Annotated in this window: 58 protein-coding genes, 1 tRNA gene and 1 pseudogene (1 of these 60 cut by a window edge); 38 read left to right on the top strand and 22 right to left on the bottom strand. The window is 64.6% G+C overall.

The genetic code is table 11. The features are described 5' to 3' along the window. The 4 genes from C481_RS04955 to rdgB form a co-directional block, all read left to right on the top strand. Positions 1-1,013, top strand: the 3' portion of a protein-coding gene (locus tag C481_RS04955; RefSeq protein ID WP_006107992.1) for a bifunctional N(6)-L-threonylcarbamoyladenine synthase/serine/threonine protein kinase. Its footprint begins 694 nt before the window's first position; the window shows 1,013 of its 1,707 coding nt (coding positions 695-1,707); its start codon lies beyond the left edge, outside the window; it ends in the stop codon at positions 1,011-1,013. A gap of 129 nt (positions 1,014-1,142) precedes the next feature. Further along, positions 1,143-1,841 carry a pyroglutamyl-peptidase I gene (pcp, locus tag C481_RS04950; protein WP_006107990.1) on the top strand — a complete coding sequence of 233 codons (699 nt, stop codon included), beginning with the start codon at positions 1,143-1,145 and terminating at the stop codon, positions 1,839-1,841. A gap of 79 nt (positions 1,842-1,920) precedes the next feature. After that, positions 1,921-2,202: a DUF5808 domain-containing protein gene (locus C481_RS04945; protein ID WP_006107988.1), complete on the top strand. Its 282-nt coding sequence runs from the start codon at positions 1,921-1,923 to the stop codon at positions 2,200-2,202. 240 nt (positions 2,203-2,442) lie between these two features. Beyond that, positions 2,443-2,988 carry an RdgB/HAM1 family non-canonical purine NTP pyrophosphatase gene (gene rdgB, locus C481_RS04940; protein ID WP_006107986.1) on the top strand — a complete coding sequence of 182 codons (546 nt, stop codon included), beginning with the start codon at positions 2,443-2,445 and terminating at the stop codon, positions 2,986-2,988. Between the two features lie 72 nt (positions 2,989-3,060). Here rdgB and C481_RS04935 read toward each other — a convergent pair whose 3' ends face one another. The 4 genes from C481_RS04935 to C481_RS04925 form a co-directional block, all read right to left on the bottom strand. Beyond that, complete coding sequence (locus C481_RS04935) at positions 3,061-3,489, bottom strand: hypothetical protein (RefSeq protein ID WP_006107984.1); 429 nt, start codon at positions 3,487-3,489, stop codon at positions 3,061-3,063. Between the two features lie 204 nt (positions 3,490-3,693). Further along, entirely contained in the window at positions 3,694-4,203 is a 510-nt protein-coding gene (locus tag C481_RS04930; protein ID WP_006107983.1) for a DUF7384 family protein, read from the bottom strand. Continuing rightward, complete coding sequence (locus tag C481_RS22910; protein ID WP_275040055.1) at positions 4,196-4,324, bottom strand: hypothetical protein; 129 nt, start codon at positions 4,322-4,324, stop codon at positions 4,196-4,198. Before C481_RS22910 ends, C481_RS04930 begins: the two co-directional genes overlap by 8 nt. A 158-nt stretch (positions 4,325-4,482) precedes the next feature. Then, on the bottom strand, positions 4,483-5,592 hold the full coding sequence (locus C481_RS04925; protein WP_006107981.1) for a putative sulfate/molybdate transporter: 1,110 nt from the start codon (positions 5,590-5,592) through the stop codon (positions 4,483-4,485). Between the two features lie 210 nt (positions 5,593-5,802). Here C481_RS04925 and C481_RS04920 point away from each other — a divergent pair, with 210 nt between their 5' ends. From C481_RS04920 to C481_RS04865, 12 genes are all read left to right on the top strand, one after another. After that, the gene (locus tag C481_RS04920) at positions 5,803-6,810 is read left to right on the top strand and encodes an AIR synthase family protein (protein ID WP_006107979.1); all 1,008 of its coding nucleotides are present in this window, start codon (positions 5,803-5,805) and stop codon (positions 6,808-6,810) included. Between the two features lie 129 nt (positions 6,811-6,939). After that, positions 6,940-8,295, top strand: coding sequence for a bifunctional hydroxymethylpyrimidine kinase/phosphomethylpyrimidine kinase (thiD, locus tag C481_RS04915; RefSeq protein ID WP_006107977.1), 1,356 nt, complete (start codon positions 6,940-6,942; stop codon positions 8,293-8,295). Further along, entirely contained in the window at positions 8,292-9,290 is a 999-nt protein-coding gene (locus tag C481_RS04910; RefSeq protein ID WP_006107976.1) for an LLM class flavin-dependent oxidoreductase, read from the top strand. The genes thiD and C481_RS04910 overlap by 4 nt, the downstream gene beginning before the upstream one ends. 84 nt (positions 9,291-9,374) lie before the next feature. Then, positions 9,375-9,710, top strand: coding sequence for a tRNA-binding domain-containing protein (locus C481_RS04905; RefSeq protein WP_006107975.1), 336 nt, complete (start codon positions 9,375-9,377; stop codon positions 9,708-9,710). A gap of 915 nt (positions 9,711-10,625) precedes the next feature. After that, the gene (mutS, locus tag C481_RS04900; RefSeq protein WP_006107974.1) at positions 10,626-13,370 is read left to right on the top strand and encodes a DNA mismatch repair protein MutS; all 2,745 of its coding nucleotides are present in this window, start codon (positions 10,626-10,628) and stop codon (positions 13,368-13,370) included. Between the two features lie 100 nt (positions 13,371-13,470). Beyond that, positions 13,471-14,271 carry an SDR family NAD(P)-dependent oxidoreductase gene (locus C481_RS04895; protein WP_006107972.1) on the top strand — a complete coding sequence of 267 codons (801 nt, stop codon included), beginning with the start codon at positions 13,471-13,473 and terminating at the stop codon, positions 14,269-14,271. Positions 14,272-14,352: 81 nt separating this feature from the next. Then, positions 14,353-15,273, top strand: coding sequence for a dihydrodipicolinate synthase family protein (locus C481_RS04890; protein ID WP_006107971.1), 921 nt, complete (start codon positions 14,353-14,355; stop codon positions 15,271-15,273). Positions 15,274-15,438: 165 nt separating this feature from the next. Then, the gene (gene mutL / locus C481_RS04885; protein WP_006107969.1) at positions 15,439-17,673 is read left to right on the top strand and encodes a DNA mismatch repair endonuclease MutL; all 2,235 of its coding nucleotides are present in this window, start codon (positions 15,439-15,441) and stop codon (positions 17,671-17,673) included. Continuing rightward, complete coding sequence (gene rtcA / locus C481_RS04880) at positions 17,666-18,754, top strand: RNA 3'-terminal phosphate cyclase (RefSeq protein ID WP_006107968.1); 1,089 nt, start codon at positions 17,666-17,668, stop codon at positions 18,752-18,754. Before mutL ends, rtcA begins: the two co-directional genes overlap by 8 nt. A gap of 109 nt (positions 18,755-18,863) precedes the next feature. Next, the gene (gene kdgK1 / locus C481_RS04875) at positions 18,864-19,817 is read left to right on the top strand and encodes a bifunctional 2-dehydro-3-deoxygluconokinase/2-dehydro-3-deoxygalactonokinase (protein WP_006107966.1); all 954 of its coding nucleotides are present in this window, start codon (positions 18,864-18,866) and stop codon (positions 19,815-19,817) included. Between the two features lie 268 nt (positions 19,818-20,085). Beyond that, on the top strand, positions 20,086-21,276 hold the full coding sequence (locus C481_RS04870; protein WP_006107965.1) for a hypothetical protein: 1,191 nt from the start codon (positions 20,086-20,088) through the stop codon (positions 21,274-21,276). Between the two features lie 93 nt (positions 21,277-21,369). Then, entirely contained in the window at positions 21,370-21,939 is a 570-nt protein-coding gene (locus C481_RS04865) for a GNAT family N-acetyltransferase (RefSeq protein ID WP_006107964.1), read from the top strand. 40 nt (positions 21,940-21,979) lie between these two features. On the opposite strand, the gene C481_RS04860 is transcribed toward C481_RS04865, so the two are convergent. The 6 genes from C481_RS04860 to C481_RS04835 all read right to left on the bottom strand — a co-directional run bounded on the left by C481_RS04860 (position 21,980) and on the right by C481_RS04835 (position 29,189). Further along, a complete protein-coding gene (locus C481_RS04860) occupies positions 21,980-23,278 on the bottom strand; it encodes an RNB domain-containing ribonuclease (protein WP_006107963.1) in 1,299 nt (432 codons plus the stop codon). Between the two features lie 145 nt (positions 23,279-23,423). Next, on the bottom strand, positions 23,424-24,542 hold the full coding sequence (locus C481_RS04855; protein WP_006107962.1) for a sensor histidine kinase: 1,119 nt from the start codon (positions 24,540-24,542) through the stop codon (positions 23,424-23,426). A gap of 88 nt (positions 24,543-24,630) precedes the next feature. Further along, on the bottom strand, positions 24,631-26,103 hold the full coding sequence (locus tag C481_RS04850; protein ID WP_049904439.1) for an ATPase domain-containing protein: 1,473 nt from the start codon (positions 26,101-26,103) through the stop codon (positions 24,631-24,633). A gap of 100 nt (positions 26,104-26,203) precedes the next feature. After that, positions 26,204-27,028 carry an MBL fold metallo-hydrolase gene (locus C481_RS04845; protein ID WP_006107959.1) on the bottom strand — a complete coding sequence of 275 codons (825 nt, stop codon included), beginning with the start codon at positions 27,026-27,028 and terminating at the stop codon, positions 26,204-26,206. A gap of 102 nt (positions 27,029-27,130) precedes the next feature. Continuing rightward, the gene (locus tag C481_RS04840) at positions 27,131-27,616 is read right to left on the bottom strand and encodes a hypothetical protein (RefSeq protein ID WP_006107957.1); all 486 of its coding nucleotides are present in this window, start codon (positions 27,614-27,616) and stop codon (positions 27,131-27,133) included. A 94-nt stretch (positions 27,617-27,710) separates the two neighbouring features. After that, a complete protein-coding gene (locus C481_RS04835) occupies positions 27,711-29,189 on the bottom strand; it encodes an ATP-binding protein (RefSeq protein ID WP_006107956.1) in 1,479 nt (492 codons plus the stop codon). A gap of 243 nt (positions 29,190-29,432) precedes the next feature. Here C481_RS04835 and C481_RS04830 point away from each other — a divergent pair, with 243 nt between their 5' ends. Both C481_RS04830 and C481_RS04825 read left to right on the top strand, forming a co-directional pair. Continuing rightward, positions 29,433-29,801: a universal stress protein gene (locus tag C481_RS04830; RefSeq protein ID WP_006107954.1), complete on the top strand. Its 369-nt coding sequence runs from the start codon at positions 29,433-29,435 to the stop codon at positions 29,799-29,801. 2 nt (positions 29,802-29,803) lie between these two features. Then, entirely contained in the window at positions 29,804-30,391 is a 588-nt protein-coding gene (locus tag C481_RS04825; protein WP_006107952.1) for a GNAT family N-acetyltransferase, read from the top strand. Positions 30,392-30,411: 20 nt separating this feature from the next. Here the strand turns inward: C481_RS04825 and C481_RS04820 are convergent, their stop codons facing one another. Both C481_RS04820 and C481_RS04815 read right to left on the bottom strand, forming a co-directional pair. Continuing rightward, positions 30,412-30,873, bottom strand: a complete 462-nt coding sequence (locus C481_RS04820) for a universal stress protein (RefSeq protein ID WP_006107951.1) — start codon at positions 30,871-30,873, stop codon at positions 30,412-30,414. A gap of 78 nt (positions 30,874-30,951) precedes the next feature. Then, positions 30,952-32,361, bottom strand: coding sequence for an APC family permease (locus C481_RS04815; protein WP_006107949.1), 1,410 nt, complete (start codon positions 32,359-32,361; stop codon positions 30,952-30,954). 243 nt (positions 32,362-32,604) lie between these two features. Here C481_RS04815 and C481_RS04810 point away from each other — a divergent pair, with 243 nt between their 5' ends. The 3 genes from C481_RS04810 (at position 32,605) to C481_RS04800 (ending at position 35,064) form a co-directional block, all read left to right on the top strand. Further along, the gene (locus C481_RS04810) at positions 32,605-33,150 is read left to right on the top strand and encodes an Lrp/AsnC family transcriptional regulator (RefSeq protein ID WP_006107947.1); all 546 of its coding nucleotides are present in this window, start codon (positions 32,605-32,607) and stop codon (positions 33,148-33,150) included. Positions 33,151-33,223: 73 nt separating this feature from the next. After that, entirely contained in the window at positions 33,224-33,694 is a 471-nt protein-coding gene (locus C481_RS04805; protein ID WP_006107945.1) for a universal stress protein, read from the top strand. Between the two features lie 119 nt (positions 33,695-33,813). Further along, positions 33,814-35,064: a DHH family phosphoesterase gene (locus C481_RS04800; protein WP_006107943.1), complete on the top strand. Its 1,251-nt coding sequence runs from the start codon at positions 33,814-33,816 to the stop codon at positions 35,062-35,064. 18 nt (positions 35,065-35,082) lie between these two features. On the opposite strand, the gene C481_RS04795 is transcribed toward C481_RS04800, so the two are convergent. Then, positions 35,083-35,784, bottom strand: coding sequence for a hypothetical protein (locus tag C481_RS04795; RefSeq protein WP_006107941.1), 702 nt, complete (start codon positions 35,782-35,784; stop codon positions 35,083-35,085). A gap of 154 nt (positions 35,785-35,938) precedes the next feature. On the opposite strand from C481_RS04795, the pseudogene C481_RS04790 reads away from it, so the two are divergent. Beyond that, positions 35,939-36,085 (top strand): annotated as a pseudogene (locus tag C481_RS04790) (restriction endonuclease); the annotation flags it as partial. A gap of 26 nt (positions 36,086-36,111) precedes the next feature. On the opposite strand, the gene C481_RS04785 reads toward C481_RS04790, so the two are convergent. The 5 genes from C481_RS04785 to C481_RS04765 all read right to left on the bottom strand — a co-directional run bounded on the left by C481_RS04785 (position 36,112) and on the right by C481_RS04765 (position 40,567). After that, the gene (locus C481_RS04785) at positions 36,112-37,353 is read right to left on the bottom strand and encodes an MBL fold metallo-hydrolase (protein ID WP_006107937.1); all 1,242 of its coding nucleotides are present in this window, start codon (positions 37,351-37,353) and stop codon (positions 36,112-36,114) included. A 115-nt stretch (positions 37,354-37,468) separates the two neighbouring features. Continuing rightward, positions 37,469-37,813: a hypothetical protein gene (locus C481_RS04780; protein ID WP_006107936.1), complete on the bottom strand. Its 345-nt coding sequence runs from the start codon at positions 37,811-37,813 to the stop codon at positions 37,469-37,471. A gap of 144 nt (positions 37,814-37,957) precedes the next feature. Further along, entirely contained in the window at positions 37,958-39,373 is a 1,416-nt protein-coding gene (locus C481_RS04775; RefSeq protein ID WP_241434653.1) for a hypothetical protein, read from the bottom strand. A gap of 44 nt (positions 39,374-39,417) precedes the next feature. Then, entirely contained in the window at positions 39,418-40,236 is an 819-nt protein-coding gene (locus C481_RS04770; RefSeq protein WP_006107934.1) for a TetR/AcrR family transcriptional regulator, read from the bottom strand. Between the two features lie 52 nt (positions 40,237-40,288). Continuing rightward, positions 40,289-40,567, bottom strand: coding sequence for a hypothetical protein (locus C481_RS04765; RefSeq protein WP_006107932.1), 279 nt, complete (start codon positions 40,565-40,567; stop codon positions 40,289-40,291). 266 nt (positions 40,568-40,833) lie between these two features. On the opposite strand from C481_RS04765, the gene C481_RS04760 reads away from it, so the two are divergent. Further along, positions 40,834-41,229, top strand: coding sequence for a 30S ribosomal protein S6e (locus C481_RS04760; protein ID WP_006107931.1), 396 nt, complete (start codon positions 40,834-40,836; stop codon positions 41,227-41,229). A 25-nt stretch (positions 41,230-41,254) separates the two neighbouring features. Next, positions 41,255-41,689, top strand: a complete 435-nt coding sequence (locus C481_RS04755; protein WP_006107929.1) for a DUF7112 family protein — start codon at positions 41,255-41,257, stop codon at positions 41,687-41,689. 39 nt (positions 41,690-41,728) lie between these two features. Here the strand turns inward: C481_RS04755 and C481_RS04750 are convergent, their stop codons facing one another. Further along, positions 41,729-42,226, bottom strand: coding sequence for a PadR family transcriptional regulator (locus tag C481_RS04750; RefSeq protein ID WP_006107927.1), 498 nt, complete (start codon positions 42,224-42,226; stop codon positions 41,729-41,731). Positions 42,227-42,824: 598 nt separating this feature from the next. Here C481_RS04750 and C481_RS04745 point away from each other — a divergent pair. The 8 genes from C481_RS04745 (at position 42,825) to C481_RS04710 (ending at position 48,369) form a co-directional block, all read left to right on the top strand. Next, complete coding sequence (locus C481_RS04745) at positions 42,825-43,283, top strand: DUF5807 family protein (RefSeq protein WP_049904442.1); 459 nt, start codon at positions 42,825-42,827, stop codon at positions 43,281-43,283. A 436-nt stretch (positions 43,284-43,719) separates the two neighbouring features. Beyond that, on the top strand, positions 43,720-44,085 hold the full coding sequence (locus tag C481_RS04740; protein ID WP_006107924.1) for a cell division protein SepF: 366 nt from the start codon (positions 43,720-43,722) through the stop codon (positions 44,083-44,085). 134 nt (positions 44,086-44,219) lie between these two features. Continuing rightward, positions 44,220-44,597, top strand: coding sequence for a VOC family protein (locus C481_RS04735; protein WP_006107922.1), 378 nt, complete (start codon positions 44,220-44,222; stop codon positions 44,595-44,597). 188 nt (positions 44,598-44,785) lie between these two features. After that, positions 44,786-45,934 carry a citrate synthase gene (gene citZ / locus C481_RS04730; RefSeq protein ID WP_006107920.1) on the top strand — a complete coding sequence of 383 codons (1,149 nt, stop codon included), beginning with the start codon at positions 44,786-44,788 and terminating at the stop codon, positions 45,932-45,934. A gap of 384 nt (positions 45,935-46,318) precedes the next feature. After that, positions 46,319-47,530: a threonine ammonia-lyase gene (ilvA, locus tag C481_RS04725; RefSeq protein ID WP_006107918.1), complete on the top strand. Its 1,212-nt coding sequence runs from the start codon at positions 46,319-46,321 to the stop codon at positions 47,528-47,530. A gap of 69 nt (positions 47,531-47,599) precedes the next feature. Continuing rightward, the gene (locus tag C481_RS04720; protein WP_006107916.1) at positions 47,600-47,980 is read left to right on the top strand and encodes a Rid family detoxifying hydrolase; all 381 of its coding nucleotides are present in this window, start codon (positions 47,600-47,602) and stop codon (positions 47,978-47,980) included. A 35-nt stretch (positions 47,981-48,015) separates the two neighbouring features. Then, positions 48,016-48,261, top strand: a complete 246-nt coding sequence (locus tag C481_RS04715; protein ID WP_006107915.1) for a hypothetical protein — start codon at positions 48,016-48,018, stop codon at positions 48,259-48,261. Between the two features lie 27 nt (positions 48,262-48,288). Then, positions 48,289-48,369, top strand: a tRNA-Ser gene (locus tag C481_RS04710). 96 nt (positions 48,370-48,465) lie between these two features. On the opposite strand, the gene C481_RS22905 is transcribed toward C481_RS04710, so the two are convergent. Further along, positions 48,466-48,597 carry a hypothetical protein gene (locus C481_RS22905; RefSeq protein ID WP_006107914.1) on the bottom strand — a complete coding sequence of 44 codons (132 nt, stop codon included), beginning with the start codon at positions 48,595-48,597 and terminating at the stop codon, positions 48,466-48,468. Positions 48,598-48,776: 179 nt separating this feature from the next. Between C481_RS22905 and C481_RS04705 the strand changes: the two genes are divergently transcribed. After that, positions 48,777-49,610 (top strand): SOS response-associated peptidase, encoded by an 834-nt coding sequence (locus C481_RS04705; protein WP_006107912.1) that lies wholly within the window; start codon positions 48,777-48,779, stop codon positions 49,608-49,610. Positions 49,611-49,817: 207 nt separating this feature from the next. Beyond that, entirely contained in the window at positions 49,818-51,470 is a 1,653-nt protein-coding gene (gene thsB / locus C481_RS04700; RefSeq protein ID WP_006107911.1) for a thermosome subunit beta, read from the top strand. A gap of 184 nt (positions 51,471-51,654) precedes the next feature. Here thsB and C481_RS04695 read toward each other — a convergent pair whose 3' ends face one another. Then, on the bottom strand, positions 51,655-51,957 hold the full coding sequence (locus C481_RS04695; protein ID WP_006107910.1) for an amphi-Trp domain-containing protein: 303 nt from the start codon (positions 51,955-51,957) through the stop codon (positions 51,655-51,657). Between the two features lie 115 nt (positions 51,958-52,072). Here C481_RS04695 and C481_RS04690 point away from each other — a divergent pair, with 115 nt between their 5' ends. From C481_RS04690 to C481_RS04680, 3 genes are all read left to right on the top strand, one after another. Then, the gene (locus C481_RS04690; RefSeq protein ID WP_006107908.1) at positions 52,073-52,354 is read left to right on the top strand and encodes an ArsR/SmtB family transcription factor; all 282 of its coding nucleotides are present in this window, start codon (positions 52,073-52,075) and stop codon (positions 52,352-52,354) included. Between the two features lie 135 nt (positions 52,355-52,489). Beyond that, positions 52,490-53,587 carry a sodium:calcium antiporter gene (locus tag C481_RS04685; RefSeq protein ID WP_006107906.1) on the top strand — a complete coding sequence of 366 codons (1,098 nt, stop codon included), beginning with the start codon at positions 52,490-52,492 and terminating at the stop codon, positions 53,585-53,587. Positions 53,588-53,718: 131 nt separating this feature from the next. Next, positions 53,719-54,888 (top strand): sodium:calcium antiporter, encoded by a 1,170-nt coding sequence (locus C481_RS04680; RefSeq protein WP_006107905.1) that lies wholly within the window; start codon positions 53,719-53,721, stop codon positions 54,886-54,888. Positions 54,889-55,021: 133 nt separating this feature from the next. Here the strand turns inward: C481_RS04680 and lrp are convergent, their stop codons facing one another. Further along, positions 55,022-55,483, bottom strand: a complete 462-nt coding sequence (gene lrp / locus C481_RS04675; protein ID WP_006107903.1) for an HTH-type transcriptional regulator Lrp — start codon at positions 55,481-55,483, stop codon at positions 55,022-55,024. 126 nt (positions 55,484-55,609) lie between these two features. On the opposite strand from lrp, the gene C481_RS04670 reads away from it, so the two are divergent. After that, a partial coding sequence (locus tag C481_RS04670) for a glutamine synthetase beta-grasp domain-containing protein (RefSeq protein WP_006107901.1) occupies positions 55,610-56,170 on the top strand: 561 nt, incomplete at its 3' end.

The following is a 56,170-nucleotide window of genomic DNA, read 5'->3' as shown; positions in this document are numbered from 1 at the left end:
TCTGCTACTCGCTCCAAGAGACCATCTTCGCCATGCTGACCGAGGTGGCAGAGCGCGCGCTCTCGCTGACCGGCAGCGACGAACTCGTGCTGGGCGGCGGTGTCGGACAGAACGCCCGCCTGCGCGAGATGCTCGCGTCGATGTGCGAGCAGCGCGGAGCCGACTTTCACGCGCCCGAGCCGCGATTCCTGCGGGACAACGCTGGGATGATCGCCGTCCTCGGCGCAAAGATGTACGCGGCCGGCGACACGCTCGCGCTCGAGGATTCGCGGGTCGATCCGAACTTCCGCCCCGATCAGGTACCGGTCACGTGGCGAGGGGGGTCCGAGCGAAGCGAGGACCTCGAAACCGCAAGCGGTGACGGAAGGACCCGCGAGCAGGGCGAGGAACCCGAACTCGCCCCCGGACGCGGCGCTTCTCGCGACGATCAGGTCCGCGGTGCCGAGGCGCTCGTCGACCTCGATCCCGCAACGGGGCGGGTGCGCAAACGCCGCAAGCCGAAGACGTACCGCCACCCGAACCTCGACGACCGTCTCCGCCGCGAGCGGACGACCCTCGAGGCCCGGCTGACGAACCTCGCGCGTCGCGAGGGCGTCCCCACGCCGGTGCTCTCGGATGTCGATTCGCGGGAGGCGCGACTCGAACTCGAGTTCGTCGGCGCGGCTGATCTCCGCGACGAACTCGGTAGCGACCGCGGGGTCGCGTACGTCCGCGATGTCGGCCGCCACCTCGCACGATTGCACGAGGCGGGATTCGTCCACGGCGATCCGACGACGCGAAACGTCAGGGTGAACGCGGATCGGACGTACCTCATCGACTTCGGACTGGGCTATCACACCGACCACGTCGAGGACTACGCGATGGATCTGCACGTCTTCGATCAGAGTCTCGTCGGCACCGCGGACGACCCCGAGCCGCTTCGGGACGCCGTCCGCGAGGGATACCGCGATGTCGGTGACGAACGGGTGCTCGAACGGCTTCGAGATGTCGAGGGTCGGGGACGGTACACCTGAGTTGGGCCGCCTTCGAGCGACCGCATCGAGACTGTTCGTGACCGGTGCCGGCCTGGTCGACACCGGGGCCCGACAACTGACTGCCGAGACCCTGGCACTATTGTGGCGACGCCGAGAGTTCCGCAACTGATGACCGCCGACACGGAACCCGACACCGCAGACCCCACCGTCCTGCTCACCGGCTACGAACCCTTCGGCGAGTTCAGCGCGAATCCCGCCTCGCAACTGGCAACGCGACTCGACGGGCTCGACCGCGAGACGTACACGATCGTCGGCCGCGAACTGCCGGTCGTCTTCGATCGCGCGGCGGCCGAACTCACCGCTGCGATCGACGAACACGACCCTGAACTCGTCTGTGCGCTCGGACTGGCCGCCGGCCGGCCCGCGTTGTCGCTCGAACGCGTCGGGATCAATCTCCGCGATACGAGTTCGGCCGGCGTGCCGGACAACGACGAGCGGCGCGTGGTCGACGATCCCGTGGTCGCGGACGGGCCTGGGGCGTATTTTGCGACGCTGCCGCTTCGGGCGATGAAGGCGGCAATGCGGGACGCCGGAGTACCGACGAGGCTGTCGACCGACGCCGGCACGCATCTCTGTAACAATTTGCTGTATACCGCTCGTCACGTTTCGGAGACGGCGGCTACGAACCACGAGTTCGGCGCCGGCTTCGTGCACGTTCCGCTCTCGCACGAACAGGCGGCGGCCCGCGATGAGGGCGAGCCGAGTATGGCACTCGAGACGATGCGGGAGGGAGTCCTCGTGGGACTCGAGGCGGCCTGTAAGCACGTATCTCGTCCTGACGGGCGTGCGCGAGCGGGGGCGGAGTGATCAACGCGCGAGAGAGACCAATTTCCATAATCGAGGCGAGCACACAATACTCTTAATACGGGAGGTCGTACTGGTGGGCATGGCAGACAAACCGACCTCCGGTGAGATTCTCGGAGTACCGTACAACTTCGAACGGCCGAGCATCGGTCGCATGCTCTCGTCGTACTGGCAGCCGGGCGAGGGAATGCTCGTCGAGAAGCCCTTCGGCGTCGGCTACACGCTGAATCTCGCGAACTGGCGCTCGTGGATCGTCGTCGTTGTCGCCGGTGCGCTGCTGTGGCAACAGGAGCAGGGGTCGTCCGCGGACGCCGAAGCGCAGGAAGACGAACCCGTCGAAGTCATCGTCGACGACGATCACTGAGCGGCGAGTTCAGTCGCACACGTCGGTTCTCTCGGTTCTCCGGTGACTATGTAGTGGTAGGGTAGTACTGTCACACCGCTCGTGAGCGGGGCGTCTGTGCGTTCGATTTCGCTCTCACGGTCGTCCCGTTTCGAGGTCTACTCGTGTCGGTTCGAGCGGTCGGTTGCCCGTCAGACACCAGTGTGACCCGCAGCGGGCGCAACCGACGGCTATATTCCCGCGGCGACCGCTGCCTCGAATATGGCCATTCGGTTCGTCACCGGTAACGACGGGAAGGCGCGCGAGGCCCAGTCCTATCTCGAGGGGATCACCACCGTCGAGCAGGTGCCCTACGACTACACGGAAATCCAGAGCGACTCGCTCGAAGCCATCGCGATTCGCGGCGCGGAAGAAGCGTTCGCTGAACTCGAGGGCGGCGGCCCGATTCTGGTCGGCGACACGGGGCTGTTCGTCGACGCGCTCGGGGGCTTCCCGGGGCCGTACTCGGCGTACGTCGAGGACACGGTCGGCGTCGAGCGCCTCTGGCGACTCGTCGAGTCGGAGGACGACCGCAGGGCACGGTTCAAGACGGTTCTCGGGTTCACGGACGGCGATCGGACGGAAACGTTCGAGGGAACGCTTGCCGGGACCATCGTCTCGCCGCGCGGGGACGGCGGCTTCGGCTACGATCCGATCTTCGAGTTCAACGGGCAGACGCTGGCCGAGATGGACGTCGAAGAGAAGAACGCTATTTCACATCGGGGGCGGGCGCTGGCGGCGTTTACGGCGTGGTACGCCGATCAGTAGTCGGGCGGTCGTGTACGCGCCGTCGTCTCGTTTCACGATACCTTCCCGAATGCTCTCTCAGACCTGTCCCCATCAGTCAGTGTCCGCCTGATCGACCCGCCATCCACGTCCCACTCTGGCCCACACCACGTAGGCGACGGCGTACAGCGTGTTCGCCAGAATCCCGCCGAGAAAGGCGTGCATAAGGAAGGCCAGCCGTAACGGAACGAATGCGAAGAGGAGGGCCAACGCACAACAATACAGCAGGATGACGGCCATCCGGCCGTCGATTCCGATCCCTCGGAACCACCGGCCGAGAGACGCCGCGAGCCCCGTGTTGGCCCCCGGTCCGAGTGCGAGGAGGACCGCGACGAATCCGACGCCGACCGCCTGCCACGACAGTGGCCGTCGAAGCGGAACGTTCGTGAGGAGGAGCACGAGGCCGACTCCGATCATGCTGACATCTCCCCACGTCGGGGGTCGATCCGGGAACCACGTCGACAGCCCAACTCGACCGCTCATACGATGATCGTTTACCTAATTGTCAATACTGTTTCTGTTTTCGATCGCACGTCGACTCCTCGCCGAGAACGCGCTACTGAAACCAACGATCGATCCGCACGCGTACTTCTCGAATCGCTCCGCCCACGGACTTCCCGATTTCTCCGTTCGAGGGTTTCAGTTTCGTGCCCACCCTGAACGACGAACTCGTGTTACCGATGGCTGTTATTCCCGCGGGTCGCGGTCCGGCCCCGGATACGAACCGCCTTCGACCGCCGGATAGAGGTTCTCGGGATCGAACACCGTCGCGAAGGCGTCGGGAGTCCGCACGCTGAGCGAGAGTCGCGGCTGCATGGAGAGTCCGGCGGCCGCCGAGTTCAGTGACTCGTCGTAGGAGAGCAGGTGCGCCGCCTCGCCGCGGTAGGCCGAGGCGAGCGCCGGGTGATCGTCGGCGGGGTGGTCGACGGGAACGCGATCGGCTTCGAGGCGCGCCCGATGGTCGGCCGCGAGGTCGGGGTCGGCGAGGGCGGCGACGAGGCGTTCGGTCGCCGCGAGCAGGTGATCGCTCGCGACGAGGTCGATCCAGGAGTGGCGGCGGACGTGATCCAGCGCCCTGCGGGCGTCGCCGTCGAGCAGCAGATCGGCGGCGAGAACCGCGGGATCGGCGGCGATACGGGCGGGGTTCGGCTGCGCGGATGTCTGATCGGGGTCGGAGTCCGGATCGGGATCAGTCATCCCGCTCACCCGAACTCGACGCCGGATGGTCGTCCAGTTCGTCGGCGGTCGTACGGATCCGGTCGAGGTCGACGTCGTAGGTCGCTCCGCGGTCGAAGAGGTCGCCCCAGGTGGTGGTCATCGGCGGTGGTTTGTCCTATCGGGAGAAAAGTCGCCCGGGTTTTCGCGCCCGGTTTCGCGCCGCGTTTGGGGACGATTCATACGGACTGCTGTAAGTCATTTCCGTCGCAACCGCGCCCGTCCTGCGGTTGCGCCGGTAAATCGTTACAGCAGACCGTATCACGCGTAACGCGACAACAGCCAGAACGCGACGGCACCGAGGACGAACGCGACGCCGACGTTCGCCGCGAGGCCGACGATCCCGACGCCGACGACGAGGCAGAGTGCACGGGTGTCCGCGGCGGAGATCGGGTCGAACGCCGCGCGGCCGAGTTCGATCGCGACGACGACGAGCAAGACGCCGAGCAGGGCGACCGGGAACGCGGCCAGCAGCGCGCCGGTCGCGACGAGGGCGAGGGCGACGTATCCCAGGCCGAGCAGGACGTTCGCGCCGGCGGTTCGCGCGCCGAAGGCGTACTTGCCGGCGAGGCCGCCGCTGCCGTGACACATCGGAACGCCGCCGAACGGGATCGCCGCGAGACAGGTGACGCCCATACTCTGTGAGAGCCTGTCGGCGGAGATGTCCCGGTCGTAGAGGTCGCCACAGAGTAGCGCGGTCGCGATAGCTGCATTGCCGACCGTCATCCCGAGTTGGGCGACGGTACCCTCGATCGCCGCGGCGGAGAGCGTCGGCGGACCGGCGGGGAAGAGTTCGGCTGCGGGAACGCGGGGCGTCGGAACGCCGGCGGCGAGGACCGCGGCGACGCCGCCGAGCGCGAGGACGACGAGGACGCTCGACTGCCGGTAGCCCGCGAGGGCGAGCGCGCCGACGACGGCGAGGCCGGCGGCGGCCACGCCGGGCGCGCCGACCGAGAGGTCGACGGCGGCCTCGAACAGGAGCAGGGCGACGGCGAGTTGGACGCCGCGGATCACGGGTTCGCCGACGACGCGCTGGAGGCGGCCGACGAAGCCGAGCGAACCGACGCCGAGCAGGACGACGCCGGCGAGCAGCCCGGCCGCCGCGAGTTCGGCGTAGGAAAGCGACCCGACGATCGCGAGTCCGATCAGCGCTTTCATCGGCTCGACGGAGAGCGGCAAGCCGTAGTACAGCCCCCAGACGATCTGGAAGACGCCGAACCCGACGAGCACGTGGGGCAGCGAGACGGTCGTCGTTGCGGCGAGGGCGACCAGCAGCGGCAGAACGGTAACCGAATCACCTAGCGCACCCGAGAGTTCGCTGGTCGAGAACTCGAGGTCGGACCGAGTCGGCGACGGGAGCGAGTACGCCATTCACACGCTCTTTGGCGGGGATCGGTTTCACTGTTTGCAGAAACCGGTTGCGGTTTCCTGTTCGGCGCGAGTGAACCGTCGGTGGTTACGCCGCGTGTCGGACTCGTGGACGAACGGAAACGGTTCGCGTCGGCAGCGAGAACTCGTCCGGGGCGGGCGTGCACGTCGGCGATCAGTACGCTGAAGGCCGGTCGGCCGGCTGGTTTGCGTATGACCGACCTCGGGAAAATCGACCGCGAGTTCTTCGAGCAACGGATCGCGCCGAACCTGGGTGCGTCTCGGGACGATGTCGTGATCGGGCCGACTCACGGCGTCGATTTCGGCGTGCTGGACGTGGGTGGACGGGCGCTCGTCACGGCGACGGACCCGCTCTCGATCCCGCCGGCGCTCGGCTTCGAGCGCGCGGCCCGGTTCGCGCTCGATCTCGTGCTCGCGGACGTGGCCGTCAGCGGCGTCGCGCCGTCGCACCTCTCGATCTGTTTCACCCTCCCCGAGACGATGGCCGACGACGAGTTCGCGACCGTCTGGGAGACGATCCATGAGGAGTGTCTCGACCTGGGCGTGAGCGTCGTGACGGGGCACACGGCCCGGTACTCCGACCCGTCTCACCCGTGGGTCGGCGCGGCGACCGCGATGGGCGTCGGCGAGCACGACGCGGTCGTCCGTCCCGACGGCGCGCGCGTCGGCGATCGGCTCCTCCTGACGACCGGACCGGCCGTGGAGGCGGTCGGCCTCCTCAGCACCCTCTTCGGCGACCAGTTGGATCTCCCAGAGAAGGTGATCGCCGACGCGCGGGACCGCCTTGACGAGGTCTACGCGGTCAGGGACGCGCTTACGGCGGCCGCGGCGGGACCGGTCACCGCGATGCACGACGTGACCGAGGGCGGGCTCGCGGGCGCGCTGAACGAGATGGCGGCGGGTGCCGACGCCCGATTCGTGGTCGACCGGGAGGCGGTGCCGGTGCGCCCCGGCGTCTCCGAGGTCTGCGAACTCCTCGAACTCGATCCCTGGGCGATGACCAGCTGCGGCTCGCTCGTCGTCGCGGTCGACCCGGACGGCGTCGACGCGGTGCGAACGGCGCTCGAAGACCGAGGGACCGTCGTCGCGGACATCGGCCGCGTCGAATCGGGGACCGGGGTCGCGGTCGATGGCGAACGACTCGCGCATCCGCGCACCGATCCGTCGTGGGCGGCCTACGCGGAGCTTGCAAGTGAGTAGCACAGACTGAACCGCTTCCGAGTCGTCGAGCCGACCGATGACGTCTCACTCCATCCGTCCACCGAGTTCATCGATCCGGCCGGGTTTCGGACCACTATCGATTTGTATAACCAGCGAATACCCCCGGCTATGAGAACTCCAGCACCCGACGGTCGCCCCGTCGCGCTGACGATCGCGGGCAGCGACTCCGGCGGCGGGGCCGGCATCCAGGCCGACCTCGCGACGATGACCGCCCACGGCGTCTTCGGCACGTCGGCGATCACCGCCGTCACCGCCCAGCACACCCGCGGCGTCGAGCGCTCGTTCGCCCTCCCCGCCGAGGAGGTCGACGCCCAGATCGGGGCGGTCGCCGGCGACTTCGACGTCGGTGCCGCGAAAACGGGCATGCTCGCGACGACCGAACTCGTCGAGACCGTCGCCGAGCGCGCGAGTTCGTTCGCGTTCCCGCTGGTCGTCGACCCCGTGATGGTCGCGACCTCGGGGGATCGGTTACTCGAACCCGAGGCCGAACGGGCCTACGAGGACCTCTTATCGGAAGCGACGCTCGCGACGCCGAACGCGGACGAAGCCGAGGTGCTGACGGACATCGCGGTGACGGGCGAGGAGAGCGCCCGCGAGGCCGGCGAGAGGATTCGCGAACTCGGCGTCGACGCGGCGCTCGTCAAGGGCGGACACGTTCCCGGCGAGACTGTTCGAGACGTGCTCGTCACCGACGCGGGCACCACGACGTTCGAACACCCGCGCATCGACACGACGGCGACCCACGGCTCCGGCTGTGCGCTGTCGGCGGCGATCGCAGCCCGCCTGGCGACGGGGGACGACCTCGAGACGGCCGTCGGCGGCTCGACCGATTTTCTCGTTCGGGCGGTGCGCTACGCCTACGACGTCGGAGAGGGCGACGGAGCGGTCAACCACGCCGTCGAATTGCGAAACGCGGCCGCCCGGGAGGCGACGAGCGAGGAAGTGCAAACCATCGTCGACCGACTCGTCGACGCCTCCGTCTCCGAACTCGTCCCGGAGGTCGGGATGAACGTCGTCGGGGCGACCCCCTACGCCGAAGCGGTCGACGAGACGGCCGCCGTCGAGGGCCGAATCACGCGCACGCTGTCGGGAATCCAGCCCAACCGCGGCGTTCGGTTCGGCGCATCGAGCCACGTCGCCCGCTTTCTCCTCGCCGCCCGCGAGTTCAGCCCCGACCTCCGGTTCGCCGTCAACTGCCGGTTCGGCGCGGACGTGGAGGCGGCGCTCGACGAACTCGGCTGGGAGCGCGCCGAGTACGACCGCGCCGACGAGCCGACGGCCGACGAGGAGGGCGAGACGATGGGGTGGGGCGCGCGGCAGGCGTTCGGCGACCGAGAGGAACCGCCGGCGGCCGTGATCGACCGCGGGGCGGTCGGCAAGGAGGCGGTGACGAAACTGCTCGCGGACGATCCCGCGACCCTCGCCGAGCGCGTCGTCACGCTCGGTTCGGAGGTGCGCCGATGAGCGCACCCGGCGCCGCGGTCGAGACGGCGACCGAACTCGACGTCGGCGTTATCCTCCCCCAGTACGGGACCGAGATCGACGCGGTCCGCGAGACGGCGATTCGGGCCGAATCGCTCGGCTACGACGCGGTCTGGCTCGAGGACCACTTCCAGTCGTGGATCGGCGACCCGCGTCGCGGGGCCCACGAGTGCTGGACGACGCTCAGCGCCGTCGCCGAGGCGACCGAGCGAATCCGCGTCGGCACGCTCGTCACGAGCCAGTCCTACCGGCAGCCCGCGCTGCTGGCGAAGATGGCGGCGACGGTCGACCGGATCAGCGACGGCCGACTCGACCTCGGCCTGGGCGGGGGCTGGTACGGTGACGAGTACGACCGGTTCGGCTACGAGTTCAGGGAGCCGCCGGCAGAGCGGCTCCGGCGGCTCGCCGAGACGGTCGAGATTCTACGGGGGCTGTGGACCGCGGAGCGCTACAGCCACGAGGGCGAGCATCTCGATATCGAACTCGAGGGCGCGTTCTGCGAGCCGCGGCCGGTTCAGGACCCGCACCCGCCGATCTGGATCGGGGGCGGCGGCGAGGAGTTCACCCTCCGGTACACGGCCGAGCTGGCCGACGGCTGGAACTTCGGGACCCTCTCGCCCGAGGGATTTCGGGAGAAACTCGACGTACTGCGAGGCCATTGCGAGGACGACGCGCGGTACGACGAGATCCGCAAGTCCGCCGAACTGTTCGTCTTCGTCGGCGAGACGACTGCGGATGCGGAACGCAAGCGAACAGCGTTCGCGGACGAGTTCCTCCCTGACGAGCCGAGCGAGCCCCGGGAGTTCTTCCTCTCCGGCTACGTCGAGACGGCACCGACGGGGACGCCGGCGGAGATCCGCGAGCGCCTCGATGCGTACGTCGACGCCGGAATCGAGACGGTCATGCTGGCGGTGCCGGACGCGGCGGCCGCCGAGGACGAGAGCCTGTCGCTGCTGGCCGACGAACTGCTCGCGTGAGTCCGCGGTCCGGACGCCTCGCTGCGGTCCGCAAGACTACCGGAAACCGAACGCTCATTCTCCGGGCGGACGATAGCACTGCGCATGGTCGAGAGTCCATTCGACGTCGAGATTCGTGTCGGCGAGGTACTGGAGGCCGAACCGTTCCCCGAGGCGAACAAACCGAAGATGACCAAACTGTGGATCACCCTCGGCGAGGACCACGGCGAGATTCAGTCCGCAGCACAACTCGATCACCACTACGAGCCGTCCGAACTCGAGGGCCGGCGGGTGCTGTGTGCGACGAACTTGGGCTCGGTGCGGATCGCGGGGTTCAAATCCGAGGCGCTGACCGTCGGCGTCCCCGACGAGGACGAGTTCCCGGTGCTGGTCGAACCGGATCGGGATGTGGATGTCCCGCTCGGCGGGTCGCTGTATTAACTCGACACCGATCCCGTCTCGGGTACTGATCGGGCTGTTCGGGTCGTTTTCCGGTGAACTTTTCACCGAAAACGTATTTGAAAGTGGGAAATTTTTCGATCCGAGTTCGTTCCTTCGAAGAGAGCGTGTTCCCAGTCAATGAAGGAACGTAGCGGCCGGTCAGTTCCCCCAAGATCAGTCGACGGTGGAACAGTCAAATGATCTCCAGATACTGAGTGCAGCTCCACTGTCTCCTCGTGCATCACCAATATATACCCGCACCTGAACACATTCCTGATCGTACGCAGCGAAATCAAGAGTTACGGCATCTTCCTTGGATTGATCACCTCGCCACGTGTGTAAAATATACGAACCTGGCTCTGTCGGATAGCCCTCAAACGCTACTCCGCTCCACTTACCGTCTCCTAATCCAGTCGATTCATCCGCAGCTGACGGGATTTCGACCGCCCTCTCGTATACCGCCTCACCGCTCTCAGTTATTTCAACAGAGAGACTATACGCGTCAGATTCATGATTGATCGCCTGAAGTTGCATCAAACGGGTATCTACTGTGGAACTCTCGCGGCCGGAACAACCAGCGAGTACCATAGGGAGACCACCGCCCATCAACAGTAGAGTTTGCCGCCGCGTACGGAGGGACATACGAGTGAAACTCGTAGATGTTACATATATTTTCCTAAATGAATTGGTTTGGGAAAGACGATACTAACCGTTAGAAGGGGCGGTCACGGTTGTGGACGAGAGAGGAGAGGCGAGATTCTTTGGGGAGTGATTCGGGCGCTATCCCGGGTGGGCGTTTCCGGTCAGTTCCGCTCGAAGAGATCTCGTCCACTCGACAGGTGTCCTGCGTTCGGTTTCGATCACTTCCACTACGGATCCCGCAGGGTTTTTGTGATGGAAAGCCAGGCTCCGAGTATGACAGAGGCGACGGGCATCGTCGGCGAGTTCTTCTCGCTCAAGGAGGGCACCGACGCGGAGCTGTTGGCGATGCAGTGTGGGGATTTCTACGAGTTCTTCGGCGAGGACGCGGAGACCGTCAGCGACGAACTCGATCTCAAGGTCTCCCAGAAGTCCTCGCACGGCTCGTCCTATCCGATGGCCGGCGTGCCGTTAGACGATCTAACGCCGTATCTCAAGGCCTTAGTCGAGCGCGGCTACCGGGTCGCCGTCGCCGACCAGTACGAAACCGAATCGGGCCACGCGCGCGAGATCCAGCGGGTCGTCACGCCAGGGACGTTGCTCGAGACGAGCGACGCCGACGCGCAGTACCTCGCGGCGGTGGTCGACGGCGGCTCCGGCTCCGATCCGCGCTACGGCCTCGCCTTCGCCGACGTGACGACGGGGCGCTTTCTCGTCGCCGAGGCCGCGGACACCGACGCCGCGCTGACCGAACTCTACCGGTTCGATCCCGTCGAGGTGCTGCCCGGCCCCGACAGCCGGACGGACGACGACCTGTTGGGGACGGTCCGCGAGCGCATCGACGCGGCGCTGACGCTTCACGAGACGGAGGCCTTCGCCCCGAAGCGCGCCGCACACGCCGTTCGCGAGCAGTTCGGCCGCGAGACCGTCGAGCGCCTGTCGGTCGGCCCCGAAGCGACGGCCGCCGCGGGTGCGATTCTCGCCTACGTCGAGGAGACCGGGGCCGGCGTGCTCGCGTCGATGACGCGCATTCAGGCCCACCACGGCGACGATCACGTCACCCTCGACGCGACGACTCAGCGCAACCTCGAGCTCACCGAAACCATGCAGGGCGAGCGCGAGGGCTCGCTGTTCGCGACGATCGACCACACCGAAACCAGCGCCGGCGGCCGGCTGTTGAAGGAGTGGCTCCAGCGCCCGCGTCGCGCGCTCGAGACGCTGGAGCAACGCCAGGAGAGCGTCGCGGCGCTCTCGTCGGCGGCGCTCGAACGCGACGAGATCCAGGATACCCTCGACGAGGCCTACGACCTCGCGCGCCTGGCGTCGAAGGCGACCCACGGCAGCGCGGACGCGCGGGACCTCCTCGCGGTTCGAGAAACCCTCGCCGTGCTCCCGGCGCTCGCGGAGACCATCGACTCGACGCCGAATCTCGCGGACTCGCCGCTGGCCGGCATCATCGACCGGCCGGACCGCGCCGCCGCAGCGGACCTTCGGGAAGCGCTCGAAGACGCCATCGCCGACGACCCACCTTCGACGGTAACCCAAGGCGAACTCCTCCAGTACGGCTACGACGACGACTTAGACGAGGTCATCGACCGCCACGAGGAGGTAAAGCAGTGGCTCGACACGCTCGACGAACGCGAGAAGCGCCAGCACGGCCTCTCGCACGTGACCGTCGACCGGAACAAGACCGACGGCTACTACATCCAGGTCGGCAAATCCGCCGCCGACGGCGTCCCCGACCACTACGAGCAGGTCAAGACCCTCAAGAACTCGAAGCGGTTCACCACCGACGACCTGGAGGAAAAAGAACGCGAGATCCTCCGGCTCGAGGAGCAACGCGGCGAACTCGAGTACGACCTCTTCGAAGCGCTTCGCGACGACGTAGCCGAGCGAGCTGAACTCTTACAGGACGTCGGCCGCGCCCTCGCGGCGGTCGACGCGCTGGCGAGTCTCGCGACCCACGCCGCGGAGAACCGGTGGGTCAAGCCCGGTCTGCACCGCGGCGACGCGCTCGACATCGATCAGGGCCGCCATCCCGTCGTCGAACAGACCACCGAGTTCGTCCCGAACGATGTTCGGCTGGACGGCGAGGACCGGGGCTTCCTCGTGGTCACCGGCCCCAATATGTCCGGGAAGTCGACGTACATGCGACAGGTCGCCTGCATCGTCCTGCTCGCCCAGATCGGGAGCTTCGTCCCGGCGAAGGAAGCCGAGATCGGTCTCGTCGACGGCATCTTCACCCGCGTCGGCGCGCTCGACGAACTCGCACAGGGCCGCTCGACGTTCATGGTCGAGATGAGCGAACTCTCGAACATCCTCCATACGGCGACCGAGGAATCGCTCGTCGTCCTGGACGAGGTCGGGCGCGGAACCGCGACCTACGACGGCATCTCGATCGCCTGGGCGGCCACCGAGTACCTGCACAACGAGGTCGCAGCCAAGACGCTATTTGCGACACACTACCACGAACTCACCGGCCTCGCGGAGAACCTCCCGCGGGTTGCCAACGTCCACGTCGCCGCGGATGAGCGCGACGGCGACGTAACCTTCTTACGAGCCGTGCGTGACGGCCCCACGGACAGATCCTACGGCATCCACGTCGCCGACCTCGCCGGCGTTCCCGGTCCCGTCGTCGACCGCGCACGGGACGTTCTCACGCGTCTCCGCGAGGAGAAGGCCATCGAAGCCAAAGGCGGCGACGCCGGCGAGCCGGTCCAGACGGTGTTCGACGTCGGCAGCGGGCAGTTCCGCGGCCCGGCGAACGCCGACGGTGGTGAGACGAGTACCACGGGTCAAACGGCAGAAGACCATCGGTCCTCCGGAAGTGAGCGAGCCGGCGGTTCGCGATCCTCGTCCGAGGCCTCCGACGGCGCGCCGACCGATACCGCAGAGTCCGACGACATCGACCCCGAGACCGAAGCCGTCCTCGACGACCTCGAAGAACTCGACGTGAACGCGACGCCGCCGGTCGAACTGATCACGAAGGTTCAGGAGTGGCAGGAAAAACTATCTGAGTGATGCTCGACGGGAGGGCGCACAAATCCATCCATTGTACGGTTTTCTATCGGATACGTTTCCATCGGTAACTCTATAGGCGGCTGCGGCATCCAGTAGCACGATGCACGAACCAGACTACGACATCGCGGGCGAGACCGCCATCGTCACGGGTGCGAGTCAGGGAATCGGGAAATCGATCGCTGAGACGCTCGCCGCGAGCGGGGCGAACGTCGCGATCTGCTCGCGCTCGATCGACCGCGTCGGACCGGTCGCGGAGGACATCAACGAGGCCGAGGACGTGCCGGGAGAGGCCCTCGCCGTCGAGTGCAACGTCCGCGAGCGCGAGCAGGTCCAGTCGTTCGTCGACGAAACCGTCGAAGCGTTCGGCGACATCGACGTACTCGTCAACAACGCCGGCGGCGAGTTCGTCGCGAACTTCGAGGACATCTCGGAGAACGGGTGGAAGACCATCGTCGACCTCAACCTCCACAGTACCGTCCACTGCACCCAACTGGCCGGCGAGGTCATGCGCGAGGGCGACGGCGGGTCGATCGTCAACCTCTCGTCGGTCAACGGCCAGCACGCCGCACCGGGCGAGAGCCACTACGGGGCCTCGAAGGCGGCGGTCATCCGGTTGACGGAGACGCTGGCGACCGAGTGGGCCGGCGACGGCATCCGCGTCAACTGCATCGCACCGGGATTGATTCAGACGCCCGGCGTCGCCGAGACGCTCGGCATTCAAAGCGAGGACATGCCCTCGCGCGAGAAGACCGAGCGCCGGATCGGCCACGCCGAGGAAATCGCGGACGCCGTCCAGTTCCTCGTCAGTCCGGCCGCGTCGTTCATCACCGGCGAGACGCTCACCGCGAAGGGCGTTCCACGCGCCGGGAACTCGATGTCGCAGGACCTCGGACTGGAGTAGGCCGCTTCGAGACCGCCCGCGGTCGACTTCCGCGCTTGCACCGACACAAGACGTTTTGTCGACAGCCCCGGAAGACAGGGTATGCCAACTACCCTCACTGCAGCGCTGTCCGGAATCACCTGTCCGCTCGTGACGCCGTTCGACGAAAGCGGCGACGTCGACGGCGACGCGTTCGGCGACCTCGTCGAGTTCACCGTTGACGGCGGTATCGACGGAATCTTCCCTTGCGGAACGACGGGCGAGTTCGCGAGTCTCTCCCCGGCCGAACGCCGACGCGTAACTGAACTCGCGGTCGACCATGCCGGCGGCGAGGTCCCCGTTCTCGCGGGGACGGCCGCGACGAGCGTTGCCGAAGCCGTCGCGGCGATCGATGACGCCGCCGCGGTCGGCGCGGACGCGGCGGTCGTCACGCCGCCGTACTTCCACGCCGCGAACGACCCGGCGGGCAATCGACGGTTCTTCGAGGCCGTCGCCGACGAGTCGCCGCTGCCGCTGCTGTTGTACAACATCCCGTCCTGTACCGGTCGGGGACTCGCGCCGGAGACGATCGAAGCGCTGGCGGCCCGCGAGGACGTGATCGGACTGAAGGACTCGAGCGGCGACCTCGAGTTCGTCCGCGATGCGATACGGCGGACGCCAGCGGAGTTCCGCGTGGTGCAGGGCTACGATGCGTTGCTCGTCCCGGCGCTTCGGACGGGGGCCGACGGCGGGGTGAACGCGCTCGCGAACGTCGTTCCTTCGGTCTACGCCGAAGTGGTAGAACGGGCCGACGACGAGCGCGGCGGCGAGTTGCAGGCGGCCGTGTCTCGCCTGTTCGACGCCTGCGGCGAGTACGGGTTCGCGCCGGCGACGAAGACGGCGCTTACCGTCCGCGGGGTGATTCCGACGGACACGGTTCGCCCGCCGCTGGTCGAGGTGCCGCCGGCGGGCCGGACGGCGATCGAGAACAGCCTCGAGGAGCTGCTGTCGCTGCGCGCGGAGGGGAGCGAGGATCTCGTCTGACTTTCGTCGTTCGTCGGGGGTGCGGAACCGCAATTCTGACCACCCTCGAGCACCAGTAGGTACTGTACACCGACCGATCGGAACGACGGGGCGACCGACGAGTTCACGACGCCGCTCGGGGTCGTTCCGCGTTCGGGAATCACCATCACCACCCCATCCATCACCATGAGCGACACACAACCGCCACGAGACGAGACGGACATCCGCCGGCTCGACGACGATACCGTCGCCCGCATCGCCGCCGGCGAGGTCGTCGAGCGGCCCGCAAGCGCCGTCAAAGAACTCGTCGAGAACAGCCTGGACGCCGACGCCTCGACCATCGACGTGACCGTCGACGCCGGCGGCACCGAACTCGTCCGCGTCGCCGACGACGGCCGCGGCATGTCCGAGGCCGACGTTCGGGCGGCCGTCCGAGAACACACGACCAGCAAGATCGACGGGCTCGGCGACATCGAATCCGGCGTCACCACCCTCGGCTTCCGCGGCGAGGCCCTCCACACCATCGGCTCCGTCTCGCGGCTCACCATCCGGTCGCGCCCGCAGGACGGTGACGACGCCGGCACTGAACTCGTCTACGAGGGCGGCGACGTCGAGTCGGTCGAACCCGCGGGTTGTCCGACGGGAACGACCGTCGAAGTCGCGGACCTGTTCTACAACACGCCCGCCCGCCGGAAGTTCCTCAAGACGACCGCGACCGAGTTCGCCCACGTCAACCGGATCGTCACGCGCTACGCGCTCGCCAACCCGGACGTGGCCGTCTCGCTGACCCACGACGGCCGCGAGGTCTTCTCGACGACGGGGCAGGGCGACCTCCAGGCGGCCGTCCTCGCCGTCTACGGGCGCGAGGTCGCCGCCGCGATGATCCCCGTCGAAGCCGAGGGCGACGAACTCCCGCCGGGACCGCTGGAGGGGGTCTCCGGGCTCGTCTCGCATCCCGAGACCAACCGCGCGAGTCGGGAGTACCTCGCGACGTACGTCAACGACCGCGCCGTCACGGCGGATGCGGTCCGCGAGGGGATCATGGGGGCCTACGGGACGCAACTGGGTAGCGATCGGTACCCGTTCGTCGTCCTCTTTCACGACGCCCCCGGCGAGGCCGTCGACGTGAACGTTCACCCCCGAAAGCGCGAGGTGCGCTTCGACGACGACGATGCGGTCCGCCGGCAGGTCGATGCGGCGGTCGAGAGCGCGCTGCTCGATCACGGCCTGCTGCGCTCGCGGGCACCGCGTGGCCGATCCGCGCCGAGCGAGGCGCGAGTGACGCCCGACCGGCAAACGCCCGAGCGGGAGAAAGGCGGGCGGGAACCGGATCCGAGTTCAGCTAGCGACGACAGCGCGACTGGGAGCGAGTCAAGCGGTGGATCCGCACCCGACGATTCCGAGAGCCGGACCGAGGCGACGCCGACGGGGACCGCGCCCGACGACACCGAACGGGGCGGCTTCGAGTCAGCGGCCGAACGGCGAGAAGCTGATTCGGCGGGCGCTCGGGGATCGGCGGAAACCGATTCCGCCGACCGCGCGGCGGGGCAAAAGCCGGGGCGGAAGCCGGATGACGGCAGTCCCGCGTCGGCCGACGCGGCAGGAACACCGTCGACCGCGGGACCGGATTCGAACGCGTCGGCACGGCAGAACTCGAACGCGTCCCCGGCGCGGACCGATTCCGACGCCGATGCGGGGGGCCCAGCGCACGGCCGACGAGCGCTCGATCCCGAACGCAAGTTCGACGCCGCGACCGAACAACGGACGCTCGCGGGCGACGCCGCGACGGGTGCGGGCGACGACCACGAGTTCAGTTCGCTTCCGCCGCTGCGGGTGCTCGGGCAGTACAGCGACACCTACCTCGTCTGTGAGACCGACGACGGCCTGGTGCTGATCGACCAGCACGCCGCCGACGAGCGGGTGAACTACGAGCGCCTGCAAGCGGCCGTCGCCGAGGACCCGTCCGCCCAGGCGCTCGCCTCGCCGGTCGAACTCGAACTGACCGCGGCCGAGGCCGAGGCGTTCGCGGCCTATCGCGACGCGCTCGCGCAACTCGGGTTCTACGCCGACCGGGTCGACGACCGCACGGTCGCCGTGACCACCGTTCCCGCGGTGTTCGAGGAGACGCTGGACCCGGATCGGTTCCGGGACGTGCTCGCCTCGTTCGTCGAGGGCGACCGCGAGGCGGGTGCCGAGACGGTCGACGCGCTGGCCGACGAGTTCCTCGGCGACCTGGCGTGTTACCCGTCGATCACGGGCAACACCTCGCTGACCGAGGGCTCGGTCGTCGACCTGCTCGCCGAACTCGACGACTGCGAGAACCCCTACGCCTGCCCGCACGGGCGGCCGGTGATCGTCCAGTTCGACGAGGGCGAAATCGAGGACCGATTCGAGCGGGACTACCCGGGCCACGGTGGCTGACGTGGTCCGCGAACTCGACGGCGCGAACGCCGGTGGTCAATTCCTGCGAACCGCGCTCACACTGGCGGTTCTCGAGCACGAGCCCGTTCGCATCACGAACGTTCGCGGCGACCGCTCGACGCCCGGGCTTCGACACCAGCACCTGGCGGTCCTCGAAACGCTCGCCGAACTCGCGTCTGCCGACGTGTCGGGTGCCGAACTCGGCGCGGAGACGGTCGAGTTCAGCCCGGGCAGAGCGCGACTCGCAGGCGGCGACTACGCCGTCGACATCGGTACCGCCGGCAGCGTGGCGCTGCTGTTCGATGCCGTCCTCCCGCTCGCGACCGAACTCGAGTCGCCGCTGTCGCTGACGGCAACCGGCGGGACGGACGTGGCGTGGTCGCCGCCGCTCGACTATTTTCGGCGCGTGAAGCTCCCGCTGCTCCGGCAGTTCGGCCTCGCGGCGGCCTGCGAGTGGAGTCGACGCGGCTTCTACCCGGACGGCGGCGGGCGAGCGACGCTCCGTCTCGCGCCCTCGACGCTCGAACCGATCGAGTTGACCGATCGTACACGGCCGACCGCGATCCGCGTGCACTCGACGGAAGCCGCCGCGCTGTCGGATCGAAACGTCGCGCATCGGCAGGCCGAAGGCGCACTCGAGCGACTCGACGCGCGCGACTGCGAACTCGTCGAGCGATCCGAGACGACGGCGGCCAGCGACTCTCCCGGATCGGCGGTCGTGCTTGTGCTTCGGATCGACGACGGCGAGCGGGACAGCGAGGAGAGCGGGGGTGCGCTCGCCGGGTTCGGCGCTCTCGGCGAGCGCGGCGTGCCGGCCGAGCGCGTCGGCGAGAACGCGGCGGACGCTGCGAACCGGTTTCTCGACGGCACGGCCCCCGTCGACCGACACATGGCGGACCAGTTGCTCGTCTTTCTCTCGATAGCCGGCGGGCGCGTTCGCGTTCCCGCCGCCACCGACCACGTCGAGACGAGTTGTGCCCTCCTCGAATCGTTCGGCGTTCCGGTCGAGAAGCGCCCCGAGAACGACGCGGTCGTCATCGCGGTCGACCCAGTCGCACCCGAAGCGGACGCAGACACCTGAGCGCGCTGTCACGCGGCCACGTGACACCGGAACAACTTATACCGGGAGCGTTCGATTGTCCCGACATGGTAGCCACAGACGGTTTCGACCAGTTCTGGAGGGCCGAGCCGTGAGTGAACTCGTCACCTTCGGCGAGACGATGCTCCGGCTCTCCCCGCCCGGCAAGCAACGACTCGAAAACGCGAGGGAACTCGAGGTTCACGCCGGCGGCGCAGAGAGCAACGTCGCGATCACCGCCCAGCGACTCGGAACGCCCGCGACCTGGCTGTCGAAGGTTCCGGAGACGCCGCTCGGTCGACGTGCCGTCGGCGAACTCAGACAGCACGGCATCGACACGGACGTCGTCTGGAGCCACCGCGGGAGACAGGGGACCTACTACGTCGAGCAAGGCGGCTCCCCGCGCGGGACGAACGTCGTCTACGACCGCGCGGACAGCGCCATCACGACCGCCTCGGCCCACGAGTTCGATCTGGACCGAATCCAGGACGCGCAGGTCTTCTTTACGAGCGGGATTACGCCCGCCCTCTCCTCGTCCCTGCGGGATGCGACGGCGAACCTGCTCAAGGCGGCGAGACAGGGCGGGACGACGACCGCCGTGGACTTCAACTACCGGCGCAAGCTCTGGTCGCCCGAGGAGGCCGAGGGAACGATGACGAAGCTGTTTCCGGGCATCGACATCCTCGTGATCGCGGCCCGAGACGCCCGAACCGTCCTCGGATTCGAGGGCGATCCGCGACAGTTGGCGCACAAACTCGGCTCGCAGTACGACTTCACGACGGTCGTCGTCACCCGCGGTGACGAGGGGGCGATCGCCTGGCACGACAGCGTCGTCCACGACCACGACGCCTACGAGACCGACACCGTCGACGCGATCGGGACCGGCGATGCGTTCACCGGCGCGTTCATCGCCCGCCGACTCGACGGGGACGACGTGCCGACGGCACTCGAGTACGCGGCCGCAACGGCGGCACTCAAGCGGACGATTCCGGGCGACGCCGCGCTCGTCACCGCGGAAGAGGTCGAAGCGGTCGTCTCCGAACACGGGCAGGATATCTCTCGATGAGCTCTGGTAGCCACTGACGGCCACTGCACGTCGACACCGGATCGCACGACGCACGAGGAGTGTGCGATCGGTGTGGAAATCGCTTCGGTGGTTACTACAGTGGACGGCTCCGAGCGGGGCGACCGCCGCGGGCGTTCGAGCGAAACCCGTCTTTCTCCCGAACTCGTTCGCTGGTTCCGTGTCGCCGGACTACGGGAGAGAGACACGAACACAATTGGACGGTTCTGCCACAAGCCGTTTTTACCCCCGCACTCACCGGTTGGTTACGATGAATCGACTCAGTGCCGTCGTACTCGCGGTTCTCGTCGTCGCGTCCTTTCCTGCGACCGCCGTCGCTGGAGGCGCATCGGCTTCCGACGAATCGAACGCAAACCTTGCCCGCGGTCAAGCAAACGCGGACGCCTATACGGGCACACACGTCGAGTTCGAGACTGCGGCCGATTCGGTCGTCGACTACCGTGTCGACGGCGAGCAGGTCTTCGAAAACGTCACTGTCGCTTCCCGAAACGACGCCGAGGACGGCACAAGCGGTAGCGCCGGCGCTGACCTATCCGCAGCCGTCGATCTCGAGGGGATCGGCATCGACCTCGACGTTCGGAGCGAGACGCGCGCCGAGATCGCCACGGAGAGTTCAGCCTCGCTCACCGCACACGACACCGACCGAGGCATTCTGACCGTCGACGCCGGCGAGGAGTCCCAGTCCGTCGTGCTGAATCTCTCGGGTGAGAGCAACGCCGAGGCGGCGCAGGAAAGCGACGCTCGTGTCCTCGTCGAGACCGACGATCGGACCGGCGCGCTCATCGTCGTCGGCGACGGTAACGTGACTGTCGCCGAGCAGGGCACCGTCACGGCCGACCTCGAGAGCGACTCGACGCTCGTCTTCCGCTCGTACGCGGACGGCGAACGCACCGACGAGGCCGAGGCGCAGGAACGATTGATCGCCGAGGGCGTCGCAACCGCCGAAGTCTACGCCGACGAACGCGACGGCGAGCGGGTCGCCGACGTTGCGACGTACGGCCAGGACATCGCGGTCGACACCGCGACCGACGCGAGCGATCGCATCGAACTGACCGCCGAACGCGCTCACGGCGAAGGTACCGTCGTCATCACCAGTCTCTCCGAGGCCGCGCTCGCGGCCGGCGAGAGCGCCGCCGATCTCTCCGTAACCGTCGACGGCGAGGCCGCCGCGAAAGCGTCCTCCTACAGCGAACTCGAGGGTGGGATCGGCGAGGAGCCGCGGTACATGGTGACCCAGTCGAGCGACGCTTCGGCCGCCGCCGACGTGCTCATCGCGGTCGATCACTTCTCCGAACGAGAACTGACGATCCGGAGCGCCGACGAGGACGGCAGCGGCAGCGACGGTGACGACGAAGCGGGCGACGACAGCCTGCCCGGATTCGGCGTCGTCACCGGTCTGGTCGCCGTGCTCGTCGGCGTCGCCGCACGAGTTCGGAGCTAACCGCTGCGACGACGGGGTCGGTAATTCGCCGGCCCCAAAGCGGGCCGTCGCCAGCGGGTCAATATTTTTGTTATATTAGATACGGGTAGGCGTATGGACTGGACGGTTCGCCGAGCGACACCCGAACTGGCACCGGCCGTTCGCGAGATCGCCCGCGAGAGTTGGCACGCCGCCTACGACGAGTTCCTCGGCCCGTCGCAGGTGACGACGATGATCGACGACTGGTACGCACTCGACGGACTCGAGGAGTCGATCGCGGACGCGGGCGATCGGGAGGACGTATCGTTTCTAGTGGCCGTACCGGACGACACCGACACTGGCGCCGATATCGGTACCGGTGACGAACGATCGGGGGACACCGCCGTCGGGTTCGCTCACGCCGGCATCCTCCCGGACGAGCGGTCGACCGCGTATCTGAGTCGACTGTACGTGCGACCGTCCGTCTGGGGAGACGGTGCGGGCACGGCCCTGATAGGGCGCATCGAAGCCGACGTGCGCCCGCACTGTGATCGCCTTCGCCTGAGCGTCCTCGCGAACAACGAGATCGGCATCTCGTTCTACGAGTCCGCGGGATTCGAGCGAGTGGAAACGCACGCATCGGATCTGGTTAACGTCGACGGAACCGGTGAACTCGAGGAGTTCACCTACGAGAAACGGCTGTGAACTCGGCGATGATCGATCGCAAAACTGACTCGAGTTCGGATTACAGCGTCTTCTCGGCCTCGCTCTCGTCCACAACTTCGACACCGCGATTGTTGACCGCCATCGGATCGAGGCCGACTTCTTGGAGGAACTGTTTGTACTCGCGCTCGCACTGTTCGGCGTCCTTTTGCTTGTCGCTCGCGCGGTCGCAGAGTTCGATCAGGTTCTCGGGCACGTCGTTCTGGTAGACGATCCAGTGGTTGATCAGGTCCGAGAGGCGGCGGATGGGACTGGTGAAGTGGCCGTAGATTTCGAAATTCAGCGCGTGGTGGCCGCCGAAGGGGTCGTTCATGTACTTCGCGCGGGGCATGACCTTCATCACGGCCCACTGGATCTTGTCGAGCTGGCGGCCGGGCGCTTCCTCTAGGGTGGCGTTGACCGCTTTCCGAGGGTCGTCCCAGGTGTCGCCGGGAATCGAGACGCCGTCCAGATCCTGGATCTCGCGGAGGGCTTCGGACCACTCGTCAGGGCTTGGCTGTGGGTGGACGCGGTACATCGCCTCGACGCCGCGGTCCCACATCAGCGTGTGCGTCACGGCCTTGTTGGCCTTCAGCATGCACTCTTCGATGATCGTGTGGGCCCGGTCGCGGGAGGGGTTGAGTACCAGCGAGCCGTCTTCCTTGCGCTGTTCGTGCATCCGATCGGCGAGTTCGTGGACGAGCGTGTTTTCCTCGTGCAACGGGGCGTCGGGGTCGTCGAGACGGTTCTCGGCCTGGGAGTAAGTGAGCCGTTCGTCCGACTCGATGACGGACTTGTAGATCTCGATGTTCTCGTAGCCCAGATGCTCCTTGTCCAGGTGCATCTCGACGGTGTGGGCGAGTCGCTCCTCGTTGGGCACGAGCGAGCAAACGGTTTCGGCGAGCACCGGCGGCAGCATGTGGATCGTGTAGCCGGGCAAATAGACCGTGTTGCTGCGTTCGACGGCCTCCTCCCACATCGCCGATTCGGGGTGGACGTAGTGGGTCACGTCCGCGATGTGCACCCAGAGGACGTACTCGTCCTCGCGTTCTTCGATCGAGATCGCGTCGTCGAAGTCCTGGGCGTCGATCGGGTCCGTCGTCCAGGTCGTCAGATCGCGTAAATCCGCCCGCTCGTCGATCTCGTCGGAAATTTCGGCCTGAACGTCCTCGGTTCTGGCCTCGGCCTCGTCGAGCACCGCCGACGGGAACTCGTCGCGGATCTCGAACTTCTCGAAGAGTTCGTCGCGCTTGTTGTCGAGATGGCGGGCGAGGTCCTCGGAGATTTCGACGGGACCTTGCCCTTCGGCCGTGCCGGCTTCGGCCTGTGCGTCGTCGCTCATGACGTGGCCTACGGACGTAAGGGTGAAAGTCGTGTCGGGATTGACGTCGAATCGAAGGCGTAACAGCGAACGGAAAGACTGCGGGAGCGATGAGCCCGGAACGGCAACAGAGCGAGTTCAGCGACGGTGTCACTGCCGACGGCCTTCACGAGGAGTCGGTCACCGCCGGAAGCGTAAAGGAGAACGTCGCTCCCTCGTCGAGTTCGGATTCGACCCAGATGCGCCCGTCGTGTCGCTCGACGATACGCTTACAGAGGGCGAGTCCGATGCCGGTACCGGAGCGCTCCTCGTGGCTGTGGAGCCGCTGGAACACCTCGAAGATCCGCTCCTGATCGTCCGGATCGATTCCGATCCCCTCGTCGTGAACGGAAAGTTTCCATTCCGACTCCTCCTCGTTCTTCTCGACGGTAATCGTGATCTCCGGGCGCTCCTCGCCACTGTACTCGATCGCGTTCGATAGCAAATTCTGAAACAGTTGCCGCAACTGATCGGCATCGCCTTGCACCCGAGGCAGCGACCCGGCTTCGATACTGGCCTCGTGCTCGTCTATCATCATTCGGAGGTCCTGGCGGACGTCCGCGAGGACGCCGTCCAGTTCGGTCGGCGTCAGCGGATCCCCCTCCGTATCGATCCGCGAGTACTCGAGCAAGGCGTCGATCATGCTCCGCATGCGATCCGCGCCGTCGATGGCGAACTCGAGGAACTCCTCGCCGTCCTCGTCGAACGTGTCCCCGTAGCGTTGTTCGATAAGCTGGAGGTAACTCGAGACCATCCGCAGCGGTTCCTGCAGGTCGTGGGAGGCTGCGTAGGCGAACTGCTCGAGCGACTGGTTCGAAGCCTCGAGTTGTGAGATGTAATGGAGAAGATCCTTCGACTGCTCGCGACGGACGAGCAACGAGTTCAGTCGGCGCACGAGCAGCGCCCGGTCGATCGGTGCGTCGACGATGTCGTCGACGAGGTAGGGCGGATCGCGCTCGTGGAGGTCCGGCAGCGTAACGTGGGGATTCCTGTCGGCTCGACGGATGAGGACGACGGGACAGAAGACGGGATCGCTTCGGTCGACGCGCTTCTGGAGGGCGGTGTGGTACTCGGGAAACGTGTGGTCGTCGACGAGATAGAGATCGGCCTTGCCGATCGACTGCGTCGCGCGGATCTCGTAGTGATCCTCGAGGAGTTTCCGGAGCGCGGCGCGGTTGCCCGTCTCTTCGATGAGCAACTGGACCGTGCTCGTTGTCGGTTGCTGATCGTGCGGGCTCAGCGTCATGCACGATCACTGGTGTGAGAGACTGCACACACACGACTGGACAACGTCCGACTGCGACCGCAATCGCGGGCGAGTTCCTGTCGTCGTGTCATTCGTATCGATCGAGATCCGTCGGTCCGCCGGTTCGGGGAGCGCCCTGAAGAATGCCGTGAAGTCCGGTCAGCGGATTGCCGACGCGAATCCCCTCGGACGTGATTTCGAACTCGCGGAGGTTGGGCTCGAAGTTGCCGGAGCGTTTCTTCAGGATCCCGACGACTTTCTGGAGACTGCCGTCCATTTCGACGTAGCTCAGGAACAGGAGATTGTCCGCGACGTAGCTCAGGTTGTTGCTCGTCGCGTTCGAGATGCCGGTGATCTCCGAGATTTCGTTCGTCACCAACACCGTTATGCCGCGGTTTTTCAGGTACCGGGTCAGCGCGTGGAGCTTTCTGACCAGTTTTTCCTCGTTCCCTTGAATCGAGGTCGTATAGCCGTTGAGGCCGTCGATCATCACGATATCGGTTCCCCGCTCGTCGATCTCGTCTTTGACCGTATGGGCGAACTCCTCGCTCGAAAGCGTTCGCGGCTCGATTTCGGTCACCGAAAGGAGGCCGTCATCGCGCATCTTGGCGACCGGCATCCCGATCGACTCCGAGCGGTGTTCGTACGTCTCGATATCCTCTTCGAAGAGATAGACGGCTGATTTCAGCTCGTTCGCAGCCGCCTGCGTAAGCAACTGCGTGCCGGTCGAGGTCTTCCCGGCACCGGTCGGACCGCTGATGAACGTCGCGGTACGCTGGTCGAATCCGCCGCCGGAGAGTTCGTTGAGACCGGGGATACCGAACTCGAGTTGGTTCGATTCGAGGGGATGTTCGTACCGATCCGGGGCCAGTTGCGGGAACACTTCGAGCCCGTTTTCGCGGATTTCCATCGCGTGGTCGCCCTTTCGCTGCCCGAGCGCCCGGTGTTTTGCGACCTTGATTCGGCGGCCGCCGTCGCCGCGCGTGAGTTCGATGATGCCGTCGCTGAGCGAGCGAATTTCGGTATCGTACTCCTGTTCCGTCGAGGGGGTTGCAGTCGTGAGAACGGTTATCTCGCGCTGTTTGAGAAAGCGCATAAACGCGAGAATGCGCTTTCGGAACTGGTAGTCGTTGGCTTCGACGTACCGGAGCTGTGTGATCGGATCGACGACAACCCGATCGGGATCGATCTCACGGATTGCCTCGTGGATGTCCTGCGTGTAGCGATCCTGCTCGATGTCGCTCGGATCGACCAGGTCGTAGGAGTAGTCTTCGGTGAAGAACTCGGAGTCGGGGCCCAGATCGAGAAACTCCGCGCCGGAGACATCGATATCGACCGCGTCGCCGTTCATGCGGATCTCGTCTTGTGACTCTTCCCCGTGAATGAAAAGCACCGTTTCGTCGGTGGTCAGTCCCTCTTGAAGAAAGTGCATTCCGAGGAGCGTCTTCCCGGTGCCGGGTTGGCCGTGAACGAGATACATGCGGCCAGGAACGAACCCGCCGTGAAGGATATCGTCGAGTCCAGCGACCCCGCTACTCAATGGGGTAACACGATGGTCCATGTGAGCGTTGAATGCGCTTAGCAACTATTAATATCTCGCTTGCGTCACGTTACCGGCCGCCCCACCATGCTGTCTGGAACGAATTCACGATCAGCAAGCGTTACAGCGTGTAGATTTCGCCGTCAAGCGCCAGCGGCTCCTCGAAGGCCTCGGCTGCCGGATAGAAATGGGCGAGGTGGACCAGGCGGGTCCGTGTCGCGCTCAGTTCGTCGGCGAGCGCCAGTGCCCCCTCGCGGGTCATGTGTTTCGTCCCGAACGTGCGGGGTACGCCGTCGTCGTCCTCGTGTCTGCCACCGATCGGATGTGCGTCGCAGAGCGCCGCAGGGACGATGGCGTCCGCGAGGAGCAAGTCCGGTTCGGCGAGCACCTCGCGCGAACGGTCGGGAACGGCGTAACTCGTATCTCCAGACAGCGCTAGTTTCGCACCGGTCTCCGGATCTTCGATGGCGAGTCCGTAACACCTCAACGGGGGATGGTCCACCGGAACGAGCGTCACGTCGAACCCGCAGATCCGGACGGGTTCGAGCGGCGTCGTCGGAACGACCGTGATGGGATCGAGATAGTCGTAGTCGTCGGCCACCGTTTCCGCGACGCTCTCGCCCGTCTGCGGGTCCGTCTCGTTTGCCGCGTACACGTCGAGTTCATCGAGTACGCGAAAGACGTTGCCGAGACCGTCGAGGTGGTCGAAGTGGATGTGAGTGATGATGGCGGCGTCGGGGAGCGGAACGGACTCGCGAAGGAACTGGTAGCGAAAGTCGGGGCTAAAATCGACGAGCAGCGCCTCGCCGGTGCGCTCGTTCTCGACGTGGACCGAAAAGCGGGTTCGCTCGACGCCGCGCTCTCGGGCGGCCTCGCACGTATCACAGTCACAGCCAACGGTCGGCGTGCCGGTGGTATCGCCGGTTCCGAGGAGGGTTACGCGCATCAGTCGTCTCCCTCGAGTGGAACGAGTGTTGTTGTTGTTGTTGTGCGTGTGCTTGTCCCCGAGAGCGCGGCGAGACTGCAAACACCGAGGCAATGCGGCGAGTTACCGCTCGTTGTCCTCCGGAGTCGGCGAGGTGAACTCGGTCCCCTCCGCGATGGCCTGTTCGATGAACGGATGGTCGGCGTTCGCTTCGAACCGTTCGACCGGCAGAACGTGTACCGTGAGGACGATACCGCGTTCGAGCGCGACGTCGTGTGCGAGTTCGGTGAGTGCGCGCTCGCAGTCCGTCTCCTCGTTGGCTCCTGTCGCCACGTCGGCGTCCTCGATAACGGCGAGCAAATCGGCTTCCGTCCGGAGGGCACCGTCGCCGTGGACGGCGGGACCGAACGCGATGAGACGGCGAATCGACTCGCTGAACTCGGTTCGAACACGGGCGGCGATAGTTTCGATCGGACCGTCGGTTCGTGCGGGTTTCCCGGGCTGCGTGTCTTGTCCGGCCGGTGTCCGTTGGGCAGTCTGGGTAGTCCGGGACGTTTGCGCAGTCTGAGCAGTCTCGGCGGTCTCGAAAGGCAACCCATCATCGGTCATCGCCTGCACATTCGAAGCCATCGCATAAAGGCTGTTCCCCGCAGCCATCGGCGACTCTCACGCGCGGTCAGCGAAACGAGCGTCCGACGGCCGGTTAGTGGTCGTGGTCGTGATCGTCGTGATCGTCGTGGTCGTGATCATGATCGTGATCGTGCCCACCATCACTCGCCTTCCCGATATCGCCACCCGCGACGAGCGCGTCGTGGTCGCCCTCGATCATGTCCATGTTCTTCAGGTTGTCTCGCTCTTCGAACTCCTCGACCGCGTTGAGCAGGTCCTCCTGGGTCAGCGTCGTCCGATCCTCGGTCAACGCCTCGAGCACCGCCTCGCGAAGCACCATCCGGAGGTCGCTGCCGGTCAGCCCCTGCGTCGACTCGGCGATGAGTTGCGGATCGAACTCCTCGATGTCCATCGTGCGCGTGATGACCTGCAAAATGTCCGCTCGCATGCCGTAGTCCGGCTTCGGGAAGTTGATGATCTCGTCGAAGCGCCGCCAGGCCGCATCGTCTAACTGATCCGGGTGATTCGTCGCCCCGATCAGCAACACGTCGTCCTCGATCAGCGAAATGTTGTCGATGCTCTTGAGCAACGTGTTGACCGCACGCTTGAGCGCCGCGTGCTCGTCGCTGCGTCGAGTTTTGGCCACGAAATCGAACTCGTCGATGAACAGAATACAGGGGGAGAGGCGCTTTGCTACCTCGAAGGTCTTGTCGACGTTTTTGGCCGTCTCGCCCAGGTACTGGGACGTGATCATCGAGAGTTTGACCTCGACGAACGGCAGGTCCATATCCCGCGCCAGCGCCTGCGCGGTCGAGGTCTTGCCAGTCCCCGGCGGGCCGACGAACAGCAACTTGCCGATCTCTCGAAGGCCGATCTCGGCGAGGTAATCCCGGTGTTCGATCGCCTTCGAAATCTTGTCGATTTCGGCCTCCTGATCCCCCGTGAGGACCAGGTCGTCGAGCGTCACGTCGACCTCTTCGGGCGCGCGAACGTCGACGAGGTCGAGCATGTCCTCGTCGTCCTCGTCGTCGAAGTACTCCTCGAGCAGGCTGTCGATCCAGACCCGATCCGCCTGAATCGGACGGTTCTGCTCGCGAGCCGCCTCGTGGCTCACCTCGCCATCGAACGCCTCGTGATCCTCGAAGTGCTTCGCCAGCGTCGGGTTCTCTCGTAATCGTTCCGTATCGACGCGCTCTGCGAACCACGATTCGGCCATCTCCTGCTGGGTGAGCGAAATCGAGCCGGAGAACTCGTCGCGCTCGGTGAACATCAACTCGGAGACGGCATCCCACGGTCGGTCGACGCCCGTCGCCTCTCGCGCGGTACTATTCGTCGTCGAGAGCGGTCGACGAATCCCGGCGTGGCGGCGACCGGCGTTTGCACTCCCGCTCGCGCCAGCGCCGCCGGTATCATCGTCGCCGCTCTCCTCGCCGTCACCGCTCTCATCGACGCCACCGGTCCAGAATACCCGGCGGAACGACGGCGGAAGATCGTTCTCGTCAAGCGTCCTGTCGTCCGAATACACGCTCGTCGTGAGCAGAAACTCCACGACATCGAGCGCCGCATTACTCATTCGGTCATCGTATTCACCACACGCTCTTAACAGCGTCGTCACGCAATCGTCACGTACCCGGGCACACGACAGTCCCCATCAGAGACTTTCCGAAAAACGCCACCGAACTCTCTCGTCGCGGCGTGGGGCGCTACCGCTCGGCGGGAAACGACCTCGCGACAGCCATATCGCCGTACCGCCTTTCCGCTCTCGGACCGCGATCCCGGCATAACGACTTTCGTCCCCCGGCCCACACCCATCCGTATGAACGTACTCGTGGGACTCGGCGGCAGCGACGAATCGATCAAAACGCTCCGCCAGACCATCGACCGAACGCAGACCGTCGGCGACGACCTCACCGTCGCCGTCCTCGAGAAACCCGAGGCCAAACGCAGTCAGGACGAAATGTACGAACAGGCCGACACGCTGCTCACCGAGGCCGACATCGACGCCGAGCTCGTCCGACTCGAAGGCGACCCCGGCAGCGCCCTCGTCGACTACGCCGAACAGGGCGAGTTCGACCAACTCGCCATCGGCGGCGGCACGCTCAGCCCGATGGGAAAAATCCAACTCGGCCCGATCACCGAGTTCGTCCTGCTGAACTCGCCGACGACGGTCAAACTGGTGCGATAACGATGACTCCGACGCGAATCTACCCCGACGACCGCTCGGGACCGTTTCCGTCGCCACCGACGACGATCGACGATCGAGAGGGGCGAACCATCGAGGTCCGGGCCGCCGACGATCTGACGGCCGAACTCGAGGACGTCGTCGTGATGTACGACGAGTTCGATCCGAGCGATCGAGCGCAGGGGATTCCGCCGACAGGAGAAAAGCGGATTCGTGACTGGCTCGAGACGATCGCCGAGGAGAGCGTCAACGTGATTGCGCGACACGACGGGACCGTCATTGCCCACGCGACGCTCGTGCCGGACGTGGACGAACCGGCGGCGATCGAGGAGCGAAACGAGATCGAATGGGAACTCGCGATTTTCGTCCTGCAGGCGTACCAGCGGGCGGGGATCGGGACGCAACTCTTGGAACATTTGCTCGGGCACGCGAGCGATGTCGGTATCGAGCGAGTCTGGTTGACCGTCGAGCGCTGGAATAATCCGGCGATTGCGCTCTACGAGCGGGTCGGATTCGAGGCGACGGGATCGGAGAGTTTCGAGCAGGAGATGGCGATCGTGCTAGAGGGCGAGGACGGGGACGGGAGCGGGTAAGCCCTCGTAGAAAGCGCGACTCAGACGGAGAGCACCGGCTGGCTCGCGTAGGAGAGGACGTACTCGGCGACTTTTTCGAGCACTTCGGCGGACGCGGTGTCGGTCACGGGTTCGCGCGGCAGGACGATGAAGTCGGCGTCGATATCGTCTGCGGTATCGAGAACGACGTTCCCCGGGTGTCGCGTCTTCCGCGTCTGTGAGAAGCCGTCGTCGATCGATGTCGAGAGGGGGACGTCGCCATCGGCGGCGATCGACTGGATGTCTTCGAGAAAGCCCCGGCTGCTGTCTGCGACCTCCGTTTCGTCGACGGTACCGACGTCCATTCCACGGATAACACCTCGTCCGAGGATGTACAGGACGTGGACGGAGGCGTCGTAGCGGTTTGCGATGGCGACGGCGTACTCGGCGGTGGTCGCGGATTCGTCGCTGCCGTCGACGGGAGCGAGAACGGTATCGACGGCAAACGGCTCGCTGTCGTCCATGCGGGGAGATGTGCGCGCAGTCGACAAAAAGGCTCGGCCCGGTGGCAGGCTGGTAGAACCGATTCGCTCGGCGGGCGATCAGCCGTCTTGCAACTGCTCGATGCGATCGAGTGCGGCCTGCTCGTGTTCCTCGGAGTGGCCTTCGGAAACGGCGTAGAAGGCGGCCCCGAGTACGCACCAGAGCAGGACGATCGCCCACTCGTAGGGCCACAGCAGCGCGGATTGACCGCCGGGTAAGTAGAGGTAGACGAAGAAGACGGTCAGTCCCAGTCCGAGGAGCCCGACGGCCATGCCGCCCGGGACCTTATACGGGCGGTTCATGTCGGGTTCCCGGAAGCGCAGAACGAGGAAGGAGACGGCGACGAGGAGCCAGGCGACGACGATACCGAGCCCGCCGGCGTTGACGACCCAGGTGAGCATCTGCTCGCCGAACAGCGGCGCGAGCGCGGAGAGGCCGCCGATGAAGAGGATCGCGTTACTCGGCGTGTTGTACTCGGGGTGGATCTTCGCGAACGGTTTCGGGAGCATTCCGCTCTCGGCGAGCGCGAAGATGGCGCGGCTGCCGCCGATGATGAAGGCGTTCCAGCTGGTGAGGATGCCCGCAACGCCGGCGAGCGCCATGAGCTGTCCGATCGTCTGACTGTCGAACAGTGCGGCCATCGCTTCGGCGGCCGGGAGCGAACTGTCGACGAGTTCAGCGCCGGAGAGACTGCGGCTAGCGCCCCAGATGACGGCGATGTAAAACAGCGTCGCCAGGCCGACGGCGGCGATGACGAGGAGGCCGAGCGAGCGCGGGGAAACGTCGGCTTCTTCGGCCGATTGGGGGATCACGTCGAAGCCGACGAACATGAACGGCGTCTGGAGGACGACGGCGAAGATGCCGGCGGTGCCGGCGGTGAGCGCGGGGTCGGGGGAGGGAGAGCCGTTGCCGATCGCGCCGGCGATGAGGACGGCACCGGCGAGCGCGATCACGAGGGTCATGACGATCTGGAACTGGACTGCGGGGCGGATGCCGACGTAGTTCAGGGCCGTGATGAAGACGGTGCCGAGGACGCCGACGAGAATCCAGGTGCCGTAGACGGGGTCGCCGGCGACCGACCAGAGTTCGATCGCGTCGAAGCCGGGGACGAGGAAGGCCATCGCGGAGGGCAGGGCGACGGCTTCGAAGGCGACGACGGTAACGTAGCCGAAGACGATCGCCCACGTACAGACGAACGCCCCGAGCGGTCCGAGCGCACGTAAACTGTAGACGTGTTCGCCGCCGACGAGCGGCATCGCGGAGGCGAGTTCACCGTAGAGGATGGCGACGACGCCGACCATGAAGCCGCCGATGACGAAGGCGATGATCGCGCCGAGGGGGCCGCCCTGGTCGATCCACGTGCCCGAGAGGATGATCCACCCCCACCCGATCATGGCTCCGAACGCGAGGACTAACGTATCCCGTTTGGACAGCGTGCGTGCAAGTCCGGTCTCGGTAGTGTCTGACATACACGTGCTAATCAGAACAATTGCATAAAATGCTATCGCTACTGGTGTTATTAGACATCGTTCTATATTCTATATGAGTAATGGATTATAGACAATCAAAATTTGTCAATTCGATCTACCGGGGAGTGAACTCGTTCTGCGGTCAGTGCCGGCGAGAGAAACAATTACAGCAGTTGCGCAGACAGAGTAGAGAGAGACCAGTGTCGTCCCGCCGCAGGAGGACGGACACGGGAGGAACCCACAATGAGCGATGACACAGGACGCGATACGGTCGACCTCGACGAAAAGGACGTTCGAATCCTCAAGGCTGTCGCATCGACGGGCGTCACCAGCCCCGACAAGATCCACCAGGAGACGGGCATTCCGAAATCGACGGTCCACTACCGACTCGATCAGTTGCAAGAGGCCGGCGTGCTCGAGAACGACCGCTACGACATGAACCTCGAGAAACTGGGGCTGTCGATCACGCTCGTCTCCGAAATCTGGGCGACCTTCGACGAGGGCTATCACCAGACGGTCGGCGAGAAACTCACCGCCATCGAAGGCGTCAACCAGGTCTACTTCACGATGGGCGAGACTGATTTCGTCGTCATCGCCCACGTCCCGAATCGGCAGATGGTCGAGTCGCTCGTCGCCGATTACGAGGCCATCGACGAGATCCGCCGCACGAGTTCGAAGTTCGTCATCACGACGCTCAAAGACGAGCCGCTGGCGGTCAACGACTTCGAGTACGAGACGCTCGTGAACGCGCTCACCGACGCCGAACTCGACGGCGATACCGCCGAGTGACGCCGCAGGGGGTGCGAACGGAGAATTGTTCGGGGGCCGTGAATTTATACCAGCCGCCGTCCAACCATCGCCCATGTTCGATACCGTCGTCGTCGCTACGGACGGCTCCGACAGCGTCACGCGGGCCGTCGACGTTGCGCTCGACCTCGCAGACCGGTTCGACGCCGAAGTCCACGCACTCTCGGTCGTCGATGCCAGCGAAGTCGACGCCTCCCCGCAGCAACTCCGGGACGAACTCCGGACTGCGCTGGAGACGACCGCCGACGCCGCGCTCGCGACCGTCGAGAACCACGCAGACCGCGCGATCACGACTGCAACTCGGAAGGGACGCCCGGCAGTCGAAATTTGCGAATACGCCCGCGAGGTCGATGCCGACGTCGTCGCGACCGGTACGCGCGGTCGCCACGGCGAGAACCGACTGTTGCTCGGCAGCGTCGCCGAACGAATCGTCCGCACCTCCCCCGTCCCGGTGCTGACGGTGCGACAGCTCGAATCCATGCGACAGTCGAACGCGGATGCGGACGAGTCGGCGACCCCCGTCTGAACGAGTGCGACGAGATCCGGACCGGCCACGGTATCCGTCACGGTTCGTCCACGCGTTCAGATCCCGACAGGCTACCGGAGACCAGCGAGTACTTCCCCCTCCACATCCGACTATTCGCCATGTACGACGAACTCATCGACAGCGGCGACCTCCCGCTCGCCCGCAAGTCGGTCCTGCCCGGCACCGGCTTCTTCCTCCCCGACGAACTCGAGGAGGACATCGAAGACGAACAGATCGAAGCCGTACTCGAGGGAGCCGACGCCGCCGTTATCGCGGACCCCGACGCCGACGGCCTCGCCTGCGTCGCGCTGATTCGAGAAGCCTACGACGACGTGCAGGCCGTCCCGGAACCGGACGCCGGGACGGATGACGACGGCCAGGTCGCGGACGCGGTCGACGACGCCGACGAAGAAAGCATCGCACTCACCGCCGGGGACGCCGACGAACCCCTCGAGGAACCCGAGCCAACACCACACTCCGTCGCGCTCGTCCCCGCCAGCCCCCACAACGTCGAGGACGCACTCGCCCGCGTCGCCCAGTTCGGCGACGACGGCATCGATCTCTTCGTCTGCGACCTCTGTCCCGACCGCTACGAGTACGTCGCCGACGAACTCGACGCCGCGCTCGAAACCGCCGGCAGCGTCGCCTGGTACGACCACCACCAGTGGGACGACGACGTGGCCGCGGCCGTGCGGGAGGCCGGCGCTGAACTCGTCGTCGGCGACTCCGACGAGGAGTGTAGTGCAGACGTCGTCTACCGCTCGCTCGAGTTCGAGTTCGACCAGATGTACGAAGAACTCGCGGCGGTGACGCGGGACCACGACCTCTGGCTCCGCGAGGACCCGCGCAGCGACGATCTGGCGGATTACGCCTACTGGACCGATCCCGCGGAGTACGTCGAGGTCGTCCGCGAGTACGGCGTCGACCTGCCCGAGTGGGTCACGGCGTTCATCGCGGAGCGGCGGGTCGAAAAGGAACAGCTCATCGAGCAGGCGCTCGGGCGGGCCGAGTTCCGCGAGATCGGCGGCTACACGGTCGGGATCACCTACGGTCGGTGTTCGCAGAACGAGGTGGCCGAGGCGATGCGCGAGGACGGAGCCGACGCGTCGGTGATCGTCAAGCCCGCCGGCTCCGCGTCGATCCGCGGCACGGACGAGTTCGACCGCTGCCACGAGGTTGCGGGGAAGGTAAACGGCGGCGGCCACCCGAAGGCGGCGGGCTGTAAGCCCGATATCTACGACGACATGCTCGATTACGCGACCCACTGGACGTCTCGCGGTGCGGTGACGAAACAGGTGATCCTCGATGCGTTCCGGACTGTCGTCGCGACGGATGACGGTGAAAGCGACGACGATTCCGACGACGAATAGGGTGAACTCGGCGACCCGCTACTCCTGGGAGAGCACGTACCGCAACACGAGCTGGAGCACGTGGACGAAAACGCCGGCGACGGCGATGTAGACGCCGATCGTCTGCAAGCCGATCGAGGCGTTCCGGTTGTCTCTGACTTGCCAAATCTCGTAGCCGAGTCGAAGCAGAAAGCCCAGGAACACCAGCACGAAGCCGACGAGCAGCAATTCCGGAAGGACGAAACTTCCGATCGCGATGGCGCCGATGCCGCCGAGGAACGCGAAGTTGGCGAACCGTCCCCAGTGTTCGAACGTGGCACTGCGCGCGTAGACGTACCCGGAGATCAGCGCCGTCACGACGGCGACGACGAGCGCCGTCAGCCCGAGAACCTGAAGTTGTACGTCTGCAGGGGCGATCGAGAGGACGCCGGCGCCGAAGACGCCGAACGCGAGTTGCAGGAGGACCATTCCGACGAACGCGATTCCCGTGTCGCCGTTGGTGACGCCTCGTTCCGCGACGAGCTGGCCGCCCGTGATCGCCGCGCCGTAGACGACCACGCCGAGAATCGGCGCGATGCCGAACAGGTAGTCGTTGACGACCGCGAGCGGCGTCGCCACGAAGGCGTACATCAACGCGACGTTGATCGCCATTAGCACGCTCGCACCGCCGATGACGCGCACCTCTCGGCCCGAAAGGCCGAATCCCCGCGCCGTCTCGTGTGGGGTTTCGACGGAACTCATTTGTCGTGCGTACCTCGCCCGCGGGGAAAAGGCTACACCTTACGGGCGGCCGACGAGCGGACGACAACCGGCCGAGTTCAGCGTCCTATCGTGATGACCGACGGTCGCGGCCGAAAGACTGTCGGCACCGCCGCGGAAAGACTCGCTATCTGCGATGACACTACTTGACGACCTCTCCGGCTACGAATTCGAGGATCTGATGGTCGACGTGTTCCGTCACCGCGGCTACGAGAACGTCAGCCAGTCAGCACGGACGGCGGACGAAGGACGGGACATTCTGATGGAGGTTGTCGACGGCCGGGTGATTCACCGCGCGGGCCCGGTTCGTTATCGGTAGGCGGCGTCGGACCAGCGATCCCCGCGTTCGGGAGCGCTCGCGTCGAAGCCGTCGGCACGGAGCTCCGCCGCGAAGTCCCCACAGCGGTCGCCGTGATTCACGAGGATCGTCTCGTCCCGATAGGACTCGATGAACTCGAGGAGCCCCGTTCGGTCGGCGTGGGCGGAGAAGTCGAACTGTTGGACCCGGGCGCTGACGGGCATCCGCCGGCCGTCGATCTCGGCACTGCCCGTGTCGAGCAGGTCGCGGCCGGGCGTTCCCTCGACTTGGTAGCCGGTCATGGCGATCTTGTTGACGGGATTCGAGCGGATCGCCGGGACGTAGGTCATCGCGGGGCCGCCGTGGAGCATCCCACTGGTGGTTATGATCGCCGTGTTCTGCTCCGCGATACGCTTCCGTTGGCCGTCCCGCCCGGTGACGAACCGAGCGTGAGATTTCGCCCGCTGAAGCGCGTCTGCGTCGCGGACGAACGTTGGGTGGTGCTGCAGCATTTCCGTGATTCGTTTTCCCATTCCATCCACGTAGCAGGGGATATCGTGTCGCTCGCAGAGCAGCAGCATCTCCTGGGTGCGTCCGATAGCGAACGCGGGGATCACGACGGTGCCGCCCTCCCAGAGTGTCCGCTCGACGCTTTCGACGAACCGGTTTTCGACCGTCGATCGTTCCGCGTGTTCGACGTCGGAATAGGTGCTCTCACAGACCACCACGTCGGCGTCGGGGCGGGCGGTCGTGGCGGACACTAACTGCTGGTCGTCAGTGTGGAAATCGCCCGTATAGAGTAGTCGGGTCTCCCCGTCGTCAACAAGCACGTGTGCCGAGCCGGGGATGTGACCGGCGTCGAAAAACGTCACCTCGTGGCCAGCGGCCTCGAACGGCTCGCGATAGCCGTGGGTCTTCGAGACCTGCGTCACACGCTGGACGTCCGTCTCGGTGAACGGACACTGGAGAGTGCCCCCGTGCAGTTTCAACGTGTCCCGCGCGAGGGTTAGTGCGAGCTCGCGCGTCGGCGGCGTCCAGTGGATCGGCGGCCGGGCGCTGCCGCTCAGCAGCGACGGGATCGTTCCCACGTGGTCGAGGTGGCCGTGGCTCGCCACGACCGCTTCCGGGTCGACGTCGCCCGGGAACTGCGGCTGGTTCCCCGATTTTATCCCGTAGTCGAGCAGGAGACGGTCGTTAACCAGAACCGCACTCCGGCCGACTTCCCCTGCACCGCCCAGGAACCGAATATTCATTGCGGACAGCTAGCGATTCAGGCCGTTTGATACCGTCGGTTAGTCCCAATTCGGGCGCTACCTCACCCTGTCCGCGTCGACCGGTAGTCGAGTTCGTCCCGATCACAGCATGCAGCTACGAGTTAGACGTCGTCGGGTCCTCGGACGATCGGGCCGTCGCGAGGCCGAGCAGATAGACGTCGAGAAGGCAGACCAGTAACACGGCGAGCGGGACTGCAACGTCGGTGTAGGTCACGGCATCGAACTGCAACGCGGTAACGACGAAGGGGTCACCGGGTTCGAACGCACCGGAAACCGTCCGTGCGCTCAGGAACGCAAGCGCGAGCACGTAGAGCCCGAACCAACTCGCACCGCGTTTCCAGTAGCCCAGATACCAGTGTCCGAGGCCGGCGATAAATGCGGACAGCAGGTATGCGGGCCAGCGTGGCCGATTGGACGGTTGGAGCTGAATCTGTGACATCGGTAGTGGTAGTGGTATCGGTGTGGTTCCCGTCGCAGTCAGTCTCGTCTGCCGTGATTGCTGGCGAGTTCAGTCGCCGATCTCGAGTCCGAGTTCGAATTCGGTTTCGGGTTCGGTTTCGACACCGGTTTTTCGTCGGCGCGGTCAGTCCGCATCATCGCTGACAGCCCGTTCTTGCTCGTCGTCTGACCCGGCCGGTTTCCCACTCCCATCTGCTTCGAATGGAAGCCGTGTCGCCCGGTCAAGGAGGTCCCGGAGCTGCCGAACGTCGGATGCCCCCGCAGCCTCGACAGTGATCGTCTCGACTGCCTGCCGTGCACGGTTGAGGGCATCAGTACTCACCCCACGTTCATCAGCGGTGTCCATCTCTCTATCGGTTTCGGAAGGCGCAGTCGCTGACGTTGATCCTGGTCCTGTCCCCGCCCCCGCCCCCGGCTCCGGCGAGTGGCCCACCGGCGGCACCGACTGCGAAACCACTGCCAACGAGGGCCAGACCGACAACGCGGGAGTCCCGCGACCCGAGTTCAGCGCTCGTAAATCTCGATCTCGACCCCGACCCCGATCCCGATCCCGGTTCGCGGCTTCAGATCCATCCACGTCGTCCCCCGCTCGCTCGGCGCTCTCCCTTTCAGTGTAGGAAACGACGGTGAACTCGTCGGCGACGGCGGACTCTGACCGTCCACGGTCGTCCCGTCCCGAGAGTTCACGGAGCGCGATCTCGAGGGGGGCTTCGTCGTCGGTTGCGATGGAGCGGGCGGTGAGCGCAGCGAGAAGCGAGCGGCTGTAGGTTGCCACTGCAGCTCTCGTCTCCTCCGTTGCCCCGACGGCGGTGGCACCGAGTTCAGCAGCGGTTGCGGCGAGGGTGGGTATCGGATGCGCGGACAGCCTGGTGGCGTCGGAACGTGACCGCGAGGACGGAGACGGTGTGCGATCCGTCTGAGTGTGGGCGTGAGAGGACGGCTGCTGTGATCGGTCGGAGTGGTCCCCGTGGGAGGGTGAGTGGACACCAGACCGTGAACTGGAGTGTGGCACTGCTGTCTGTCGATCGAGAGCGACCGTAGCGTTCTCGGCCGACTTCGGCTCTCGCAGACGGTCTCCCGCCCGTGTCGATTGGGGGGACTCGGTCGAGTCGACGAGCGTCAGTAGTTGTCGGGAGAGCGTCGTCGAGGCGGACGTAAGCGTTCGGTAGAGATCGAGCGTCCGAGCGTCGGGAATCGGGGCGTCAGCGATCGCTTCGTACGCGCCAGCGTGGAGGTAGTCACTCGCGAGGATGGCAGTATCGCGAGACCGGTCGCCCGCATAGCGGTCACCAGCCAGCAGTTCGAGCCTGAGTCGGACGTACCCTTCAAAGAGCGAGACGGCGGTCGTCACCGACTCGAGAACGGGATCGGTGGGAGACGAAGAGCCGAGTTCAGCGGCGAGGTGACAGAGCGTAACGGGAAGCGAGCGCTCGTGCGGTGGTACTGCATCGGCTACGACGCCCCGCATCGGGGAGGAAAGGTCGGAAAGCGGGTCGTCAGAGGTCCGAGTCGGCTCGTCTGTGGAGGGGTGGTCGCTCATAGCTTACTGGGTACGTGGTGGCTAGTGGGTTGGTCTGCCGTCGGTCATTCCGTCGGATCACTAGTGTCGGGGTTCGTCTCTTGGCCGCTGGCGGTGTCGCCGGCATTGTTTTCACTCTCACTCTCGCTCTCGACCGTCGTCTCGCCCCCATCACTGCCCTCGCCCTCGGCTTCCGTTTCGTTTTCAGTCTCTCGCTCGCTCTCTGAAGCGGGCTCGACGGAGACGTGAGCGGGAGAGATATCGTCGCGAGACAGTTTGGACGGGAACTCGATGTCGGGCGCCAGAACGTCTGCAAAGAGCCGCGTGACGGTGCTGGCACGCACCTGGTCGAGATACCGATCACGGTCGAGCGTGAGTTGCCGAATTCGTGCGCCGTCGAGGGTTGCGATCAATAACAGCGCCATCTCCTCCGTATCGTGGTCGACGAACTGTCCCGCCTCGATTCCGTCCGCGAGGATTTCCTCGATCGTCTCTCGAAGATGGTCGTCACTCCGGCGGAGTTGCTCCAGATACTGCTCGTTGTGCGGCGCCTGGGTCCGAAGTTCGAGCATCGCCGTGTGAAATGACCGGCGTTCGTTGTCGGCGTCGGGCGACCCGTAGAGGAACCAGTCGACGATCATCGCTAGCCGATCGACGGGCGGTTGGCCTGTCGTCTGGGTGACGCGTTCGTCGAACCACTCGGTCAGGTAGCCGATAAAGTCGGCAATGAGATCCTCCTTCGAGTCGTAGTGATAGAACAGCAGGGACTTGCTCTTGTCCGTCCTATCGGCGATGTGCTGGGCCGTGAGATCGGTGTAGCCGTGCTCACACAGCGCCTCGTAAGTTGCGGTCATGATCGCGTCACGAACGTCGGTCTCGGTCACTACTGACCCTTTGGTCAGGAACGCATAAAAGGCGTTTCGTTCCCCACCACTGTCACGTTCGATACCGCTGAATACTGAACCGTTCGTAGCCGCCAAAGGCGAGTTCGAGCGAGCCCATCCACCAGTTCCATCGCTCGGGGACCGTCCCCGACGGCGCATCACCGAGTTCAGCTACGACGAGGCCAGCAGTTACCGCTGCGCCAACGTCAGCCTCGTACTGGCCCGCTTCCGCGAGATCGACCGCCTGGCGGACGACGATCCGAACCTGTGGTTCCGTCGCGCTGAACTCGTCGTGAAGGCGATTTTCGAGTCGGTCCGGATCGAGTTGCATGGGCAGTATAGGGGTTCGAGACACCTACGTCTTGGTTGCGACCGGCGTTTGCCGTGATCGTTGATCTCTGGCCGCGGATCGTGTTGTGTCGACGGTTCTGTGTGGGGAATCGCTGCGTGACCCGTCCGTGAGCGAGCCAGCGGTTTCCGGTCGGCGGCGCGGTGCCGTCGAGTCCGCTCGCTCACGCGGGTTCGATTACCGCCGTCCCGACGCGATGTGGCTCATGTTTCGATGTGTTTTTGAGCACTGACCGTTTTTTCCCGTGCATGGCAAGTTTCACTGTTGTCGTTGGCGACCCCGACTCCGGGTCGTCCTACCAGCTCGAGGCAGCGGAACAGGACGCAAACCGATTCGTCGGGAAGGCCATCGGCGAGGAAGTCGACGGCACCGCCGTCGGCCTCGACGGCTACACGCTCGAAATCACGGGCGGCTCGGACGACGCCGGGAGACCGCTCAACGGGGAGGTTGCCGGTGCGAACCTGACGGAAGTCCTGATGGAGGACCGACAGACCGGTTTCCGTCCGTCCCGCGACGGTGAACGTCGTCGGATTACCGTCCGCGGTAGCGAAGTTTCGGACGCCGTCGCGCAGATCAATGCCGCAATCGTCGGCCGCGGCAGCACCGACATCGACGACCTCCTCGGCGACGACGCCGACGAGTAACGACCCGCCGACAATTTTTCCGCCAATGGCAGATCGAATTGCGAGCGACCACCCGTCAGTACAGACGGTTCGGTCGACGTGTACGGAGACCGCAACGGGCGTCCAACTGGAGCTTCCCGCCGATGAACGGGACGCGTTCACAGCGGACGAAGTCGTCAGAATCGTCCTCGACGGTGACGAACTGTTCGCCCGTATCGAGCGCGCGTTAGTCGACGACACCCTCATCGTTACCGGCATTTACGAGACACCGTCGCTCGCCCGTGAGCCGAGCGGCGGTACCGACCGACTCGTCGAGTGGGCCGATGACCACAGCATCGATCCCGGCAGTTCAGTGCTGGTCGATATCGTCGAACCGGACTACCTCTACGGGCTCCGCGAACCCGGCGCAACGGCGTACTACGACGCGTACGAACCGCCGAGCGAGAGCCTCTCGTCTATCGCGGAGGATCTCGACGAGTAGCGGACGAGAAAAGGCGCACTCGAAAACGAATCACGGGCCTCAGTACCGCGCCAGAAACGCAGAGAGCAACAACCCGAACGCCAGTTGTTGGATCATCGTCTCTTCGATCATCGACTGAACGGTCGCGTCCTCGGCGATCGAGTACTCTTTGGTCCGTACCTTCCGCTGCAATGTGAGGTGCCCCGCCTCCTCCAGGGCGTGTAACGCCGGATACACCGTCCCCGGGCTCAACGTCGCATCGAAGTACCGCGACAGATCCGACAGGAGTTCGTCCCCGTGGGTGCCATCGTGAAGTGTGATAAGCACCAGCAGGATCTCATCGAGGTTCTCTTTGATTAGTTCGTCAGTGAACTCGATGTCCTCGGTCGGCAAGACTGAAAGCGCCTGTGCCAGGAGGTCGTCGAGTTCACGCTCGACATCGTCAGGTGGGCCGTTGGTTGCGGCGGGAGACGGCGATTGCCCCCCTGCCGTCTCGGCCGCAGCCGTCTTCGAGAGTGCTTCGAAGACGGACTCAGTGTTCTGTGTATTCTCACGCATGCACGATCACCCATGTGTGAATGGTATCGCCCGTCACCCGGCCACGCACTGCCGAGAACGGCGAGTACCAGTCACGCCGAGTGAAGGTCTGGTTCTACCGGTGTATAAACGACAGGGAACCGACCATACAGAACGCAGATAAATCAAGAAACGTGAATTAACATAATAACTGTTGGTTGTCTTCGATAGTGGATATTTAACGCTATCTGGGATTTTATTCACGAGATGTTTTCTTATTCACCCAACTGCACCTTACATGTATTGATTCTAGGCAGATTAGATTTATTTTGATAAGTGTTATGGCCGATAAGAGAGTAATTACCACTGACAACCAGTGTAGCCACGATACCGCGCGCCTCTGGAAGCCATAGCGTTCGTGCTGAATTGACATTCGTACGCTACCGGACAGATCGGGAACGGTGAGTCGAGAGTTCGGGTTCGGGTTCGGGTTCGGTTCTCCGGTAACGGTCGCAGTATCGTGACTGCGTTGCAGAGTTTTCTCTGCCAGTCTCAACCGACTGGTGGTTCTCGAACTGCACACCACACCATGTCGACCGACAACAGCGGCCTTTTCCACGTCCAGAGCCAATTGATGGGCATGACGACCGCACGCGAGGAGTTCCTGGCCGGTGACCGGCCCGACGATATCGCACTGTTTCTGGCCGACTCGTACGTCTCGGACGACCGACTCGAATCGTTCGGCCAGGCGGTCGACAACGGCGTTCTACTCGTCGTCGACGGGGAACGCGGCCGGAACGCGTTCCAGGCAGCGACCGGAAAGCAAGCCATGGAGTTCGCCCAGTCCGCGATGAGTCTCGAAGGGGTCGTCGACAGCGATCTGACGAGCGGACGGTGTCCGGACCGCGAAGCGAACGATGAAACAAAGGCGGAGACTACCGCCTCCGACGACACTCACGACCCGCAGTTCATTTTCGCTTTCGCCGAGGAGCAAAACGACGACGTTGGCGGCATCTACGCCGAGGGAGATGTCGTCCACGCCTACGCGCAGTGTTCCTGTGGAACGGCTTACTCCGACCGCTGGGCGCTGCAGGACTAACTCGCCGCCCCTTTTCACGTTTCACTGCGAACGACCGAGTCACCGCGCTAGACAGTCGATCGAACTCGTGACTCGGAACGCGATGAAATCGGTGTCCCGAACCGGGGGTTAGCCTTCTACCGCCTCGTCCAGCGAATCCGCCTCGTCGGCGTTCGCGTATCACTCGAGAGGATTCCCGTAGCCCTGCACGGCGAGTTCGTACGCCTCCCCGAGATCCGCGATGGGCGTCTCGCTCGTCTAAGGGAGGATTCGTGGACGCAGACACTGAACGACATCGAGCGGGGACACGAGTTATCAAAAGCGGTCGCATACTGCGTTCACACGCGGCCGGCGTCCTCAATCCGTTTCAATCGGTTGAAAATTGCCCGACAATCACCGTTGGCTGAGAGTCCGTCTGACGTAAGAACTATACTGGCGGCCCCGGTGGGTAACGCCAATGGGACTTATGAGCAAAATTCTCGGCGGCAGCCAGTCCCGGACCGCCGAGGATTACGTCGAACTGGATCTCGACGACGTTTCGGCGAGTTCAGCCGACGCGGCGGCGATGCAGGTTCACATCGCGGAAGTCGGCAGTCAGGCTGATGCGATCGATATCAAGGACGCGATCTACGACGGCGATATCGTGATTGCGGACATCACCCGACTGCGAACCGAGGATAGTACGGTCGAACACATCGTCGACGAACTCCGGCAGGTGGCACAGGAGGTCGACGGCGATATCGTCCGCAAGGGCGACGACCAGATGATTATCACGCCGACCGGCGTGCGCATTAGTCGCGAGAAGTTGGGTCAGCAGTTGTAATCCGTCGTCTCTATCGCTCCGTCGCGGTCGAGTTCTCTACCGGGCTGCACCCGCTTTCGCCGCCCACGTTGTCGCCTGCCGTAGCGTCGCGATCGTCGGTAGTGCTTTGCCACTCGAACGCATCACCGAGACGCATGGATGTTATCCACACGGCGCTCTGGACCTCGGATCTCGACCGAACGCGCGAGTTCTACTGTGACGGACTCGGGTTGGCCGAGAACTGGTCGTTCACGACCGACGACGGCGTCGAAAACGTCTATATCGGCGGCGAGAACGCGGAATTCCAGTTCAAGTACGACCCCGAGGGCGGCCCCGATATCGACCCGGGAACGATGGCCCACGTCGCCGTCGGCGTCGATAGCACGGACGACACCTTCGAACGCCTGCTCGAACGAGCGGACCCGCCCGTGCAGGCGGAGCCGGAGACGATGAGCCACATCAACCGCCGCGTCGCGTTCGTCGAAGACCCGAACGGGTACGTCGTCGAACTCGTCGAGCGACTGGATCGGTGACGATTCGGCCGATAGCCGCCGTCCGGCCGAAATCCGCGGCAGCGAATCAGACACGGTATGTCCCCACAAACCATTGTGAGGAGGTCTCAACGGCCATAAATCGGCCAGTATACCGGATAGCAGCAGATCTGACCGGTAATAAGGAGAAAACGATAATACTTTTCCATGGGCGACGGAAATTCCAGGGTATGGCAGACGACCTTAAAAAAGGGCTCGAGGGCGTACTGGTCGCAGAGTCCGACCTGAGCTCGATCGACGGTGACGCGGGACAGCTGATCTACCGCGGCTACACGATCGAGGATCTCGCCCGTGGCGCATCCTACGAGGAAGTCCTCTACCTCCTCTGGCACGGCCACCTCCCGAACGCGGATGAACTCGCGTCGTTCACCGATGCGCTGACCGAGGAGCGGACGGTTAGCGACGACGTGCTCTCGACGATGGAGCGCCTCGCCGACGCCGAGGAACGGCCGATGGCCGCGCTCCGAACTGCCGTCTCGATGTTCTCGGCGACCGAACCCGAGTCGGACGCCGATCCGGAGGACCTCGATGCGACGCTCCGGCAGGGACGCCGCATCACCGCCAAAATCCCGACCGCACTCGCCGCCTTCGAACGCTATCGCCTCGGTGACGAGCCGGTCGATCCCCGCCCCGACCTGGGACTGGCTGCCAACTTCCTCTACATGCTGACGGGCGAGCAACCGGACGACATCGCCGCCGAAACGTTCGATCAGGCACTCATCCTGCACGCTGATCACGGCCTGAACGCCTCCACCTTCACGTCGATGGTGATCGGTTCGACGATGGCCGACATCTACAGCGCCGTCACCGGCGGCGTCAGTGCGCTCTCCGGACCGCTCCACGGCGGCGCGAATCAGGACGTCATGGAAGTGTTGATCGAAATCGACGAGAGCGACCTCGATCACCGCGAATGGATCGAACAAGCCACCGAGGAAGGCCGTCGGATTCCGGGCTTCGGCCACCGCGTCTACAACGTCAAAGACCCCCGAGCGAAGATCCTCGCAGAACGCAGCGAAGAACTCGCCGAAAACGGCGAATCCAAGTGGTACAACTACACCACGACCATCGAACAGTACCTCACCGAGGAGAAGGGCTTAGTCGAGAAGGGCATCGCCCCGAACGTCGACTTCTATTCGGGCTCGGTCTACTACCAGCTCGGCATCCCGATCGACATGTACACCCCGATCTTCGCCATGAGTCGTGCCGGGGGCTGGATCGCACACGTCCTCGAATATCAGGAGGATAATCGCCTCATCCGCCCGCGAGCCCGCTACACCGGTCCGGACACACGGGAGTTCGTCTCGATCGACGACCGATAACGAGCGTCGCGTTCGACCGACCGATCGTTCTTTTTTAACGAGGGACGAGCGCCGACGCATCGGGTTGCACTCTCGTACCGGCGAGGGAGAGGTGCACCGTGTTCGAGATATCGCACCCCTTTCAGCCGTAGATGACAGTCGTCCGCCGGACGTCTGACGCCTCAGATCCCCCGACGCCGTCCGCCGATTTCACTTTCACTTTGGAGGGATGGGTTTTATGGTTCCTGCGTTCTCGTCTACACTCGCACGTCACACGCCGTGCATTCCCTGTTCCCTGTCGTGTTGCCGGTCCGGCAACACGCTCCTGTCCTGTCGGGGTGGGGGTGGGCCGCCCGCTCGAGTCTTCCCCGACAGTCTTACAGTAGTTGCCCGATAGTCACGCATATGCTCGATCTTACTGCCGTTCTCGAGGCTCTCGACCGAGTCCGTGAAACATCCCGACACACACCGCTGGAATATTCACACACCTATTCGTCGATGACCGGTGCCGAAGTCCACCTGAAACTCGAAACCTTCCAGCGCACTGGCTCGTTCAAGATCCGCGGCGCGACGAACCGCGTCGCGACGCTCTCGGACGCCGAGAAGGACGCCGGTGTCGTCACCGCGAGCGCAGGGAATCACGCCCAGGGCGTCGCCCTCGCCGCGACACGCTCCGGCGTCGATTCGACGATCGTCATGCCCGAGCACGCCCCCATCTCGAAGGTCAAGGCGACCCGCAACTACGGTGCCGAGGTCGTCCTCGCCGGCACCGACTACAACGAGGCCGCCCAGCGCGCACACGAACTCGAACGCGAGGAGGATCGGACCTACGTCCACGCCTTCGACGACGAGTTCGTGATGGCGGGCCAGGGAACGATCGGCCTCGAGATTCTGGAGGACTGCCCGGATCCCGACACCGTGGTCGTCCCGATCGGCGGCGGCGGACTCATCAGCGGCGTCGCGACCGCAATCAAGGAGCGCAAGCCGGACACCCGTGTCATCGGCGTCCAGGCGGACGGCGCCTCGAGCGCGGCGAAATCGCTCGAGAAGGGCGAGCGGATCGCGCTCGACGGCGTCGACACGATCGCCGACGGAATCGCAACACGGAGCGTCGGCGAGAAGCCGTTTCGCCACATTCAAGAGCACGTCGACGAGGTCGTCACCGTTTCGGACCCCGAAATCGCCGTCGCGACGGTCTACCTGCTCGAACGGTCGAAGACGCTGGTCGAAGGCGCTGGCGCGGTCCCCCTCGCCGCCCTGTTGTTCGAGAAGTTCGACTACGACGAGGGCGAAACCGTGGTCCCCGTCCTCTCCGGGGGGAACATCGACCTCAACACGCTCACCAACGTCATCGTCCGCGGCCTCGTCGAAACCGGTCGCTACCTGAAGATCCGGACCGTCCTCAAGGACCAACCCGGCGCGCTCGAACAACTGCTCGAAATCTTCACCGAGTACCAGGTCAACATCTACGCGATCCACCACGACCGCACCTCGCGTGAGGTCGAGATGAGCGATACCGAAGTCGAAATCGAACTCGAGATGCGCGGTCCCGACCACGTCGATGCGTTTCTCGAGGCGCTTCGCGAGGACGGCTATCCGGTCGATACGCTGGCGTAACCACGCACCCCGTCGCGGGGCGGAGCCGTTTCGCTTGCATTTAAGGTCGATCGTCGAGAGTTGGTGCCTGTGAAACGGATCATCGAAACCGACGAGGCACCCGCCGCGGTCGGCGCGTACAGCCAGGCGACGACCGACGACTCGCTGCTGTTTACGGCCGGCCAGATTCCGCTTACCACGGACGGCGACGTGCTCGACGACGAACCGATCGAAACGCAGGCCGAGCAGGCGCTCGACAACCTCGTCGCGGTGCTCGAAGCCGAGGGCGCGGCTCCCTCGGACATCCTCAAGGTCACGGTCTTCCTCGACGACATCGAGGCGTTCGACGCGATGAACGAAACGTACGCGAGTTATTTCGACGACGAGCCGCCGGCCCGGAGCGCGATCGAGGTCGCCGCGCTGCCGAAGGGCGTCGGGATCGAAGTCGAAGCGATTGCGTCGCTCGAGTGACCGGCCAGCGACTCAGTCCAACTCCAGTGGAGCGCATGAACCCACGTCTCAAATCCGCCCTCCTGTGGGGTGCGGTCGGCGCGATGGCGTTTCTGACCCTCCTCCAGGGGTACGCCCTGGTCGTCGAGCCGCTGGTGTCGATCGGCACAGGAGTCGTCATCGCCGTCTGCGTCGGAACCGCGGCGGGTATCGGTGCCTACGTTCTGGAGCACCGTCTCGCAGCGCGGGCGACGGCTCGGTCGGACCCCAAATCGTCGTCCGACGGTAAAAGTAAGAGTTAAACGACGGACGTGGTTACGGACAAGTGAGCCAGGATGGCCGAACGGTAAGGCGCACGCCTGGAAAGCGTGTTCCCTTTGGGATTCAGGGTTCAAATCCCTGTCCTGGCGCTTTCCATTATCTTCTCTGCGAGGGTGTTTGACTCCGAGCGAGGTTGCCCGTCAGCACCCTGTCTCATACCCGTGGCGCAGCGGCGGTGTAAAGCCTCACCGCTCGAGTTCGGCGGGCGCGTCCGTTGCGATCCAGCAGTTTGCTTCGTCGCGGTCTCTGATCTCGAACAGTCCGTCTTGCCTGACCACGGTTTCGTAGCGGCCGCCCTCGGTCTCGGTTGCGGTCATCCTGTCGCGAACTCCGCCGAGGATCCCTATCGTAACGATGGCCCTACGATCGGCGCTCGTGACGGTAAGGGAAACATACGCGGAACGAAGACCGTCTTTAGCTCGCGATTGTCCCGCGCGGAACAGTATCGCGCTCGCGAGCGGACAACGCTTTAGCCGTGCCACGCGATGGGGACAGTATGTGCGGTCGCTATACGCTCACCCTCCAGCAAGATGAACTCGAGGATCGATTCGGGGCACGGTTCGCGCCTGGGGCCGACGCGACGGTCGACTCGAGTTCGGGATCGGAAGTCGAAGCGTTCGCGCCGCGGTACAACATGGCACCGGGTCAGCAACTGCCGGTTATCACGAGCGATGCACCGACGACGATCCAGCGCTTCGAGTGGGGACTGGTGCCGTCGTGGGCCGACGACGGTGCCGGCGGGATCGTCAACGCGCGTGCGGAGACGGTGGCCGAGAAGCCGAGTTTTCGGGATGCGTACCGACAGCGGGCTCCCGGTGGTGGAACGGCGGAATCCGGAGTCGGGTCCGACGCCGGTTCCGAATCCGAATCCGAAACGCCGGCTGCAGGTCGCTGTCTCGTGCCAGCAGACGGCTTCTACGAATGGGCCGAGACCGACGACGGCAAACAGCCCTACCGGGTCGCCTTCGAGGACGACCGGCCGTTCGCTCTGGCCGGACTGTGGGTACGACGCGAGCCGGATCAGGGTGGCGAGACGACCCAGGCCGGCCTCGACGCGTTCGGCGGCGGTACAGCTGACGCGCCCGAACGCGGTCCGCTCGAGACGTTCACCATCGTCACGACCGAGCCGAACGAACTCGTGGCGGACCTGCACCACCGGATGGCCGTGATTCTCGATCCGGCCGACGAACGGCAGTGGCTTTCGGACGACGACCCGTCGGACGTTCTCCGGCCCTACCCGACCGAAGAAATGCGCGCTTATCCGGTCTCAACCGCGGTTAACGACCCGAGTGTCGAGTCACCGTCGCTCGTCGAATCGACGCGAGCGTGACTCGGCCATACTTAAATATGGTGGCGTTTTCCGTTCTGTGCCCCATCCTCGTGCGTGAACGAGTTCATCGCTGTGGATCGATCACCGGCGCGCACTACTGTGGTTTTCTCGTCTGCGAGTGGGTCTCGTTCGACAGTTGAAATCCGTCGATAGCGATGGATTTATGTAGAAGCACAATCAATGGTTCGGCTGACTATGAGCCAGCGAATGCAGCAGGGACAGCCGATGATCGTCATGAGCGAGGACTCCCAGCGCGTCAAGGACAAGGACGCGCAGGATTACAACATCAGCGCCGCTCGCGCGGTCGCTGAATCCGTCAAATCGACACTCGGCCCGAAAGGGATGGACAAGATGCTCGTCGACTCGATGGGGTCGGTCACCATCACCAACGACGGCGTCACCATCCTTCAGGAGATGGACATCGACAACCCGACGGCCGAGATGATCATCGAGGTCGCCGAAACGCAGGAAGACGAGGCCGGAGACGGCACCACGACCGCCGTCTCGATCGCCGGTGAACTCCTGAAGAACGCCGAGGATCTCATCGAACAGGACATCCACCCGACGGCGATCATCAAGGGCTTCCACATGGCGAGCGAGCAGGCTCGCGAGGAGATCAACGACATCGCGACCGAAGTCGACACCGAGGACGAGGACCTCCTGCGCTCGGTCGCCGAAACCTCGATGACCGGTAAGGGGACCGAGGTCAACAAGGAGCACCTCGCCGAACTCATCGTCGAGGCCATCCGCCAGGTCACCGTCGAGGACGACGAGGGCAACAACGTCGTCGACCTCGAGTTCCTGAACATCGAGACCCAGACCGGTCACAGTACCGGCGAGTCCGACCTCCTCGAGGGCGGCATCGTCGACAAGGACCCGGTCCACGACAACATGCCGAACGAGGCCCAGGACGCCGACATCCTGCTGCTGAACGAGCCCATCGAGGTCGAAGAGACCGACATCGACACCGAAGTCTCCGTCACGGACCCCGATCAGCTCCAGCAGTTCCTCGACCGCGAAGAGAAACAGCTCCAGGAGAAAGTCGAGCAGATCGCCGCTCTCGGTGCTGACGTCGTCCTCTGCCAGAAGGGAATCGACGACCTCGCACAGCACTACCTCGCCAAGGAAGGCATCCTCGCCGTCCGCCGCGCGAAAAAGAGCGACCTCGAGTTCCTCTCGGAGGTCGTCAACGCGGCCATCGTCTCCGACCTCGGCAGTGCGACCGCCGCGGACCTCGGCCACGGAGACCTTACCCGCGACGATGAAGACGAACTGTTCTACGTCGAGGGCGAGAACGCCCACGGCGTTACGCTCCTGCTGCGCGGCTCGACCGACCACGTCGTCGACGAACTCGAACGCGGCGTCAACGACGCGCTCGACGTCGTCGCTCAGACCGTCTCCGACGGCCGCGTGCTGGCCGGCGGCGGCGCAATCGAAGTCGAACTCGCCTCGCGCCTGCGCGACTACGCCGACTCCGTCTCGGGTCGCGAACAGCTCGCCGTCGAGGCCTTCGCCGACTCGCTCGAACTCGTCCCGCGCGTGCTCGCCGAGAACGCCGGACTGGACTCCATCGACACGCTCGTCGACCTGCGTGCGGCCCACGACGAGGGCGACGTCGAAGCCGGTCTGAACGTCTTCACGGGCGACATCGAAAACACCAACGAGACCGGCGTCGTCGAGCCGGCCCACGCCAAAGAGCAGGCGGTCACGTCCGCCGCTGAAGCGGCGAACCTCGTGCTCAAAATCGACGACATCATCTCCGCCGGCGACCTCTCGACCGACAAGGGCGACGACGAGGGCGGTGCCCCAGGTGCCGGCGGCATGGGCGGTATGGGCGGCGGCATGGGCGGCATGATGTAATTCAGGCCGCGACACTCACTACTCTACGCTCACTCGACACTCGCAACCGAACTCGTCCCGCGTTTCGATCACTTCGTATCCGGACCCGACGTGGCATCCGTGTTTTTTGTCCGTACTCAGTACTGACTGCAGCACTCGCTTCGAACGCTTCGGCCGCTCCAGAGCGAAACCAGACGGACTGCGACTACCGAACCGACAACCCCGATCCGTCCTCGGCCTCGCTGAACTCGAGTTCAATTTCGAGTTCGCGCTCGCGCTGTTTCGTGAACTCGATTTCGACTTCGATGGGTTCGCGGTAGTCGAAGGGGATTTCCCAGTCCGAGCCGGCGACGGTAACGGTCGTCTCTGCCTCGAGTTGATCCGCGAGGTCGCGAAGGAACGTGGCGGTCTCCTGTCGGGACAGGTGAATTTCCCGTTCGAAAAAGCCGTCCGTAATCGTTCGGGAGTCGTGGTCGGTGTCGTCGGGGACGTTGACGCGGTCGCTCATACGAGCGGGATACGACGACGACAGGCATAAACCTGGACCGACGTACACGAAATCCGGTAAGTACGAGTTCCGTACCGACACAACGCTTCTGTGGGCGCGCATCGAATGTGAACGTATGTCACTCATCGAGGCGATGGGCAACGGCACTCGACTCGAGATCCTGCGGGAACTCTCTCGGGAACCGAAGTACGTCTCGGAATTGACGGACGTGATCGGGATGGACGGCAAGACGGCGGCCCACCACCTCTCGACGTTAGAGGAGGCCGAACTGGTCGATTGGTATATGCGGGGGAATCGGAAGTACTATCGGCTCACGGCGGCCGTGGAGTTGCAACTCGCGCCGCCGCCGGAACGAACGTTCGTCCTGCAGGCCGATCCGATCAGCGAGACGGATTAGTCCAGTTCACAACCATAGGTTATCGAAGGGTGCGACCGCTCGTCTCGGCGGCGTTTCACTGCCGTGTATAGAATTCCACTGAACTCGTCTATACGGGCTGATAGCTATATGCGCTCTTTCGTCGTGGAATAGGGTATGATCGAGGCCGTGCTCGAAGAGATCATCGAGTCGCAGGGGGCGTGGATGGCGTACGTGGTACTACTTCTGGGGGCCGTCGTACTGACGTATAGCGTCGAAAAGCTCATCAGCTATCTCACGCGCGCAGCGCTCGGCTTGGGCGTCTCGATTTTCGCACTGGCAATCGTCTTTACGGGCATCGAGTTCGACGACACGGCGATCGCGCTGGTGTTCGGTGCGGGAGAACTCGAGCAGGTGGCGCTCGGAACGGCGCTCGGAACTGCGCTAGCGATTACGGGGATTACGCTCGCCGGTGCGGCGATCTATCGACCGTTCCCGGCCGAGATTCCGCGGGATTATCTGCTGTTGCTCGCCGTGTCGCCGCTCGTACTGGTCCCGTTCCTGTTCGTGGAGACGCTGGCCGTCGTTCACGGAGTGGCGCTTGTCGGCATCTTCATCGTCTGCTTCGGGTATATCGTGTACCGAGAGTTCCAGCGCGACGTGCCGGTCTTTCGGGACTCGGAGATCGCGGAGCGCATCGAAGCGGACGGTGGCGTTGCCATAGACGAACTCAAGATTTCGGATATCAATATCAGGACCGTCCTGGAGGAAATCCCGGAGGATCGATACGTCGCCGACCGGGCGTACGAGGGGCTGTTCTGGCTCGGACTGGCGATCGTCTCGCTCGTCGGTATCGTCGCAGGGGCGATCCTGCTCGAGACGGGTTCGGAAGTGATCGTCGAGGCGTGGGGGATCGAGGAGACGGTGTTCGGTGCGACCGTCCTGACGCTGGTATTGACGTTCGAGAACCTTCTGTTGACGATCGAGCCGGTCCGACGGGGCATTCCGGAGATCGGGATCGGTCACATCGTCGGGAGCGTAATCTTCTCCGTGACGGCGAACGTCGGCGTCATCATGTTCGTCGGCGACGTGGTGATCCCGCGCGCCGTGATCGTCTTTCACCTCCCGGCGGTGATAGCGATGACCGGACTTGCCGCGTATTTCGTCTCGACCGGGCGACTCCGGCGGTGGCACGGCTACACGCTCGTCGGCCTTTATGGCGCCTACTGGATCGTCGCGCTGCTCGTCTTCGGCGGGATTCCGGCTCCGGGCTAAGGACGTTTCGCGTCGTCTCGAAACGTCTTGTACCGTCTCGAATCGGCTCGCAGCGTGTAACCGATCGGCTCGCAGGTCGACGCTCTCGAGTCGGCGTTTCGAATTAAGTGTCTCCCCACGTCTAGACGCGTATGGTCGCCCAGGAAGCAGCCTTCCTCGGTCTGTTCCTTCTCGGGGTGGTGACGGTCATCTACTCCGTCGAGGTGTTCATCGACGCCGTCGCCCGGAGTGCGGTCTCACTCGGCGTCTCGGGGTTCTTCCTCGCGGTCGTCCTCGCCGGCGTCGACCTCGAAAACGGCGTTCTCGGCGTTACGGCGGCCGCGGTCTCCCTGCCCGATCTCGCGCTCGGAACCGTCTTCGGTGAGGCGCTGTTCGTCCTCGCCGTCGCCGTCGGTATCGCCGGGCTGCTCGTCCCGTTCCGCATGGACGTTCCGACCGTCTATCTGGCGCTCCTTATTCTCGCTCCGCTCCCGGCGTTCGTGTTCTCGCTCGGCGGAACGATCGATCGAATCGACGGCGTCGCGTTAACGGTGTTGTTCGTCCCGTTGCTGGTCGGCATCTACTGGTACGAGCGACGATCCGAGACGACGTACCTGCTCGCAGACGATCTCGAGGGCGTCATCACTTCCACGGACGAATCGAACGACCGAACCCCACCGACGGAATCGGCCGACCGCGAGACGCCCGTCGAGTACGACGGCTCCGGCAACGAAGCGGACAGTCACCCTCCCGCACCCCAGGACGCTACCGATGATCGACCACCGGCGACCGACGACGAGCAGTCGGAACCGGGCGAGGCACACGACAAGAGAGACTTCGATCTCGACGAGTTCATCCTCGTCCCGAACCTCGACGACCGCAGCGGCGCGTTCGCCCTCGGCGTCGCCGTCGTCGCGACCGTCGGTCTGACTGCCGGCTCGCTGCTCACCGTCCTCAGCGCCGAAGCCATCTTCGTCGCGTTCGGCGTCTCCGAACTCGCCTTCGGCGCGACGGTCCTGAGTTTCGTCGCCTCGATCGAAGAGCTCGCACTCACCGTCGAACCGGTCCGGCGACGCCGTCCCGAACTCGCGGTCGGGAACATCGTCGGGAGCACGGTCTTCTACGTGACCGCAAACGCGGGACTCATCGCCGCCCTTCACCCGGTGGACACGACGGGTGCCGTGATGACCGTCCACTGGCCGGTCTTTCTGGTCTGTCTGGTCATCGTGACGGGTATGCTGGCGCGCGGCCGCATAACCCGTCTCGGCGGCGTGGTACTGCTCGTCATCTATGGCGGCTACTGGGTCGTGAACTACGCGTGATCCCGTGCGGTGACAGTAGCTGCACACGATGGCCGTTCCGTGACGCTGTTACCGATAGCTGTCGGATCCGGGAGATCATGAACTCGAGAGTTTCCGATCGAACAATTCGGACGATTGTGACCCGAGCGGTCCGTTAGGAGCGGTCGACGTCGAGTTCGAACTGTTCGTTCTCGGAGACGGCGTTGAGGACGACGCTCGTGTTCGAGGCTTTGATGTCCGGGTCCGTCAGTAGCTCCTTGATCTGGTCGTTCATGCCGTCCGTATCTTTGAACTTGCCGATAGCGATCACGTCGTAGTCACCGGTGACTTCGTAGACGCTGATCATCTGGCGGTGGTCACGGAGCGTGTCCGTGATGTCCGGGAGTGCGTTCCCCTCGACCTGCAACTGGATGACGGCGGTAACGTCGTAGCCGACCGCATCGTAATCGATCCGAGGGGTGTAGCCCTCGATGACGCCTTGGTCCTCCAGATCCGAGAGGTGGTTCGAGACGGTCGTCACGGAGACGTCGAGTTCTTCGGCGAGGCTGCGGAGGCTCGCACGTCCGTCGCCCAGAAGGGCATTTACTAATTTTGCATCGAGATTTTCGTACGTCATCACGTCTATCCACTCAGCCTGGCCTTTAGAAATTTACGAATATACAATTCCGGCGGAGTGATCGAAGATTTGCTTAGAGCAGTAGGGTTTTAGTCGGCGAGTTACTTGGCTACCACGACGAGAAAGATGACAAGCGGAAACATTACGAGTGCCGAACAGGAGGTTCTCGACGAGATCGAGGCGAACGATATTGACTTTCTTCGTCTCCAATTTACTGATATTCTTGGAACGGTAAAGAACGTCTCGGTCCCTGCCCGTCAGGCCGAGAAGGCGTTTACCGAGGGCATCTACTTCGACGGTTCTTCGATCGAGGGGTTTGTCAGGATTCAGGAATCGGACATGCGACTGACGCCCGATCCGGAGACGTTCGCAATCTTGCCGTGGCGCGATCGCGACGAGGGCGCATCCGCTCGCCTGATCTGCGATGTCGTGAACACCTCGACGGGTAAGCCGTTCGAAGGCGATCCGCGCTACGTGCTCAAGCGCGCTCTCGACCGCGCCGAGGAGATGGGGTACACGGTCAACGCCGCGCCGGAGCCGGAGTTCTTCCTGTTCGAGGAGGACGAGGTGGGTCGCGCGACGACGACGACGAACGACGCGGGCGGCTACTTCGACCTCGCGCCGAAGGACCTCGCGAGCGACGTGCGTCGGGACATCATTTACGGCCTCGAGAGCATGGGTTTCGAG

It is taken from the genome of Natrialba asiatica DSM 12278, assembly GCF_000337555.1.
Classification (GTDB): Archaea; Halobacteriota; Halobacteria; order Halobacteriales; family Natrialbaceae; genus Natrialba; species Natrialba asiatica.
Note: the sequence above shows the minus strand (reverse complement) of the source record. Positions and strands in the feature narration are given on the sequence as shown.

Bases quoted from the DNA above. Each gene is read 5' to 3' on its own strand.
- C481_RS04735 (WP_006107922.1), top strand. From the start codon at position 44,220: ATGGATGTTATCCACACGGCGCTCTGGACCTCGGATCTCGACCGAACG.
- C481_RS04945 (WP_006107988.1), top strand. From the start codon at position 1,921: ATGGCAGACAAACCGACCTCCGGTGAGATTCTCGGAGTACCGTACAAC.
- rdgB (WP_006107986.1), top strand. From the start codon at position 2,443: ATGGCCATTCGGTTCGTCACCGGTAACGACGGGAAGGCGCGCGAGGCC.
- lrp (WP_006107903.1), bottom strand. From the start codon at position 55,483: ATGACGTACGAAAATCTCGATGCAAAATTAGTAAATGCCCTTCTGGGC.
- C481_RS04865 (WP_006107964.1), top strand. From the start codon at position 21,370: ATGGACTGGACGGTTCGCCGAGCGACACCCGAACTGGCACCGGCCGTT.
- C481_RS04695 (WP_006107910.1), bottom strand. From the start codon at position 51,957: ATGAGCGACCGCGTCAACGTCCCCGACGACACCGACCACGACTCCCGA.
- C481_RS04785 (WP_006107937.1), bottom strand. From the start codon at position 37,353: ATGAATATTCGGTTCCTGGGCGGTGCAGGGGAAGTCGGCCGGAGTGCG.
- pcp (WP_006107990.1), top strand. From the start codon at position 1,143: ATGACCGCCGACACGGAACCCGACACCGCAGACCCCACCGTCCTGCTC.
- C481_RS04800 (WP_006107943.1), top strand. From the start codon at position 33,814: ATGTACGACGAACTCATCGACAGCGGCGACCTCCCGCTCGCCCGCAAG.
- C481_RS04755 (WP_006107929.1), top strand. From the start codon at position 41,255: ATGGCAGATCGAATTGCGAGCGACCACCCGTCAGTACAGACGGTTCGG.
- C481_RS04890 (WP_006107971.1), top strand. From the start codon at position 14,353: ATGCCAACTACCCTCACTGCAGCGCTGTCCGGAATCACCTGTCCGCTC.
- C481_RS04855 (WP_006107962.1), bottom strand. From the start codon at position 24,542: ATGACGCTGAGCCCGCACGATCAGCAACCGACAACGAGCACGGTCCAG.
- C481_RS04870 (WP_006107965.1), top strand. From the start codon at position 20,086: ATGAATCGACTCAGTGCCGTCGTACTCGCGGTTCTCGTCGTCGCGTCC.
- C481_RS04805 (WP_006107945.1), top strand. From the start codon at position 33,224: ATGTTCGATACCGTCGTCGTCGCTACGGACGGCTCCGACAGCGTCACG.
- C481_RS04925 (WP_006107981.1), bottom strand. From the start codon at position 5,592: ATGGCGTACTCGCTCCCGTCGCCGACTCGGTCCGACCTCGAGTTCTCG.
- mutL (WP_006107969.1), top strand. From the start codon at position 15,439: ATGAGCGACACACAACCGCCACGAGACGAGACGGACATCCGCCGGCTC.
- C481_RS04750 (WP_006107927.1), bottom strand. From the start codon at position 42,226: ATGCGTGAGAATACACAGAACACTGAGTCCGTCTTCGAAGCACTCTCG.
- C481_RS04815 (WP_006107949.1), bottom strand. From the start codon at position 32,361: ATGTCAGACACTACCGAGACCGGACTTGCACGCACGCTGTCCAAACGG.
- C481_RS04840 (WP_006107957.1), bottom strand. From the start codon at position 27,616: ATGACCGATGATGGGTTGCCTTTCGAGACCGCCGAGACTGCTCAGACT.
- ilvA (WP_006107918.1), top strand. From the start codon at position 46,319: ATGCTCGATCTTACTGCCGTTCTCGAGGCTCTCGACCGAGTCCGTGAA.
- C481_RS22910 (WP_275040055.1), bottom strand. From the start codon at position 4,324: ATGACCACCACCTGGGGCGACCTCTTCGACCGCGGAGCGACCTACGAC.
- C481_RS04820 (WP_006107951.1), bottom strand. From the start codon at position 30,873: ATGGACGACAGCGAGCCGTTTGCCGTCGATACCGTTCTCGCTCCCGTC.
- C481_RS04910 (WP_006107976.1), top strand. From the start codon at position 8,292: ATGAGCGCACCCGGCGCCGCGGTCGAGACGGCGACCGAACTCGACGTC.
- C481_RS04845 (WP_006107959.1), bottom strand. From the start codon at position 27,028: ATGCGCGTAACCCTCCTCGGAACCGGCGATACCACCGGCACGCCGACC.
- C481_RS04715 (WP_006107915.1), top strand. From the start codon at position 48,016: ATGAACCCACGTCTCAAATCCGCCCTCCTGTGGGGTGCGGTCGGCGCG.
- C481_RS04740 (WP_006107924.1), top strand. From the start codon at position 43,720: ATGGGACTTATGAGCAAAATTCTCGGCGGCAGCCAGTCCCGGACCGCC.
- thiD (WP_006107977.1), top strand. From the start codon at position 6,940: ATGAGAACTCCAGCACCCGACGGTCGCCCCGTCGCGCTGACGATCGCG.
- C481_RS04745 (WP_049904442.1), top strand. From the start codon at position 42,825: ATGACGACCGCACGCGAGGAGTTCCTGGCCGGTGACCGGCCCGACGAT.
- C481_RS04835 (WP_006107956.1), bottom strand. From the start codon at position 29,189: ATGAGTAATGCGGCGCTCGATGTCGTGGAGTTTCTGCTCACGACGAGC.
- C481_RS04895 (WP_006107972.1), top strand. From the start codon at position 13,471: ATGCACGAACCAGACTACGACATCGCGGGCGAGACCGCCATCGTCACG.
- C481_RS04830 (WP_006107954.1), top strand. From the start codon at position 29,433: ATGAACGTACTCGTGGGACTCGGCGGCAGCGACGAATCGATCAAAACG.
- C481_RS22905 (WP_006107914.1), bottom strand. From the start codon at position 48,597: ATGACCGCAACCGAGACCGAGGGCGGCCGCTACGAAACCGTGGTCAGG.
- C481_RS04685 (WP_006107906.1), top strand. From the start codon at position 52,490: ATGATCGAGGCCGTGCTCGAAGAGATCATCGAGTCGCAGGGGGCGTGG.
- thsB (WP_006107911.1), top strand. From the start codon at position 49,818: ATGCAGCAGGGACAGCCGATGATCGTCATGAGCGAGGACTCCCAGCGC.
- C481_RS04810 (WP_006107947.1), top strand. From the start codon at position 32,605: ATGAGCGATGACACAGGACGCGATACGGTCGACCTCGACGAAAAGGAC.
- C481_RS04850 (WP_049904439.1), bottom strand. From the start codon at position 26,103: ATGGACCATCGTGTTACCCCATTGAGTAGCGGGGTCGCTGGACTCGAC.
- C481_RS04930 (WP_006107983.1), bottom strand. From the start codon at position 4,203: ATGACTGATCCCGATCCGGACTCCGACCCCGATCAGACATCCGCGCAG.
- mutS (WP_006107974.1), top strand. From the start codon at position 10,626: ATGACAGAGGCGACGGGCATCGTCGGCGAGTTCTTCTCGCTCAAGGAG.
- C481_RS04775 (WP_241434653.1), bottom strand. From the start codon at position 39,373: ATGAGCGACCACCCCTCCACAGACGAGCCGACTCGGACCTCTGACGAC.
- C481_RS04860 (WP_006107963.1), bottom strand. From the start codon at position 23,278: ATGAGCGACGACGCACAGGCCGAAGCCGGCACGGCCGAAGGGCAAGGT.
- C481_RS04920 (WP_006107979.1), top strand. From the start codon at position 5,803: ATGACCGACCTCGGGAAAATCGACCGCGAGTTCTTCGAGCAACGGATC.
- C481_RS04690 (WP_006107908.1), top strand. From the start codon at position 52,073: ATGTCACTCATCGAGGCGATGGGCAACGGCACTCGACTCGAGATCCTG.
- C481_RS04680 (WP_006107905.1), top strand. From the start codon at position 53,719: ATGGTCGCCCAGGAAGCAGCCTTCCTCGGTCTGTTCCTTCTCGGGGTG.
- citZ (WP_006107920.1), top strand. From the start codon at position 44,786: ATGGCAGACGACCTTAAAAAAGGGCTCGAGGGCGTACTGGTCGCAGAG.
- C481_RS04760 (WP_006107931.1), top strand. From the start codon at position 40,834: ATGGCAAGTTTCACTGTTGTCGTTGGCGACCCCGACTCCGGGTCGTCC.
- C481_RS04935 (WP_006107984.1), bottom strand. From the start codon at position 3,489: ATGAGCGGTCGAGTTGGGCTGTCGACGTGGTTCCCGGATCGACCCCCG.
- C481_RS04795 (WP_006107941.1), bottom strand. From the start codon at position 35,784: ATGAGTTCCGTCGAAACCCCACACGAGACGGCGCGGGGATTCGGCCTT.
- C481_RS04705 (WP_006107912.1), top strand. From the start codon at position 48,777: ATGTGCGGTCGCTATACGCTCACCCTCCAGCAAGATGAACTCGAGGAT.
- C481_RS04765 (WP_006107932.1), bottom strand. From the start codon at position 40,567: ATGCAACTCGATCCGGACCGACTCGAAAATCGCCTTCACGACGAGTTC.
- C481_RS04825 (WP_006107952.1), top strand. From the start codon at position 29,804: ATGACTCCGACGCGAATCTACCCCGACGACCGCTCGGGACCGTTTCCG.
- C481_RS04780 (WP_006107936.1), bottom strand. From the start codon at position 37,813: ATGTCACAGATTCAGCTCCAACCGTCCAATCGGCCACGCTGGCCCGCA.
- C481_RS04905 (WP_006107975.1), top strand. From the start codon at position 9,375: ATGGTCGAGAGTCCATTCGACGTCGAGATTCGTGTCGGCGAGGTACTG.